The following is a 57,122-nucleotide window of genomic DNA, read 5'->3' as shown; positions in this document are numbered from 1 at the left end:
CGCCGAGGCCGACGAGGTCTTCTTGACCTCGACGCTCCGCGACGTGCAGGCGGTGCACCGCCTGGACGACCGCGAGCTGACCCCGGAGATCGGGCCGGTGACGGCGAAGGCCATGCGGATCTTCGCCGAGCGGTCCGGCGACGACCTCGACCCGTAGCGGGCCCCGACCGCCGGAAAAGCGCGTGACGGGGGGTCGCGCAGGGGATACAAACCTCTGATGACCACGACACTCCGGCCGTCCGGGCCGCTTCAGCAGGGCGCCGACGGCGCGCGGGCCCGCGACTACGACGTGTGCGACAACGGGCGGCCCGTCGGCGCCGTCGCGATCAGCACCGACGAAGCGTTCGGCGCGACCGCCGGGGTGCTGCGCTCGCTCAGCGTCGAGGAGCCCCGGCGCAGACGTGGCCGGGGCACCATCGCCGCGCTCGCCGCCGAAGAGGTGCTGCGGGGGTGGGGCTGTACCCGGGTGCGGGTGGAGGTCCCCGCCGACAACGACCCGGCCGGCCGCCTCGCGGCTGCCCTCGGCTACACCGAACGCAGCCGCAACATGGTCAAGGACCTTCTCCCGGACCCCGTCCCGCTGCCCGCGGGTCTCACCGCCCGCGCGATGAGCGAGGAGGAGTTCGCCATCTGGCGGCAGGCCGCGGTGCACACGTACGCACAGGACTGGATCGACCGCGCCGTGCCGCCCGAGCAGGCCCGGTTCAAGGCGGAGGCCGACCACGCCGCCCTCCTGCCGGACGGACTGGCGACCGAGGGGGTGGGCTTCCGGGTGCTGGTGCACGGGGGCGAGGTCGTCGGCCATGTGTGGGTGGCGCAGCGGGAGCTGCCGCCGGGCGGCCCGGCCGGATTCGTCTTCGACGTCGAGGTACGCGAGGAGCACCGGGGCCGGGGCCACGGCCGGACCCTGATGCTGCTCGCCGAGGACGTCACCCGGGCCTGGGGCGCGGACCGGCTCGGCCTGCACGTCTTCGCCTCCAACACCCCGGCCCTGCGACTGTACGAGTCCCTCGGCTACACGACGACGCGGTACAACCTGGCCAAGGCGCTGTAGGGGCCCTCCCGGCCGCGGCCGGTCCACGGGTACGGCCGGGCCATCGGCCGTTGACCGGTCTACCGCTCCCGTGCGGCCAAGGCGCCGTCGATGATCTCCTCGATCCGCTCGCGCAGCCCGTCCTGGCTCTTGCCGCCGTCCAGCCGCTCGTCGCCGATCACATAGGTGGGCGTGCCGGTGACGCCGATCGCCTTGCCCTCCGCCTGGTCGGCGTCGACGATCAGCAGATGCCGGCCGTCGATCAGTGCCGTGTCGAACTCCTCGGCGTCCAGACCCAGTTCCCGTGCCACGTCGAGGAGTACCGGCTCGCCCGTGCGGCCGAGACCGTCGGTGCGGGACAGCAGGGCCTCGATGTACGGCCAGCCCTTGCCCTGGTCCGTCGCCTCCTCGGCGGCCTGGGCCGCGGCGTAGGCGTGCTTGTGCTTGTCCAGCGGGAAGTGCCGCAGCCGGATCTCGAGGAGGTCCCCGTACCGGGCGCGCAGGGCGTGCACATCGTCGAGGGCTCGGTGGCAGTCGGGGCATTCGAGATCGCACCAGAGGTCGAGGACGACCGGTGCCGCGGGGGAGGAATCGCTCATGTGCCCAGTCTTTCAGGCCGGGCGGGCGCGGCCCAACCGGGACCGGGTCACCCCCTGGGGAGGAGTCCGGCCCTGAAATGTCCCTGAGGTGGACGACCGCCGTGGCCCCGACGGGGGTCGCCGGTGCAGGATGGAAGGGACGTATCCCCTGCGCCTGGAGGTCCTGATGCTTGCCGAGACCATCTGTTCCGCGGTGTCGGCGGCCGGCCTGGGCATCGCCGCGGTGACCGCGTACCGCAAACGGTTCCTCACGGCGACGAGGTTCGCCGCCTACTCCCTCGTCCCGGTCGGGCTCGTGCTGACCGGGGTCGTCGAGTGGGCCGCCGGGATCGCCTTCAAGCCGAGCGTCTGGCTCGGCTTCGGCGTGCTCGGCGTGTCCTGGCTGCTGTTCATGACCACCCGCGCCATCGAGCGCCGCGGCACCACCACCCGGGCGGAACGCAAGGCCGCGCGGGCGGCCGGGCGGAACGAGGCGGTGGCCCCGGCCGCCTCCGCCCCCTCGCTGGGCGCGGGCGCGACGGCGGGACCCGCGGCTGCGGCCACGAAGCCGCAGCCGAAGAAGCAGCAGGAGGCCGCGGGGCCCGGTGACGACTTCAGCGACATCGAGGCGATCCTCAAGAAGCACGGCATCTGAGACGGCGTCGGCCCTGCGGGCGCGGGTGCGGGTGCTCGGGCCACCGGCCCGAATGCCTGACGGCGACCCGTACGCCGGAGCGATTTTCGATGGCCACGGGATGGTGAACTCCCGGGTGAATGACGATGGTTGATCGCCAACCCGGCCACGGGTGAGTCATGATCACCCCGAGATGGTGGACACTTCCCGGGGCGATGCCCCCGCACCCCAGGCAGAAGAGCCCCGCGGCTGTCTCTTCGCGCTCTCCCAGCCGCCCCTGATGATCTTCCTGACGGTGATCGGGGGTCTGCTGCTGATGGCCGCCCTGCATGATCTCTTCGTGCTGTGACGCCTCGCGTCACCGCTCCGGGCGTCGACCTGGGCGTCAGCGCGCGGCTTCCTTGCGCCGGGCCCGGTACGCCGCGACGTGGAGCCGGTTTCCGCACGTACGGCTGGAGCAGTAGCGGCGGGAGCGGTTGCGCGACAGGTCGACGAACGCGTGCCCGCAGTCCGGCGCCTCGCAGCGCCGCAGCCGTTCCTGTTCGCCCGCCACGATGATGAAGGCCAGCGCCATGCCGCAGTCGGCCGCGAGGTGGTCGGAGATCGAGGCGTCCGGGGCGAAGTAGTGCACGTGCCAGTCGTAGCCGTCGTGGTCGGTGAGCTGCGGGGTGGTTCCGGCCGCCGCGACGAGCCGGTTGACCAGGTCGGCGGCGGCGCGGGGGTCGGGCGCCGCGAAGACCTCGGCGAAACGGGCCCGGACGTCGCGCACGGCGCTCAGGTCCTTCTCGCCGAGCGCGCCGACTCCGCTGATGAGATGCCGCTCCGCGAAGGCGTACAGCGCGGCGATATCGGCGAGACCGTCCTCGGGCCCACCCGCGAGTCCGTCCGAGGTGGCGCCCCGCGGCGGTTCGGTCTCCGGCGCGGTGTTCACCAGATCGACCACCGTGTCGAGGGCGATCCGGGTGTCGTGAGGGATCAGCACGCTTCGCTCCCTGGCCTTCCGGCGGGCGGGCGCCTGCCGATGGCGGCTGACTCTACTGGCTCGGCCCGCCGGTGCCAGGCCCGGCGCGGGCCCGGCAGGGAGCGGAACGGACCCCTCCGGCCGCTGGGAGGAGGAGCCGCAGGGGGCGGGCGCACCGACGCCGTCGTCGCGGTGGATTCCGCGACGACGGCGCCGGTGTCTGCCCTATGCGGTTGTCAGCACGACGTCGTCGCCCCGAGTCGGACGGCGTCGAGCGGCTCTCTGCCTGGCTCAGCTTTCGGCCAGGATGTGGGAGAGCTCCGTGTCGAGATCGAAGTGACGATGCTCGGTGCCGGGCGGAACCGCGGCGTCGGTCCTCTTCAGGAACGACTCCAGGGCTCGCGCCGGGGCCTCGAGCAGGGCTTCTCCCTCTGGGGAGCTCAGGGCGATGCATACGACGCCTTGACCGTGGCTACGAGATGGCCAGACGCGGACGTCTCCGGTGCCGGTGGGCCGGTGCAGCCCCTCGGCAAGGAGGTCGCGGGCGAATACCCATTCGACCGTCTCCTCCGCTCCGGTGTGGAAGGTGGCGTGCACGGCATAGGGATCGGCCGTGTCATACCGCAGGCCCGCGGGTACAGGCAGTGAGGACTCGCTCGACACAACGAGGCGCAGGTGCAGCTCGCAGCTGACCGTGGTGTTCATAAGCGCCAGGGCCTTTCGCTCAGTGTGCGCTCGGGGATTCGCACGTCGGCGAAATCGACATGCCACCTACGGTGCCGTTGTAAACCCCTCTGACCCATTTGTGATGCTTCGGGTCCCTCCCCCAGCGGCGTGTAACTTTGGGTTATGCGCCCATTCCAGTGACGAGGACAGGTCGGGTAAGTTGAGTTTCATGAACGCGGAGAGTGACGAGCGGAGCGAGGTCGCCGACCAGGTGGCCCCGGGATCCGCCACGGGGGAAACGGGCCGGGCGGAGCGCGAGCTGGGCTCGCGGGCGCCGGGGTTCATCAAGGCGTCGAAAGCGCTCCACCTGAGCTGGCAGGTCGGCGTCTTCATCGTCGGTCTCGGCGTGGTGATCGCGGGCGTGCTCATGCTGGTGCTGCCGGGGCCCGGCTGGCTGGTGATCTTCGGCGGCATGGCGATCTGGGCGACCGAGTTCGTCTGGGCCCAGCTGGTGCTGCGCTGGACCAAGCGCAAGGTCACCGAGGCGGCGCAGCGGGCCCTCGACCCCAAGGTCCGGCGACGCAACATCATCCTCACCACGCTGGGGCTCGTGATCATGGCGGTGCTGGCCGGGATCTACGTCTGGAAGTTCGGGCTCGCCATGCCGTGGAAGATCAGCGAGTAGCCCGCGGACGGTCCGGGAGCACCGCTGACATGGGGTAATGTTTGCGCTGCGCCCGGGCGATTAGCTCAGTGGGAGAGCGCTTCGTTCACACCGAAGAGGTCACTGGTTCGAACCCAGTATCGCCCACCCGGACAGAGGGCCCGGGAGACGGAATCCGTCTCCCGGGCCCTCTGCGTTGCCCTCTGGGCCCGGCCCGGGAGCCGCTGTGACCAGCGTGCCCCCGGACCGGGCGTGGCTCACCGCATCCGCCCCAGCGCGTCCTTCAGCCGGCGGGCGTCGCGCAGCCGCTGCTCGTACGTCGCTCCGACCACCAGCAACAGCAGCCCGGCGAGGGCCGGCGGCAGCCAGCGGGGGAGCGCCCCCGCCGCCTGCACCACGTACGGCGCCAACTCGTGCAGCCCGTCCAGCGCCAGCACCGCCCCGCCGAGCAGCAGCAGCGCCTGGAGGCGGTGGCGCGCGCCGAGCAGGGTGATCACCAGCGCGGCCGTCCCCAGCAGCAACGGCCGCGGCCAATCCGTGTCGGTCCAGGCGACCGCCAGGCTCGGCAGCAGCGTCGCCGCGAGCCCGGGCCCGTACGCCGTCCACGACGAAGCCTCCGGGTCCCCGCGCCGCCGCAGCGTTCCGACCACCAGCGCCGGCACGGTCACCGGCAGGGTGTACGCCTCCGGGAACGACACCCCCGAGGCAGCCAGCCGCACCCAGGTGGCCAGCACGAACAGCGCCGCCGCCAGGTAGCCCGCCACCGGCCGTCGCTCCGGCCGCACCGCCGCCCCCGCCGCCAGCACCCCGCACAGCGCCAGCACCAGGGCCAGGAACGGCGCGTCGGACACCGCGAGCCCCACGGCGACCAGCGCACCCAGCCCACCCGTCAGCTCCACCGGCAGCGCCACCGGGTGCCGCCGCAGCCGCGCCCCCAGCAGCACCGTCAGCGCGGGCACCAGCAGCACCAGCGGCGCGGTCTCGTGCGGGGCCAGGCCCAGGGACCGGCCCGCGAAGCCCGTGAGCACGGTGCTCCAGACGACCGCGGCGACCGCGAACACCGCACGCGGCACCTCGGACCGCGCCCGGAACGCCGCCCCGGCGAACAGCGCCGTCAGCGCGCCGAACACCGCGTAGGAGGCCCCCTCCGACGCCAGCGACAGCAGCCCGACGCTCACCGCCCCGGACGCCGCCGCCACCAGCGCGCTCACCGGCACCGCCGATACGCCCCGGCCGCTCCCGGCGCCCCGGACCGCCGACGCGAGCAGCCCGCCCACCAGAGCGGCCTCCCCGGCCACCGCGACCGCGTAGGGCACGTCCAGCACGACCCCGGCCAGCAGCAGCGCACCCCAGCCGAGAGTCACCGCCCCCGCACCGGCGGCTCCGCGCAGGGCCGCCCCGGAAGGCCGCCTGCGGGCATTGGCCCCGCCGGTCGTGTACCAGGGCGCCCCGGCACCGCGCGGCGCCGTCCGAGCCGCGCCCGGCGTACCCGCCGCCGCGTCCGGCTTCGGTGTCTCCTCCCCGGCACCGGGCGGCGCTGTGATCCGTACGACCGAAGGCCACCACCGGTACGCCGCACCCAGGAGCCCGGCCACCAGGGCCAGCACCACCGGGGCCGCCGCCAGTTCCGGCCACGGCAGCGTCGATCCGAGTGCGGACCGGAAGCCCTCCGGCGGCCCCGCCCACACGTCCGGCAACAGCGTCACCGGGCCCAGCAGCACCGCCGCCAGCGGCGGCAGCGCCCACACCAGGGCGCCCGCCACCACCGCCCCCGACGCCACCAGCACCCCGCGCGCCGCGTCCTTCGGCACCTCTGTCCGGACAACTGCGGTCAGGGCGAGGCCGCACAGCAGATACGCGAGCACCCGCCAGCCGTCCGGCAGCGCCGCGGCCGGTACGCCGCCCACCGCGGCCACCGCCGCGAGGCCCGCCACCACACCGCCCGCCCGCGCGAAACCCTTCGGCGCGCGCCACGCCCCGGCCAGGGCCGCCGCCGCTGCCGCCAGCAGCAGCGCCCCCGGAGCCACCGCCTTGAGCGGCCCGGAAGCCGTCGTGGACAGCGCCAGGCCCACCAGCAGGGCCGAGAATCCCATCGCCGATCCACCGACGCACGCCATCACCCGCACCCCGGCACCCTTGCCCCACCGTGCGATCACGCCGTCCAGCACCGCCGTCGCCAGCAGCGCCCACCCGACCACCAGCGCCGGCGCGCCCGCGGCCCAGGCCCAGAACAGCAGCGGCCACTGCGCCAGCACCACGGCGGCCGGCAACGGCAGGCGCAGCTTGCCCAGCGCCAGCCCGTACGCCGTCCACAGCGCCGCGAGCACCGCAGAGGCGGCGGCCGTGAAGCCGAGCCCGTCGGTGTCGGGCGCGGCCACCGCATGGGCCGCGTAGACGTCCAGCAGCGTCAGCACCAGCGCCAGGGCCGCCAACGCCTCGGCGGTGGCCGCCAGCCCCCGCCGCAGCAGCACCGCCGGGGCGATCAACGCCCCCAGGGTCACCGCCACCAGCACGGCCGACCGGCCGCCGATCCCCATCGAGCCCCAGCTCACCAGCGTGAACGCGACGGCCGCGACCGTCAGCAGCAGACCGCCCAGCGCCAGCAGGACGTTCTGCGCGCTGCGCGGGGCGGACGGCTGCCTCGGCACATGGCCCCACGGCTGAGCCGGGGTGCCAGGGGGCGCTCCCCAGCCCGAAGGGTTCCAGCCCGGGGCGGCCGTCGGCGCGGGCGGCCGCAGCGCGGCGAGCAGCCAGGCGCGCCGGGTCAGCAGCTGGGTGCGGCGGGCGTCCAGCTCGGCCAGTTCTCGGTCGAGGCGGGCCAGTTCCTCGGCGGGCGGGGGCAGGTGTTCCATGTACGGGAGTGTGGTCCGGCCGCCCGGCCCGTACATGCGCTCGGATACTCACTTCTCGGCCACGGGGGCTCTGAGTAGTGCCTCGCCGGAAGCGGTTTGAACGAAGCCCGCGGAGCCCTGTATGGTTCAACCCGTTCCCGGGCGATTAGCTCAGTGGGAGAGCGCTTCGTTCACACCGAAGAGGTCACTGGTTCGAACCCAGTATCGCCCACCGGGGAAAGCCGGTCCGTCAGCATCACGCGGACCGGCTTTCGCATGTCCCACCCCTCGAACCCCTCACGCCGCCGCGGGCAGTTCCGGGCGCAGCGGCCATGCCGGATCCACCGTCTTTGGCGTCCCGCTCTTGGTGAATCGCGCCTCCAGGCCACGCGCCTGGGCCGCGTGCCAGGTCACCTGAAGGGTGTGCAGCTCGGACGGTGACAACCGCTCCAGTCGGGTCGAGAAACGTCGGCACACCGCCCGTACCAGCTCCAGTGAAGCCGTCGCGTCCGCAGCCGCTTCATGGGCCCCGTCGAGCACCACCTCGTAACTCGCGCACATATCCGTGAGCGTCCGGCGGCCCTTGCGGTAGCGGTCCAGATGTCTGTCCAGCACCCGCGGGTCCACCACCCGCATCGGGACCCCGTCGAGATACCGGGCCAGCGACGACGCCCGGTGCCGCTTCAGCTCCCGGTCCAGCAGCGTCAGATCGAAGGGGGCGTTCATCACCACCAGCGGCCGGCCCGTCGCGCAGCTCTCCGTCAGGGCCCGGGCTATCTCGTCCATCACCGGGGCGGGCCAACGCCCGTTGCGCTGAAGGTGGTCGTCGGTCAGACCGTGGATCTCTCTCGCCCCTGGCAGGACCGGAACCCCCGGATTGACCAGCCAGCGGGTGACGCGGACGCGACCGCCCGCGGTGTCCTGCGCGACGAGAGCGGCCGAAACGATCCGGTCCTGCTCGACGTCCACGCCTGTCGTCTCCGTGTCAAAAGCGGCCAGCGGCCCCTCGAACCAGTGCATCATCCCCGAACTCCTCGCACCCGCACGGCAGATGGAGTGATTCCTCTGCCCGATATCGGTGATACCCGGGCTGTTTGCCTGATACGCCGTTTGCGGGCGGTCCGATGAGGTGACAACACAGTCGAGACGACGGGCAGTTGCCGCCGACGTCCGTCGATCCGTCCAGCCCACGACACCCCGCCGGCAGGTCACCTGCCATCGACCGGCACGCCCGGAAGGCACACGGAGCCATGACGCTCGCGCAGCCCGACCCCGGGGGACCCACCCGCGCCGACGCCTTCGGGCCGCGGCTGTCGCGGCAGCCCGACGCGCCGTTCTTCCCGGGCGACCTGCCCGCCCTGGCCGGGGCCGAGGTCGCGCACGTCCGGGTGGAGCCGGACGAGGAGGCGTACCGCACCGCGGGCCACGCCCACCTCGTGGGGCTGCCGCTGCGGGGGAGCGGCGGCGGGAGAACCGGGGCGGCTTCCGGCGGCTCACCGAGGACCCGCAGGTCGCGCCCGTCCAGGTCGACGGGGCGGAGCGGGACCGGCTGATGAAGGCCCTCCGGGAGAACGTGGACTCCTTCGAGGAGGCGTGCGCGGGTGAGGAGCCCTTGTAGCGAGGGGGAAGGCGTTCGCATCGGGGGCGTACGGCTCGGTACGATCCCTCTTGCACTTGCCATAGACGGCAGGCGACCCCCTCAGTCAGGAGAGACCGGTGTCAGACGTCCGTGTGATCATCCAACGCGATTCCGAGCGGGAAGAGCACGTGGTGACGACGGGCACGACGGCCGGCGAGCTCTTCCCCGGTCAGCGCACCGTCGTCGCCGCGCGCATCGGCGGTGAGCTGAAGGACCTCTCCTACGAGCTTCAGGACGGCGAGAGCGTCGAGCCGGTGGAGATCTCCTCCGAGGACGGCCTGAACATCCTGCGCCACTCCACCGCGCACGTCCTGGCCCAGGCCGTGCAGGAGCTCTTCCCCGAGGCCAAGCTCGGCATCGGCCCGCCGGTCAAGGACGGCTTCTACTACGACTTCGACGTCGAGAAGCCGTTCACCCCCGAGGACCTCAAGGCCATCGAGAAGAAGATGCAGGAGATCCAGAAGCGGGGCCAGAAGTTCTCCCGCCGCGTGGTCTCCGACGAGGCCGCCCGCGAGGAGCTGGCCGACGAGCCGTACAAGCTGGAGCTCATCGGAATCAAGGGTTCCGCATCCTCCGACGACGGCGCCGACGTCGAGGTGGGCGGCGGCGAGCTGACCATCTACGACAACCTCGACCCCAAGACCGGCGACCTGTGCTGGAAGGACCTCTGCCGGGGTCCGCACCTGCCCACCACCCGGTTCATCCCGGCGTTCAAGCTGATGCGCAACGCCGCCGCGTACTGGCGCGGCAGCGAGAAGAACCCGATGCTCCAGCGCATCTACGGCACCGCCTGGCCCACCAAGGACGAGCTGAAGGCGCACCTGGAGTTCCTGGAGGAGGCCGCCAAGCGCGACCACCGCAAGCTCGGCAACGAGCTGGACCTCTTCTCCTTCCCCGACGAGATCGGCCCCGGCCTCGCGGTCTTCCATCCCAAGGGCGGCGTCATCCGCCGGGCCATGGAGGACTACTCGCGCCGCCGTCACGAGGAGGAGGGCTACGAGTTCGTCTACAGCCCGCACGCCACCAAGGGCAAGCTCTTCGAGAAGTCCGGCCACCTCGACTGGTACGCCGACGGCATGTACCCGCCCATGCAGCTCGACGACGGGGTGGACTACTACCTCAAGCCGATGAACTGCCCGATGCACAACCTGATCTTCGACGCGCGCGGCCGCTCCTACCGCGAACTCCCGCTGCGCCTCTTCGAGTTCGGTACGGTGTACCGCTACGAGAAGTCGGGCGTCGTGCACGGGCTGACCCGCTCGCGCGGCTTCACGCAGGACGACGCGCACATCTACTGCACCAAGGAGCAGATGGCCCAGGAGCTGGACCGCACGCTCACCTTCGTGCTGAACCTGCTCCGCGACTACGGGCTCACCGACTTCTACCTGGAGCTCTCCACCAAGGACCCGGAGAAGTACGTCGGCTCGGACGAGACCTGGGAAGAGGCCACCGAGACGCTGCGTCAGGTCGCCGAGAAGCAGGGTCTGCCCCTGGTCCCGGATCCGGGCGGCGCCGCGTTCTACGGCCCGAAGGTCTCCGTACAGTGCAAGGACGCCATCGGCCGCACCTGGCAGATGTCGACCGTGCAGCTCGACTTCAACCTGCCGGAGCGCTTCGACCTGGAGTACACCGGGCCCGATGGCTCCAAGCAGCGCCCGGTCATGATCCACCGCGCCCTGTTCGGTTCCATCGAGCGCTTCTTCGCCGTCCTTCTGGAGCACTACGCGGGCGCGTTCCCGGTCTGGCTCGCGCCGGTCCAGGCCGTCGGTATCCCGATCGGCGACGCCCACATCCCCTATCTCCAGGAGTTCGCCGCCAAGGCGCGCAAGCAGGGGCTGCGGGTGGACGTGGACGCGTCGTCGGACCGGATGCAGAAGAAGATCCGCAACCAGCAGAAGGCCAAGGTGCCCTTCATGATCATCGCTGGTGACGAGGACATGGCCAACGGCGCCGTCTCCTTCCGCTACCGCGACGGTTCGCAGGAGAACGGCATTCCGGTCGACGAGGCCCTCGCCAAGATCGCGAAGGCCGTCGAGGACCGCGTACAGGTCTGATCGCTACGGCTGGAACGGCCCTCGGAGCGTCAACCGCGCTCCGGGGGCCGCTTCTCGTCCTCCCGGGTGAACACCTGGATCAGCCACGACGAGAACGACCCCGTCACCGCGCCCAGCAGCGCGAGACCGCAGGCCATCAGCCCCGTCGCGACCGTCCGGCCCCACGGGGTGACCGGGGTGACGTCCCCGTAGCCGACCGTCGTGAGGGTCGCGCACGCCCACCACACCGCGTCGCCGAACGTACGGATGGAGGCGCCGGGGGCCGCGTGCTCCAGGTGGTAGACCGCGAGCGAGGCGGAGAAACCGAGCAGCACGGCGGTCAGTCCCGCGTACGAGATCACTCGCGCGTACAGACTGAGCCGAGGCCGGTCACGTCGTCGCTGCACCACCGCGTACACCTTGACCATCCGCAGCGGGCGCAGCAACGGCAGCAGGAGGACCAGGGTGTCGAGCCAGTGCGCGCGCGGGAAACGCACGCCCAGACCGCTGAGACGCAGCCGCGTCACGTAGTCCGCGAGGAAGAGCAGCCAGGTCGCCCAGACGAGGATCAGGGCGAGGTCGTTCCAGGGCTCGTCGTCGTGCGGGGTCAGCACCCGCACCGCGTACCCGGTCAGGAACAGCAGCCCCGCGGCGAAGAGCGGAACCTCCGTGCGCTGCTCCCAGCGGGTCAGCCGGGCGGGTGGCTCGGGGGCCGGTCGGTCGCTCATCGCCTCAGCATCGCGGGCGGCCGGGCGGTGCGGCCCCGGCGACACGCTCCGCCGGGGTGACGCAATATGCTGATCGGCATGACGAGTGAGCCGGAGCAGCAGATCGGCGTGGGGACGCCCGACGCATTCCAGCGCCTGTGGACTCCCCACCGGATGGCGTACATCCAGGGCGAGAACAAGCCGAGCGGCCCGGGCGCCGAGGACGGCTGTCCGTTCTGTTCGATCCCCGCGAAATCCGACGAGGACGGGCTCCTCGTGGCGCGCGGCGAGCACGTCTACGCGGTGCTGAACCTGTATCCGTACAACGGCGGCCACCTCATGGTCGTCCCCTACCGTCATGTGGCCGACTACACCGAGCTGGACGGCCCGGAGACGGCGGAGCTGGCGGATTTCACCAAGCGGGCGATGATCGCGCTGCGGGCGGCCTCCGGGGCGCACGGATTCAACATCGGCATGAACCAGGGCTCCGTGGCCGGCGCCGGGATCGCCGCGCATCTGCACCAGCACCTGGTGCCGCGCTGGGGCGGGGACACCAACTTCATGCCGGTCATCGGCCACACCAAGGTGCTGCCCCAGCTGCTCGGCGACACCCGGGCGATGCTGGCCGACGCCTGGCCGACGGGCGAGCTGCCGGCCCGCTGAGCGCAGTGCCGCAAGGGGGAGGCCCGGCAGGGTCTCCCCCTTCCCTGTTCTACGCGTCGTAGACGTCGGCCTTGCGCGGGGCCGGGTCCTGGACGAGGCCGCTCAGTATCATCGAGCGGTTGTCGAAGCGTTCCGTGTCGACGCCGTTCTCCGTGAGGACGCGCATCGCCGCCGTGTGGACGGCCCGCAGTACCGGGGTGGCGGCACGCATCGCGTCGTCCGCCATGAAGCGGTGGTTCCACGGCTTGGCCGCCCACGCGTGCCGCAGCCCGAACGGCTCGGGCAGCACTATCTTCCCGCCCAGGTAGTCCAGCAGCGGCGGATACCAGGTGAGGGGGGCCCGCAGGGCGAGCCGGACGACCTCCTTGGCGTCCACCAGCGCCAGCTGGATGTCCCGGGTCTCCCAGAAGCGGACGGTCTTGTTGACCGTCTTCGTCTTCGCCGCCGGCTTGGAGAGGAACAGACCGTGCACCGGCCCCAGCGCGTGGCCCGTGACCTCGATGCGCAGGGTCTCGTGGAGCACGGTGACGGTGATCATCATGGTGATCACCAGCTGGCCGTCCCACAGGGTGAACTGGACGCCCAGATAGTGCCGGTCACCGCTGCCGAACTGCTGGTGATTGCAGATCCGCTGTATCTCGTGGGGCTTCACCTGGAAGGTGGCGACGTCCTCCCCCTCGGGGCGCGTCACGGAGTCGGCGTTCTCCCCGATGGGCGAGACGACCCAGTGCTTCACGGCCGGCTTCGGGAAGCCGCCGGTGTTCAGCGGTCCGCGCTCCAGCATCTTCAGCTGGTCGTGGATGATCCGGATCAGGTCCCAGCTGCGGAACTGGTGGATCTCCTTCGTCGGGTCCTTGGGGAGCAGCTCCTCGGCCAGCTGCCAGCTGCCCCAACGGGTGCCCATCCCGAGGACGCCCTTGGGCCCGGCATAGAAGACGGCGTTCGACTGCTGCTCGGCCGACAGCTTCTCCAGGCCCTGCCGCAGGGCCTCGCGGGCGGTCTCGTTGGGGTTCTTCGGCACCGCCTCCGGGATCTTCGCGATCACCCCGGTGCCGGAGAGAAGGCCCTCCCAGCGGGCCCGCATGTCCTTGGCCGAGGTCTCCGCGATCCGCTTGGCGATCAGCCAGCCGATCACCGGGGCGATGAGCGCGCCCCGGACGTAGAGCGAGAGCAGCCCGTCCAGGGGGAGCTTGACCACCAGGACCAGCGCGCCGATCCCGAAGGCGGCCAGGAGTACGGTGCCGACCGCGCGGAACGCCGTGTCCTTGGACTTGTTGAGCGCTTCCCGGACCCGGAAGGCGATCACCCAGGCCAGCATGCCGGGCAGGAAGAGAACGCCGAACACCACGGTGACCAGGGTGAGTCGGGTGTCACGGGCCTTGCGCAGGTTGTTCGCCGACAGGCAGTGCTCCACCACGGTCTGCGGGTCCGTGCCGAAGGACTGGATGAGCGCCTTGCGGGCGCCCCCGAGCGTCCGCTCCTGGACGGCACGGGCGAACGCCTCGCCGAGATTCGGTTTGAAGAAGTCCGACTTGAAGAGTTTCGAGGAGCCCGCCTTCACCGCCGATTTGTGCCACTCGCTGTTGGCGTCGAGGATCGTCTCCACCGGACTGTCCCGATACGCCGCCGAGGCCAGGGCATTGGTCGCCACGGTCTGGCCGCCCGAGCCCTGGATCGGGATCTGGGCCCCGGGTGAGAAGTCGAATCCGTCGTTGGCCACCTGTCGCCCCCACTCGCCGCACGTCTGCTCCCTGCGGTGTGCCCAACTACCGTACGCGGCATACCTTCTGAGCTGCGACCACAGCGTATCGTCCGGATCACACCACCATGGGTCACCGGAGCGCGTCGGACGGTGTGTGCGACAGTGCGCCGGTCACGCGCCGGGCGACCCGTCCGCCCGCTCCGCGCGGACCCGGTCGGCCACCTGCGGCGGCATCGCCTCGTGCCGGGTGTACGCGCGGTCGAAGCGGCCGGTGCCGTGCGACAGGGAGCGCAGGTCCACCGTGTACCGGCCGACCTCGATCTCCGGCACCTCGGCTCGTACGAGGGTGCGCCCGCCCGGACGCTGCTCGGTGCCCACGACCCGGCCCCGCCGCCCCGAGAGATCGCTCATCACCGGGCCCACGTAGGCGTCGGGGACCAGGACGCCCACCTCGTACACCGGTTCCAGGAGCTGGATACGGGCGTCGGACGCGGCCTCGCGCAGCGCGAGCGCCCCGGCGGTCTGGAAGGCGGCGTCCGAGGAGTCCACCGAGTGCGCCTTGCCGCCCAGCAGCGTGACGCGCACGTCGACCAGGGGGTGCCCGGCGGCCAGCCCCCGGGCGGCCTGGGCCCGCACGCCCTTCTCCACCGAGGGAATGAACCGACGCGGCACGGAACCGCCGACGACCTTGTCGACGAACTCGATGCCCGAACCCGGCGGCAGTGGCTCCACCTCGATCTCGCAGATCGCGAACCGGCCGTGCCCGCCCGACTGCTTGACGTGCCGTCCGCGCCCGGCGGCCCGCCCGGCGAACGTCTCGCGCAGCGGCACCCGGTGCCCTTCCGCGTCGACCTGGACACCGTAGCGGCCGCGCAGCCGCTCCAGCGCCACCTCCTGATGGGCCTCGCCCAGGCACCACAGGACGACCTGACCGGTGTCCGGGTTCTGTTCGACGCGCAGCGCGGGGTCCTCGGCGACCAGCCGGGCCAGGCCCTGCGACAACGTGTCCTCGTCCGCCTTGCCATGCGCCCGTACGGCCAGCGGGAGCAGCGGATCCGGCGTCGACCAGGGCTCGATCAGGACGGGGTCGCCGGCCGGGGAGAGCGTGTCGCCGGTCTCTGCCCCGCCGAGCCGGGCCACGCACACCAGATCGCCGGCGACACACCGGTCCAGGGCGTGCTGCCGGCGGCCGAACGGCGAGGTGAGCGCCCCGACGCGGATCTCCGCCTCGTGACAGGGGCGCGGCGCGTGCCCCGTCGCGTCCAGGCCGTGGCCGCAGAGATGTACGGAGTCGTCGGGGCGCAGGGTGCCGGAGAAGACGCGGACCAGCGAGATACGGCCCACGTACGGGTCGGAGGCCGTCTTGACGACCTCGGCGACCAGCGGGCCCCCGGGATCGCAGACCGGGGCGGGCCGCGGTGTGCCCGACGGGGTGGTGACGGCGGGCGGGGTGCGCTCCAGCGGGGTCGGGAAGCCGCGGGTGATCAGCTCCAGCAGTTCGACGGTGCCGATGCCCTGGCGGGCGCCCTCGGCCGCCGGGGCCGCCGTGAGGACCGGGTGGAAGGAGCCCCGGGCCACGGCCCGTTCCAGATCGCCGATCAGGGTCGCCACGTCGATGTCCTCACCGTCGAGATAGCGGTCCATCAGGGACTCGTCCTCGCTCTCGGCGATGATCCCCTCGATCAGCCGGTCCCGGGCCGCCCGCAGCGGCTCCTCCTGGTCGGGCGCGGGCGACCGCTCGGCGCGTTCCCCCGAGGAGTAGTCGAGGATCCGCCGGCTCAGCAGCCCGGTGAGCCCGGTCAGCGGTGCGTGCCCGTCGGCGCCTTCGGGCCCCAGTACGGGCAGGTACAGCGGCAGTACGGCGTCGGGGTCCTCACCCCCGAAGGCCTCGGCGCAGATCCGGTTCATCTCCCGGTAGGAGGTGCGGGCGGTGTCCAGGTGCGTCACGACGATCGCGCGCACCATGCCGACGAGCGCGCACTCCTCCCAGGCGGCCCGGGTGGTCGCGGCCACGGACGCCGCGTCCTGGGCCGCCGAGACGACGAAGAGGGCCGCGTCCGCCGCGCGCAGACCGGCCCGCAGCTCCCCGACGAAGTCCGCGTCGCCGGGGGTGTCCAGCAGATTGATCCTGCAGCCGTCCCAGGCCACCGGGACCAGCGAGAGTTGTACGGAACGCCGTCGGCGCCGCTCGATCTCGTCGCAGTCGGAGACGGTCGCCCCGTCCTCGACCCGCCCGGCCCGGTTCACGGCTCCCGCCGTCAGGGCCAGGGCCTCGACCAGCGTGGTCTTGCCCGATCCGCTGGGGCCGACCAGCACCACGTTCCGTACGGCGGATGGGTGGCCGGCCGTCGGTACTCCTTCGGCGGCACCGGTGTGTGCGTGTGCCTTGTCGCCCATGGTGCGTGCCTCCCGGTCGATGGCGCGGTGCGGGGGAGGGCGACCGCGCGCGGAGCAGCGGTGGTCACGGGCACGGGGAGGCCGCCGCGGCGGCTTCGGCGACGCCCGCGGTCCTTCGAGCTTGGCACCGCGACGCGGCCTCGTCCATACGTCACGCACGGCACGGTTCGGACGGCGCGCACGGCACGGCACGGGCATCGCGCCCCCGCACGGTTCCGGCATCGCGCACGGTTACGACCCCCGTGTCGCGCACGGGCGCGGGCCGGGCCGGGCGGGGAGCCCGCCCGACACCCGGCGGCGGGTGCCCGTCCGGTGGAAGGCACCGGCGGTGACTACGATGGGCCAGCCGGTGGCCGAAGGGGCCGCTCGGCGAACCGAACCCTCGGGAAGGCCATGCTGAACAAGTACGCGCGTGCATTCTTCACGCGTGTCCTCACACCGTTCGCCGCTCTGCTGCTCCGCCTCGGGGTCAGCCCCGATGCGGTCACTCTCGTCGGCACGGCCGGAGTGATGGCGGGTGCGCTGGTCTTTTTCCCCATGGGGGAGTTCTTCTGGGGCACGATCGTCATCACGGTCTTCGTCTTCTCCGACCTCGTCGACGGCAACATGGCGCGGCAGGCCGGGATCTCCAGCCGGTGGGGCGCGTTCCTCGACTCGACGCTGGACCGGGTCGCCGACGGGGCGATCTTCGCCGGATTCGCCCTCTGGTACGCGGGCAGCGGCGACGACAACATCCTGTGCGCCGTCGCGATCTTCTGCCTGGCCAGCGGCCAGGTGGTCTCGTACACCAAGGCACGCGGCGAGTCGATCGGCCTGCCGGTCGCGGTCAACGGCCTCGTGGAGCGCGCCGAGCGCCTGGTGATCTCGCTGGTCGCCGCCGGCCTCGCCGGACTGCACACGTTCGGCGTCCCCGGTATCGACGTCCTGCTGCCGATCGCCCTGTGGATCGTCGCCGCGGGCAGCCTGGTGACGCTGATCCAGCGCATGGTGACCGTACGCCGCGAATCCGCCGAGGCGGACGCCGCCGCGGGGTCGACCGGAGCGGACCCGTCCGCCGCCGGTTCCGCAGGTCAGGCCGGTCAGGGGAGCGGGGGCGACCGGTGAGCGCCGACGCGTCCGCCCTGAAGGGGCGGCTCACCGACGGGCTGTACGGACTGGGCTGGGGTGCCGTCAAGAAGCTGCCCGAACCCGCCGCCGCCCGGCTCTTCCGCACTATCGCCGACCAGGTGTGGAAGCGGCGCGGCAAGAGCGTGCTGCGCCTGGAGTCGAACCTGGCCCGGGTCGTCCCCGACGCCGGTCCGGAGCGGCTGGCGGAGCTGTCGCGGGCCGGGATGCGCTCCTACATGCGCTACTGGATGGAGTCCTTCCGGCTGCCCACCTGGAGCCCGGAGCGCATCAAGGACAGCACCGACATCGCCGACGTCCACCATCTGACCGAGGGCCTGGACGCCGGGAAGGGCGTGATCATCGCCCTGCCGCACCTGGCCAACTGGGACCTCGCCGGCGCCTGGGTCACCACCGACCTGAAGATCCCCTTCACCACCGTCGCCGAGCGTCTGGAGCCCGCGACGCTCTACGACCGGTTCGTCGCCTACCGCGAGGGCCTGGGCATGGAGGTCCTGCCGCACAGCGGCGGCGCCGCCTTCGGCACCCTGGCCCGGCGGCTTCGCGCGGGCGGCCTGATCTGCCTGGTGGCGGACCGGGACCTGTCCGCGTCCGGCGCCGAGGTGTCGTTCTTCGGCGCCACCGCACGCATGCCCGCGGGCCCGGCGCTGCTCGCCCTGCAGACCGGCGCGCTGCTGATGCCGGTGACCCTCTGGTACGACGGCACGTCGGTGATGAAGGGGCGCATCCACCCGGCGGTCGAGGTGCCGGAAGAGGGCAACCGCGCCGAGAAGACCTCCGCCATGACCCAGGCACTGGCCGACGCCTTCGCCGGCGGCATCGCCGAGCACCCGGAGGACTGGCACATGCTCCAGCGGCTCTGGCTGGACGACCTGGACTCCCGGGGGGAACCCACGTGAAGATCGGCATCGTCTGCCCGTACTCCTGGGACGTACCGGGCGGCGTCCAGTTCCACATCCGGGACCTGGCCGAACACCTGATCCGGCTCGGCCACGAGGTCTCCGTCCTCGCCCCCGCCGACGACGAGACCCCGCTGCCGCCCTACGTCGTCTCGGCGGGCCGGGCCGTCCCCGTCCCGTACAACGGCTCCGTCGCCCGGCTGAACTTCGGCTTCCTGTCGGCGGCCCGGGTACGGCGCTGGCTGCACGACGGCACCTTCGACGTCATCCACATCCACGAGCCGACGTCCCCGTCGCTGGGTCTGCTGGCCTGCTGGGCGGCGCAGGGGCCGATCGTGGCCACCTTCCACACCTCCAACCCGCGCTCCCGGGCGATGATCGCCGCGTACCCGATCCTCCAGCCCGCGCTGGAGAAGATCAGCGCCCGGATCGCGGTCAGCGAGTACGCCCGGCGCACCCTGGTCGAGCACCTCGGCGGGGACGCCGTCGTCATCCCCAACGGCGTCGACGTCGGCTTCTTCGCCAAGGCCGAACCGAAGGCCGAATGGCAGGGCGGGACCCTCGGCTTCATCGGCCGCATCGACGAACCCCGCAAGGGTCTGCCCGTCCTGATGAGGGCGCTGCCCGCGATCCTCGCCGCCCACCCCGGGTCCCGGCTGCTGGTCGCCGGGCGCGGCGACGAGGAGGAGGCGGTGGCCACCCTGCCCCAGGAGCTGCGCGAGCGCGTCGAGTTCCTCGGCATGGTCAGCGACGAGGACAAGGCCCGGCTGCTGCGCAGCGTCGATGTGTACGTGGCCCCCAACACCGGCGGGGAGAGCTTCGGCATCATCCTGGTCGAGGCGCTGTCGGCCGGTGCTCCGGTGCTGGCGAGCGACCTGGACGCCTTCGCGCAGGTCCTGGACCAGGGCGCGGCGGGCGACCTGTTCGCGAACGAGGACGCCGACGCGCTGGCCGCCGCCGCGATCCGGCTGCTGGGCGACCCGGAGCGCCGGGCCGGACTGCGCGAGCGCGGCGAGGCCCACGTACGGCGCTTCGACTGGGCGACGGTGGGGGCCGACATCCTCGCGGTGTACGAGACGGTGACCGACGGGGCCGCCTCGGTCGCGGCGGACGAACGCTCCGGGCTGCGGGCCCGGTTCGGGCTGGCCCGGGACTGAGCCCGGGGGCCTCCTGTTGAAGCGGGGGCCCCCGGCGACGGTAGCGTGTGGGCCCGTGACCGTAACCCTCATCGTCTGGATCGTCGTCGCCCTCATCGCGGTCGGCGTGTACCTCAGCTGGACCGCCGGCCGGCTCGACCGCCTGCACTCCCGGATCGACGCCGCCCGCGCGGCCCTCGACGCCCAACTGCTGCGCCGCGCCTCGGTGACCCAGGAGCTGGCCACCTCCGGCGTCCTGGACCCGGCCGCCTCGATCGTCCTGTACGAGGCCGCGCACGCCGCCCGGCAGGCAGAGGAGGACCACCGCGAGGTCGCCGAGAGCGAACTGAGCACCGCCCTGCGCGCCGTCTTCGGCGAACCGGCCCAGGTCGACGCGGTGAAGGAGATCCCCGGCGGCGAGGAGGCGGCCACCGAACTGGCCGCCGCCGTACGCCGCGTCCCCATGGCCCGGCGCTTCCACAACGACTCCGTACGCGCCGCCCGCGCGCTGCGCCGGCACCGTACCGTCCGGCTCTTCCGGCTGGCCGGGCACGCGCCGTTCCCGCTGGCCTTCGAGATGGACGACGCACCGCCGGTGGCCCTCGCGGACCGCCCCGGCACCTGAGCCGGGGATCGATCCAGCGATCGAGCCGGGATCGCTTCAGGGCCAAAATGATCCACGGCCTGTCCATTGGCCCTTGCTGTGGACTGGTCCCGGGGCGTTTGCTCGGCTCTGCAGTATCCAGCGTCTTTCACCGAGTGAGGTCCCGTGTCCACGCTTCCCAGCACCCCGCAGTCCGCCGAGTACCCCGCCACCGGCACCGCCCGCGTCAAGCGCGGCATGGCCGAGCAGCTCAAGGGCGGCGTGATCATGGACGTCGTCGACGCCGAACAGGCGAAGATCGCCGAGGACGCGGGCGCCGTCGCCGTCATGGCCCTGGAGCGGGTCCCGGCCGACATCCGCAAGGACGGCGGCGTGGCCCGGATGTCCGATCCCAACATGATCGAGGAGATCATCGGGGCCGTCTCCATCCCCGTCATGGCCAAGTCCCGCATCGGTCACTTCGTCGAGGCCCAGGTGCTTCAGTCCCTCGGCGTCGACTACATCGACGAGTCCGAGGTCCTCACCCCGGCCGACGAGGTCAACCACAGCGACAAGTTCGCCTTCACGACCCCCTTCGTCTGCGGTGCCACCAACCTGGGCGAGGCCCTGCGCCGTATCGCCGAGGGCGCGGCGATGATCCGCTCGAAGGGCGAGGCCGGCACCGGCAACGTCGTCGAGGCGGTCCGCCACCTGCGCCAGATCAAGAACGAGATCGCCCGGCTGCGCGGCTTCGACAACAACGAGCTGTACGCCGCCGCCAAGGACCTCCGCGCCCCCTACGAGCTGGTCAAGGAGGTCGCGGAGCTCGGCAGGCTGCCCGTCGTGCTGTTCTCCGCCGGTGGCGTCGCCACCCCGGCCGACGCGGCGCTGATGCGCCAGCTGGGCGCCGAGGGCGTCTTCGTCGGGTCCGGCATCTTCAAGTCCGGCGACCCGGCCAAGCGCGCCGCCGCCATCGTGAAGGCCACCACCTTCTACGACGACCCGAAGGTCATCGCGGACGCCTCCCGCAACCTGGGCGAAGCCATGGTCGGCATCAACTGCGACACGCTGCCCGAGTCCGAGCGCTACGCCAACCGCGGCTGGTAACCACTGATGAGCGACACGCCTGTGATCGGCGTCCTGGCTCTCCAGGGCGACGTACGGGAGCATCTGATCGCCCTGGCCTCGGCGGACGCCCTGGCCAGGCCGGTCCGGCGCCCCGAGGAACTCGCCGAGGTGGACGGCCTGGTCATCCCGGGCGGCGAGTCCACCACCATGTCCAAGCTGGCCGTGCTCTTCGGCATGATGGAGCCGCTCCGCGAGCGGGTCCGGGCCGGGATGCCGGTCTACGGCACATGCGCCGGAATGATCCTGCTGGCCGAGAAGATCCTCGACCCCCGCTCGGGCCAGGAGACCGTCGGCGGCATCGACATGATCGTGCGCCGCAACGCCTTCGGCCGGCAGAACGAGTCGTTCGAGGCCGCGGTCGAGGTCGGCGGCGTCGAAGGCGGCCCGGTGGACGGTGTGTTCATCCGCGCGCCGTGGGTCGAGTCCGTCGGGGCCGGGACCGAGGTCATCGCCGAACACGGCGGGCATATCGTCGCCGTCCGGCAGAAAAACGCCCTCGCCACCTCGTTCCATCCCGAACTGACCGGCGACCATCGCGTACACGCTCTGTTCGTGGACATGGTGCGCGCGGTGAACTGAGCGGACCCCGGTAGGATCTCTCGGGTTCGACTCGATTTTGGTGACGCGAAGGAGAAGGCAGATGTCCGGCCACTCTAAATGGGCTACGACGAAGCACAAGAAGGCCGTGATTGACGCCAAGCGCGGCAAGCTCTTCGCGAAGCTGATCAAGAACATCGAGGTCGCGGCGCGCTCCGGCGGCGTGGACCCCGACGGCAACCCCACGCTCGTCGACGCCATTCAGAAGGCCAAGAAGAGCTCCGTCCCGAACAAGAACATCGACTCCGCGGTCAAGCGCGGTGGCGGTCTCGAAGCGGGCGGCGCCGACTACGAGACGATCATGTACGAGGGGTACGGCCCCAACGGTGTCGCGGTGCTCATCGAGTGCCTCACCGACAACCGCAACCGTGCCGCGTCCGACGTACGTGTCGCGATGACCCGCAACGGCGGCTCCATGGCCGACCCGGGATCCGTCTCGTACCTGTTCAACCGCAAGGGCGTCGTGATCGTGCCCAAGGGCGAGCTGACCGAGGACGACGTCCTCGGCGCGGTCCTCGACGCGGGCGCCGAGGAGGTCAACGACCTCGGCGAGACCTTCGAGGTGGTCAGCGAGGCCACCGACATGGTCGCGGTGCGCACCGCGCTCCAGGCGGCGGGCATCGACTACGACTCCGCCGAGGCCAACTTCCTCCCGACCATGCAGGTCGAGCTGGACGAAGAGGGCGCCCGCAAGATCTTCAAGCTCATCGACGCGCTGGAGGACAGCGACGACGTGCAGAACGTCTTCGCCAACTTCGACGTGTCCGACGAGGTCATGGAGAAGGTCGACGCCTGACGGCACGGCCGACAGGGCGGACACGGCCCCTGTGCGACGGGCCGACGGGGTACTCCCCGTCGGCCCGTCGTCCTGCGGTTGCGACGGATTGTCAGTGCGAGCCGATAGCCTGCGGGAACAGATGATCGAGCGGGCGCGGCGCGTTCCGGTGGCGGGCTGAGGACAGGGGGCTCCATGCGGGTTCTGGGCGTTGACCCGGGGCTGACCCGGTGCGGCGTAGGCGTGGTCGAAGGAGTCGCGGGAAGACCCCTGACCATGATCGGCGTCGGCGTCGTGCGCACCTCCTCCGACGCCGAGCTCGCCGACCGGCTCCTCGCCGTCGAGCGCGGCATCGAGCAGTGGCTCGACGAACACTCCCCGGGATTCGTCGCGGTCGAGCGCGTCTTCGCCCAGCACAACGTCCGCACCGTGATGGGCACCGCCCAGGCCAGCGCGGTCGCCATGCTCTGCGCGGCCCGCCGCGGCATCCCCGTCGCCCTGCACACCCCCAGCGAGGTCAAGGCGGCTGTCACCGGATCCGGCCGCGCCGACAAGGACCAGGTGGGAGCCATGGTGACCCGGCTGCTGAGACTGGACGCCCCGCCCAAGCCCGCCGACGCCGCCGACGCCCTGGCCCTGGCCATCTGCCACATCTGGCGCGCCCCCGCGCAGAACCGGCTCCAGCAGGCCGTCGCCGCCCACCGCACGTCCGGTGCCTCCCGCACGCCCGGGGCGGCCGGCGCCTCCCGCCCGCCCGGGGCTCCCGGCACGTCCCGCTCGTTGAAAGGCCGCACCGCATGATCGCCTTCGTCTCCGGCCCGGTGGCCGCCCTCGCCCCGACCACGGCCGTCATCGAGGTCGGTGGCATCGGCATGGCGGTCCAGTGCACCCCGCACACCCTCGCCGACCTGCGCGTCGGCAAGGAGGCCCGGCTCGCCACCTCGCTGGTCGTCCGCGAGGACTCCCTCACCCTGTACGGCTTCCGGGACGACGACGAGCGGCAGGTGTTCGAGCTCCTCCAGACCGCCAGCGGCGTCGGGCCCCGTCTCGCCCAGGCGATGCTCGCCACCCACAGTCCCGACGCCCTGCGCCTCGCGGTCTCCACCGGCGACGAGAAGGCGCTGACCGCCGTCTCCGGCATCGGCAAGAAGGGTGCGCAGAAGCTGCTCCTGGAGCTCAAGGACCGGCTCGGCGAACCGGTCGGCGCGCACATCGGCCAGCAGGGCGTCGGCGTCCCCGTCACCTCCGGCTGGCGTGACCAGCTCCAGGCCGCCCTGATCGGCCTCGGGTACGCGAGCCGCGAGGCCGACGAAGCTGTCAACGCCGTCGCCCCGCAGGCCGAGGCCGCCGTCGCCGAAGGCACCGCACCCCCCGTGCCGCAGCTGCTGCGGGCCGCCCTGCAGACTCTCAACCGCGCACGCTGACCTGCACCGAACGACCGAAGAGGCCCTTGATGAACTGGGACGAGACCGGACCCGAGACCGACGAGCCGACCGGCCCGGTCCTCGACGACCGGCTGGTCGACGCCGGCCATCTCGACGGCGAGGACACCGCGGTCGAGGCGGCGCTGCGCCCCAAGGACCTGGAGGAGTTCGTCGGCCAGGAGAAGGTCCGCGAACAGCTCGACCTGGTCCTCAAGGCCGCCCGCGCCCGCGGCGCCACCGCCGACCACGTACTCCTCTCCGGCGCCCCCGGCCTCGGCAAGACCACTCTTTCGATGATCATCGCGGCGGAGATGAACGCCCCGATCAGGATCACCTCGGGCCCCGCCATCCAGCACGCCGGCGACCTCGCGGCGATCCTCTCCTCCCTCCAGGAGGGCGAGGTCCTCTTCCTCGACGAGATCCACCGCATGTCCCGGCCCGCCGAGGAGATGCTCTACATGGCGATGGAGGACTTCCGGGTCGACGTCATCGTCGGCAAGGGCCCCGGCGCCACCGCCATCCCGCTCGAACTGCCCCCCTTCACCCTGGTCGGGGCCACCACGCGGGCCGGGCTGCTCCCGCCTCCGCTGCGCGACCGCTTCGGCTTCACCGGGCACATGGAGTTCTACGCCCCCGCCGAGCTGGAGCGCGTCATCCACCGCTCCGCCCGTCTCCTGGACGTCGGCATCGACGTGGAGGGCGCCGCCGAGATCGCCGGACGCTCCCGCGGCACCCCCCGTATCGCCAACCGCCTGCTGCGCCGCGTCCGCGACTACGCCCAGGTCAAGGCGGAGGGCACGGTCGACCGGGAGATCGCGATGGCCGCCCTCAAGGTGTACGAGGTTGACGCCCGTGGACTCGATCGGCTGGACCGTGCCGTCCTCGGAGCCCTGCTGAAGCTCTTCGGTGGCGGCCCGGTGGGCCTGTCCACGCTGGCGGTCGCGGTGGGGGAGGAGCGGGAGACCGTCGAGGAGGTCGCCGAGCCCTTCCTCGTACGGGAAGGACTGCTGGCCAGGACCCCGCGAGGCCGCGTCGCCACCCCGGCGGCCTGGGCGCATCTGGGACTGATCCCGCCGCAGCACGGAGCAAAGGGACAACAGGGCCTGTTCGGGGCGTGATGGGTCACAGGTTCGCGTGCACAGGAACCCGGGTGCCATGCTGGGCGTTGTTCCATCGATGCGGACTCGCTTAGACTCCGCCGATGCCGCCCTTACCGGTCGGTGTACCCACCCCCGTATATCAGGCCGCATTCCAGCGCGGTCGTGCGAAGGAATTCCCGTCCCGTGGATATCTTGACTCTCCTCCCCTTCATCGTGCTCATCGGGGCCATGTTCCTGATGACCCGCTCCGCCAAGAAGAAGCAGGCGGCGGCCGCGCAGATGCGCAACGACATGCAGCCCGGCACCGGCGTCCGGACGATCGGGGGCATGTACGCCACCGTCAAGGAAGTCCACGACGACACCGTTCTCCTCGAGATCGCTCCCGGCGTGCACGCCATCTACGCGAAGAACTCCATCGGCGCAGTCCTGGACGACGCGGAGTACAACCGCATCGTGCACGGTGACGACCAGGAGCTGGACGCGGACGGCACCGTCGTTCCCGACGACGCCTCCTCGCTGACCGGTGAGTCCGACGACGCCCAGGTCGCCAAGATCGACCTGGCCAAGGACGACGCGGCCGACGGCGCCGAGCCCGAAGACGCTGCGGTCAAGGACGCCAAGGACGCCAAGGACCTCAAGGACGAGAGCAAGACCGACGGCGAAGCCGACTCCAAGTAGTTCTCACGATCCCGGGGACGTCGCGCGCCCACCGGCGCGCGGCGTCCCCGGGACCGTGCGGTCGTCTGCGGGGGCAGGGTCCCCACTACACTTCGTGGCCGCTCGGGCGCGTACCCGGCGCGGGGCGGTTGGACAGGGAGAAACGAGAAGGTGGCAGCACCCAAGAAGGGCCGAGGGCCGTCCGGCGGTCAGGGCAGGCCGGGGCGTGCCCTGGCTCTGATCCTCATCGCCATGGTCGCGCTCACCGGCGGGATGTTCCTGTCCGGGCACACCACGCCCCGGCTGGGCATCGACCTGGCCGGCGGGACGTCGATCACCCTGGAGGCACAGAACCAGCCCGGCAAGCCGAACGCGATCAACCCGACCAACATGAACACCGCGGTCGGAATCATCGAGCGGCGTGTCAACGGTCTGGGCGTCTCCGAGGCCGAGGTCCAGACCCAGGGCTCCAAGAACATCATCGTCAACATCCCTAAGGGGACGAACTCCAAGCAGGCCCAGGAGCAGGTCGGCACCACCGCCCAGCTCTACTTCCGGCCTGTTCTGACGGTTCAGGCGAGCGGCCCCGAGCAGCCCACACCCTCCGGCTCCGGGACTCCCTCGGGCAGCGCGACCCCGAAGCCCGGCGAGTCCGCCGAAGGCGCGGACAAGCCCAAGGGCGAGGAGGCCACCGGTTCGGAGGCCACCCCCTCGGCGGGCGCCACCACCCAGGGCCGCGCGGTCACCGGCGCCCTGACGAAGGACGACCCGACCCCCGGCGCCTCCGACAAGCCGAAGCCGTCCGATTCCCCCGGGGCGACGCCCCCTGCGGACCCGGCGACGGCCAAGCTCCAGGAGGAGTTCGCCAAGCTCGACTGCACCGACCCCAAGCAGCGCTCGGAGGCCGGCAAGAACGCCAAGCCCACCGACTCGATCGTCGCCTGCGGCTCGAACGTTCCGGGCAGCTACGAGAAGTACGTGCTCGGCCCGGCCGAGGTCTCCGGCAGCGACGTCGACGACGCCAAGGGCGCCATCGAGCAGCAGACCGGCGAGTGGATCGTGTCGATGGAGTTCACCTCCGCCGGCGCCAAGAAGTTCCAGACGATCACCAGCCGGCTCTCGCAGCAGCAGCCGCCGATGAACCAGTTCGCGATCGTCCTCGACGGTGAGGTCGTCTCCGCTCCCTCGGTGCGCACGGCGCTCAGCAAGAACGCCCAGATCTCCGGCAGCTTCGACCAGCAGTCCGCCGAGGACCTCGGCAACATCCTGTCGTACGGTGCGCTTCCGCTGACCTTCGAGGAGGTGAGCGTCACCACGGTGACCGCAGCCCTCGGCGACGAGCAGCTCAAGGCGGGTCTGATCGCCGGTGCGATCGGTCTGGCGCTGGTCGTGATCTATCTGGTCGCCTACTACCGGGGGCTGGCGTTCATCGCGCTGCTGAGCCTCTTGGTCTCGGGCATCCTGACGTACACGATCATGGCCCTACTGGGCCCGGCCATCGGCTTCGCGCTGAACCTCCCGGCGGTCTGCGGTGCCATCGTCGCGATCGGTATCACAGCGGACTCGTTCATCGTGTACTTCGAACGTGTCAGAGACGAGATCCGCGAGGGACGCACGCTGCGCCCGGCCATCGAGCGCGCCTGGCCACGTGCCCGGCGCACCATCCTGGTCTCCGACTTCGTGTCGTTCCTGTCCGCGGTCGTCCTCTTCATCGTCACCGTCGGCAAGGTGCAGGGCTTCGCCTTCACGCTCGGCCTCACCACCCTTCTCGACGTCGTCGTGGTGTTCCTCTTCACCAAGCCACTGATGACGCTCATGGGCCGGACGAAGTTCTTCTCCAAGGGCGGTCCGTGGTCCGGGCTGGACCCGAAGCGGCTCGGCGCCCAGCCGCCGTTGCGCCGCTCGCGCGGTGTCAACGCCCCCACCGAACCGAAGGAGGCGTGAGATGTCGCGACTCGGCAATCTCGGCGCCCGGCTCTACCGCGGCGAGATCGGCTACGACTTCATCCGTAACCGCAAGATCTGGTACGGCATCTCGATCCTGATCACCATCACGGCCATCATCGGCGTGGCGGTCGGCGGCCTCCGCATGGGAATCGAGTTCAAGGGCGGCGCGGTCTTCACGACCGACACCAAGGCCCAGATCTCGACTTCCCAGGCCACGGACGTGGCGACCGAGGCCTCCGGCCACCTGGCGATCGTCCAGGAGCTCGGCAACGGCGGCCTGCGCATCCAGATCACCGAGGTCGACACCGCCAAGGCCAACGAGATCAAGGAGACGCTCTCCGACGAGCTCGGCATCCCCGCCAACGACATCAACGCGGACCTGGTCGGCCCCAGCTGGGGCGAGCAGATCGCCAACAAGGCGTGGACCGGCCTCGGGGTCTTCATGATCCTGGTGGTGATCTATCTGGCCATCGCCTTCGAGTGGCGGATGGCCGTCGCCGCCCTCATCGCGCTGATCCACGACATCACCATCACGGTCGGCGTCTACGCCCTGGTCGGCTTCGAGGTCACCCCGGGCACGGTGATCGGTCTGCTGACCATTCTCGGATACTCCCTGTACGACACGGTGGTGGTCTTCGACAGCCTCAAGGAGGGCCAGAAGGACATCACCAAGCAGACCCGCTTCACGTACAGCGAGATCGCCAACCGGTCGATCAACAGCACGCTCGTCCGCTCCATCAACACCACCGTGGTGGCGCTCCTGCCGGTGGCCGGTCTGCTGTTCATCGGCGGTGGCGTCCTCGGCGCGGGCATGCTGAACGACATCTCGCTGTCGCTGTTCGTCGGTCTCGCCGCAGGCGCCTACTCCTCGATCTTCATCGCCACGCCGCTCGTCGCCGACCTCAAGGAACGCGAGCCGCAGATGAAGGCGCTGAAGAAGCGGATCCTCGCCAAGCGGGCCGCCGCGGCCGCCAAGGGCGAGTCCCCCGACGACGGCCCCGAGGACCTGCGGGACGACATCGAGACGGCGGGCACGACGATCGGCCGCCCCCGGTCGCACGGCCGCACCCCCGGGAAGCGCTGAGCGATGACGAGCACCACCGAATCCCTCAGGGAGCTGCTGCTCAGCCGGATCCGCGATGTCGCGGACTACCCGAAGCCGGGCGTGATGTTCAAGGACATCACCCCGCTGCTCGCGGACCCGGTGGCCTTCACGGCGCTCACCGACGCCCTCGCGGAGCTGTGCGTACGGCACGGCGCCACGAAGATCGTCGGCCTGGAGGCACGCGGCTTCATCCTGGCCGCGCCCGTCGCGGTCCGGGCGGGCATCGGGTTCATCCCGGTCCGCAAGGCCGGGAAGCTTCCCGGCGCCACGCTGAGCCAGTCCTACGAGCTGGAGTACGGCAGCGCCGAGATCGAGATCCACGCCGAGGACCTCGACGCGGAGGACCGGGTCATGATCATCGACGACGTCCTGGCCACCGGCGGCACCGCCGAGGCCTCGCTGGAGCTCATCCGGCGGGCCGGCGCCCAGGTCGCGGGCGTCGCGGTCCTCATGGAGCTCGGCTTCCTCGAGGGTCGGGCCCGCCTGGAGCCGGGCCTCGCAGGCGCACCGATGGAGGCCCTGATCACGGTCTGATCCGCCGGCCGCCGTCCTGGGACGGACACCGAGCACGGGAGATGGGCATCCGGGAACACCGGGTGCCCATCCCTCGTTGCGCGGGCTCCCACCGTTCCCCGGGCGAGGTCCCGCCGGGGGATCGATACCATGGGCTTTCCGGGTACCCCGGATCCGCACGAGGAGCGCTCTTGCCAGACGAGGCCCAGTCAGCCGCCGCCCCGCAGCCCGACAAGCCCGTGGCGGCCCCCGCCACGCCGGGAAAGGCCGCGCCCTCGAACGCGCCGGAGCCCGCGCCCGCCGAGTCCGCCGCCGATGCCGCGCGCCCCCCGGCCGCCGTCCCCGCGAAGCCCGCGGCCCCCGAGGCGCCGCCGAATCCGGCCGGGACGACGGGCCCGGCGCAGCCGCCGGCCAGGAAGCCGGACGCCGCCGCGCCCAAGCCCCCGCCCCCCGGGCCCCCCGCGAAGGCCGGGGCCACCGCCGGGTCCGCCTCCCGCACCGGAGGCTCCTCCAACCGCGTGCGAGCCCGCCTCGCCCGACTGGGCGTACAGCGCTCCAGTCCGTACAACCCGGTCCTGGAACCCCTCCTGCGTACGGTCCGGGGCAACGACCCCAAGATCGAGACGGCCACGCTCCGCCAGATCGAGAAGGCCTACCAGGTCGCCGAGCGCTGGCACCGGGGCCAGAAGCGCAAGAGCGGCGACCCCTACATCACCCACCCGCTGGCCGTCACCACGATCCTCGCCGAGCTCGGCATGGACCCGGCGACGCTGATGGCGGGCCTGCTGCACGACACCGTCGAGGACACCGAGTACGGCCTGGACACCCTGCGGCGCGACTTCGGCGACCAGGTCGCCCTGCTCGTCGACGGCGTCACCAAGCTCGACAAGGTCAAGTTCGGCGAGGCCGCGCAGGCCGAGACCGTACGCAAGATGGTCGTGGCCATGGCCAAGGACCCCCGGGTCCTGGTCATCAAGCTCGCCGACCGCCTGCACAACATGCGCACCATGCGTTACCTCAAGCGGGAGAAACAGGAGAAGAAGGCCCGCGAGACGCTGGAGATCTACGCCCCGCTGGCGCACCGGCTGGGCATGAACACCATCAAGTGGGAGCTGGAGGACCTCGCCTTCGCGATCCTCTACCCCAAGATGTACGACGAGATCGTCCGGCTCGTCGCCGAGCGTGCCCCCAAACGCGACGAATACCTCGCCATAGTGACCGACGAGGTCCAGGCCGACCTGCGCGCCGCCCGCATCAAGGCCACGGTCACCGGCCGCCCCAAGCACTACTACAGCGTCTACCAGAAGATGATCGTGCGAGGCCGCGACTTCGCCGAGATCTACGACCTGGTGGGCATCCGTGTCCTCGTCGACACGGTCCGCGACTGCTACGCGGCGCTCGGCACCGTCCACGCCCGGTGGAACCCGGTGCCCGGGCGGTTCAAGGACTACATCGCGATGCCCAAGTTCAACATGTACCAGTCGCTGCACACCACGGTGATCGGTCCCAGCGGCAAGCCCGTCGAGCTCCAGATCCGCACCTTCGACATGCACCGCCGCGCCGAGTACGGCATCGCCGCCCACTGGAAGTACAAGCAGGAGGCCGTCGCGGGCGCCTCCAAGGTGCGTACCGACGTACCCAAGAACACCGGGCGCGGCCAGGACACCGTCAACGACATGGCGTGGCTGCGCCAGCTCCTGGACTGGCAGAAGGAGACCGAGGACCCCAGCGAGTTCCTGGAGTCCCTGCGCTTCGACCTCTCCCGCAACGAGGTCTTCGTCTTCACGCCGAAGGGCGACGTGATAGCGCTGCCGGCCGGCGCGACCCCCGTCGACTTCGCGTACGCCGTCCACACCGAGGTCGGCCACCGGACGATAGGAGCACGCGTCAACGGGCGGCTCGTTCCGCTCGAATCGACGCTCGACAACGGCGACCTGGTCGAGGTCTTCACCTCCAAGGCGGCCGGCGCCGGACCCTCCCGGGACTGGCTCGGCTTCGTCAAGTCGCCGCGCGCCCGCAACAAGATCCGCGCCTGGTTCTCCAAGGAGCGCCGCGACGAGGCCATCGAGCAGGGCAAGGACTCCATCGCGCGCGCCATGCGCAAGCAGAACCTGCCGATCCAGCGCATCCTGACCGGCGACTCCCTGGTCACCCTCGCCCACGAGATGCGCTACCCCGACATCTCCTCGCTGTACGCGGCGATCGGCGAGGGCCATGTCGCGGCGGCGGGCGTCGTGCAGAAGCTGGTACAGGCTCTCGGCGGCCACGACGAGGCCAACGAGGACCTCGCCGAGTCCACTCCGCCCTCGCACGGCGGTCGCAGCAAGCGCCGCGCGAACGCGGACCCCGGCGTCGTCGTCAAGGGCGTCGAGGACGTCTGGGTCAAGCTGGCCCGCTGCTGTACGCCCGTCCCCGGTGACCCGATCATCGGTTTCGTCACCCGGGGCAGCGGCGTCTCCGTGCACCGTGCCGACTGCGTCAACGTGGAGTCGCTCTCGCAGCAGCCCGAACGGATCCTGGAGGTCGAGTGGGCGCCCACCCAGTCCTCCGTCTTCCTGGTCGCCATCCAGGTCGAGGCGCTGGACCGCTCCCGGCTGCTCTCCGACGTCACCCGGATCCTCTCCGACCAGCACGTCAACATCCTGTCGGCGGCCGTCCAGACGTCCCGCGACCGGGTGGCCACCTCGCGCTTCACCTTCGAGATGGGCGACCCCAAGCACCTGGGCCACGTCCTGAAGGCCGTACGCGGCGTGGAGGGCGTCTACGACGTCTACCGGGTCACCTCGGCCCGCAGGCCGTAGCAGCCGTACGAGGAGGGGCCCCGATACACGACGTGTATCGGGGCCCCTCCTCGTACAGGAGAACGGAAGGCGTCAGCCGCCGAACTCCTCCAGGCCCTTCAGCGCCTGGTCCAGCAGCGCCTGGCGGCCCTCCAGCTCCTTGGCCAGCTTGTCCGCGCGGGCGTTGTTGCCCTGGGTGCGCGCGGTATCGATCTGGCCGCGCAGTTTGTCCACGGCGGCCTGGAGCTGACCGGTCAGACCCGCGGCGCGGGCCCGCGCCTCCGGGTTCGTCCGGCGCCACTCGGACTCCTCGGACTCCTGGAGCGCCCGCTCCACCGCCTGCACCCGGCCCTCGACCTTCGGGCGGGCGTCACGCGGTACGTGGCCGATGGCCTCCCAGCGCTCGTTGATGGACCGGAACGCGGCGCGGGCCGCCTTGAGGTCCTTCACCGGCACCAGCTTCTCGGCCTCCGCGGCGAGCTCCTCCTTCAGCTTGAGGTTCTCGTCCTGCTCGGCGTCCCGCTCCGCGAAGACCTCGCTGCGGGCGGCGAAGAAGACGTCCTGGGCGCCGCGGAAACGGTTCCACAGGTCGTCCTCGGACTCGCGCTGGGCGCGGCCCGCCGCCTTCCACTCGGTCATCAGATCGCGGTAGCGCGCGGCCGTGGTCACCCAGTCCGTGGAGCCGGACAGCGCCTCGGCCTCGGTGACCAGCTTCTCCTTCGCCTTGCGGGCGTCCTCGCGCTGGGCGTCCAGCGCGGCGAAGTGGGCCTTGCGCCGCTTGGAGAACGCCGAGCGGGCGTGCGAGAAGCGGTGCCACAGCTCGTCGTCCGACTTACGGTCGAGGCGGGGGAGACCCTTCCAGGTGTCCACCAGCGCCCGCAGCCGCTCGCCCGCGGAGCGCCACTGCTCGCTCTGCGCCAGCTCCTCCGCCTCGGCGACCAGCGCCTCTTTGGCGTGCTTGGCCTCGTCGGTCTGCTTGGCCTTGAGGACCTTGCGCTCCTCGCGGCGCGCCTCGACCGTCGCGACGAGTGCGTCCAGCCGCTTGCGCAGCGCGTCGAGGTCGCCCACCGCGTGGTGCTCGTCGACCTGCTGCCGCAGGTGGTCGATGGCCGTCGTCGCGTCCTTTGCCGACAGATCGGTGGTCTTCACCCGCCGTTCGAGGAGGCCGATCTCGACCACAATGCCGTCGTACTTGCGCTCGAAATAAGCCAGAGCCTCCTCGGGCGAACCGGCCTGCCACGATCCGACGACCTGCTCGCCCTCGGCCGTACGCACGTACACGGTGCCCGTCTCATCGACGCGGCCCCACGGGTCGCTGCTCACAGCGCCTCCTCCACCTGATGCCTGCGAGGGGGTTCGCCCCCCGGGCATCGTCCACAGTTTCCTGGGGCGGGCATCGCCCGCCCTGCACAACGCCAATCTAGGCGACCGGCCACCCGGCTGTCCGCACTCAGCGCGGCTGAAATTCTTCGCTCCGGCCACCGGCAGCGCTCAGCTCCGCCGGTGGCCGGGCTCTGTCCCGCCGGTGGCCGCCCGGCCGGTCGTCGTCCTGTCGGTTCCGTCCCGCCGGTTCAGCCCTTCTCGACCGAGGCCTTCTCGACCGTCACGGCCTTCTTCGGGGCGCCGTCGCCCGCACCGCCCTCGACGCCGGCCTCGCCGACCTTCTGGACGGCCTTCAGCGAGGCGTCGTCCATCGTGCCGAACGGGGTGTAGGTGGGCGGGAGCTTCGTCTCCTTGTAGACCAGGAAGTACTGGCTGCCACCGGAGTTCGGCTGACCGGTATTGGCCATCGCCACCGTGCCCGGCGGGTAGACGACCGTGCCGTCGCCGCCCACCTTGCCGAGCGCGTCCAGGTTCTCGTCCGGGATGTTGTAGCCCGGACCGCCCGTGCCGTCGCCCTTCGGGTCGCCGCACTGGAGCACGAAGATGCCCTGTGTGGTCAGCCGGTGGCACTTGGTGTCGTCGAAGTAGCCCTTGTCGGCGAGCGCCTTGAAGGAGTTCACCGTCTGCGGAGTCTTCGCCGCGTCCATCGAGAACGCCACGTCGCCCTGGCTCGTCGTGAGCGACATCGTGTACGTGGCCTTCTTGTCGATCTTCATCGGTGGCGTGGGAGCCTTGCTCTCGCTCTCCGAGGGCTTTGGAGCGGGGCTCTGGCTCGACGCCGCGTCGTTCTTCTTGTCCTTGTCGCCGTCCTTGCCCGCCACGACGAACGCGCTCACGCCCACGACGGCGACCACGGCCACCGAGGCCGCGACGATCGCGGTGATGCGCCTCGTCCTGCTGCGGGCCTCCTCCCGGCGCTTCTGCTGGCGCTCGAACTTTTCCCGGGCGAGCTGCCGCCGCCGCTGTTCGCTGCTGGACACCGGTTGGGCTCCTTGTTACGTCGTGAGATGAGGGCCTGAGTTGCCCGTACCGTATATGGGTTACCTGTGGCATGAGGAGCGCCGGTAGGCTCTGATCCGCCGCATCCTTCGCCGTTGCCGCATCCTCCGGACGAACATTAAGGACGATCGTGCTCATTGCCGGGTTCCCCGCCGGGGCCTGGGGGACCAATTGCTATCTGGTCGCCCCCGCCGCCGGTGAGGAGTGCGTGATCATCGACCCGGGCCATCAGGCCGCCCAGGGCGTCGAGGAAACGCTGAAGAAGCATCGGCTCAAGCCCGTCGCCGTCGTCCTCACCCACGGCCATATCGACCACGTCGCCTCGGTCGTCCCCGTCTGCGGCGCCCATGACGTTCCCGCCTGGATCCATCCCCAGGACCGCTACATGATGAGCGACCCGGAGAAGGCGCTCGGCCGCTCGATCGGGATGCCGCTCATGGGCGAGCTGACCGTGGGGGAGCCGGACGACGTCAAGGAACTGACCGACGGCTCGAAGCTGACCCTGGCCGGTCTGGAGTTCGGCGTCTCGCACGCGCCCGGCCATACCAAGGGGTCGGTGACGTTCGGGATGCCCGAGGCCGCGGACATTCCGCCGGTCCTCTTCTCGGGCGACCTGCTCTTCGCCGGCTCCGTCGGACGCACCGACCTGCCCGGCGGCGACCACGCCGAGCTGCTCGAGTCGCTGGCCCGTGTGTGCCTGCCGCTCGGCGACTCGACCGTGGTGCTGTCCGGCCACGGCCCCCAGACGACCATCGGCCGTGAGCGCGCCTCCAACCCGTTCCTGAACGGTCTGGACGCGGCGCCGCGCCGAGGAATGTAGACGAGAGACGTAATCGTGAGCACCTTTCAGGCCCCCAAGGGCACGTACGACCTGACCCCGCCCCGTTCCGCGACGTTCCTCGCCGTGCGCGAGGCCATCGCGGCCCCGCTGCGCGACTCGGGTTACGGCTACATCGAGACGCCCGGCTTCGAGAACGTCGAGCTCTTCGCACGCGGTGTCGGTGAGTCCACCGACATCGTCACCAAGGAGATGTACACCCTCACCACCAAGGGCGGCTCCCAGCTGGCCCTGCGCCCCGAGGGCACCGCGTCCGTGCTTCGCGCCGCCCTGGAGGCCAACCTTCACAAGGCGGGCAACCTCCCCGTCAAGCTCTGGTACTCCGGCTCGTACTACCGCTACGAGCGCCCGCAGGCGGGCCGCTACCGCCACTTCTCGCAGGTCGGCGCCGAGGCCATCGGCACCGAGGACCCGGTCCTGGACGCCGAGCTGATCATCCTCGCCGATCAGGCGTACCGCTCGCTGGGCCTGCGCCGGTTCCGCATCCTGCTGAACTCGCTGGGCGACAAGGAGTGCCGCCCGGTCTACCGCGTGGCGCTCCAGACCTTCCTGCGGGACCTGGATCTCGACGAGGAGACCCGCCGCCGCATCGAGATCAACCCGCTGCGCGTCCTGGACGACAAGCGGACCGACGTACAGAAGCAGCTCACGGACGCCCCGAAACTCCGCGACTACCTCTGCGACGCGTGCAGGGCGTACCACGAAGAGGTCCGGGCGCTCCTCACGGCCGCCGGGGTGGCCTACGAGGATGACGAGAAGCTGGTGCGCGGACTCGACTACTACACCCGTACGACCTTCGAGTTCGTCCACGACGGTCTCGGCTCCCAGTCCGCGGTGGGCGGCGGCGGTCGCTACGACGGACTGTCCGAGATGATCGGCGGCCCCGAGCTGCCGTCCGTCGGCTGGGCGCTCGGTGTCGACCGCACGGTCCTCGCACTGGAGGCCGAGGGCATCGAGCTCGACCTGCCCCGCACCACCAGCGTGTACGCGGTCCCGCTCGGCGAGGAGGCCCGCCGGGTGCTGTTCGGCGTCGTCACCGAACTGCGCCGCGCGGGGATCGCCGCCGACTTCGCGTTCGGCGGCCGCGGCCTGAAGGGCGCGATGAAGAGCGCCAACCGCTCGGGCGCGCGCTACACCCTGGTCGCGGGCGAGCGCGATCTCGCCGACGGCGTCGTCCAGCTCAAGGACATGGAGTCGGGCGAGCAGGGCCCGGTGGAGCTGGCCGAGGTCGCGGCGGAGCTGACGAAGCGCCTCGGCTGACCGGGGCGTGAGCGGGACGCGGGCGGTGGACTTCAGGTCCTGCCGCCCGCGCCTTCTCGTTCGGCGTCAACTCGGCGGGCGTGGATTCATCCTGGCCGGTGACCCCGACTTGGTGCCGCCCGCGCGGTCTGCTTGGCCGGACCGGTGCCGGGGGCGCGTACATCTTCCGTCGTCCTGGCCCCGCCGCCCCGGAGTCCGCCCGGGAGGAGCGCTCATGGACGCACACCTTTATGTCCATCGAACGGTTGACCTGTACGGGGGTGCGGCACAATGACCTTGCCCGGCTGACCACTCGGTGACGGAACGGCGATATGACGACTGCAGCGGTAGACCACGATCTCTCATCCGATCAGGACGAGGGTGGCCGCAAGCGCACCTTCGGGGCCGGACGCGGTCTCGCCCTGCTCCTGGTCATCACCGGAGCGGCCGGACTGCTGGCCGCCTGGGTCATCACGATCGACAAGTTCAAGCTGCTGGAGGACCCCTCCTTCACCCCCGGGTGCAGCCTCAACCCCGTCGTCGCGTGCGGCAACATCATGAAGAGCGAACAGGCCTCCGTGTTCGGGTTCCCCAACCCGATGCTGGGCCTCGTCACGTACGGCATGGTCATCGCGATCGGGATGGGGCTCCTCGCCGGCGCGCGCTTCCGCAGCTGGTTCTGGCTCGGGCTGAACGCCGGGACGCTGTTCGGCGTCGGCTTCTGCACCTGGCTCCAGTACCAGTCGCTGTACAGCATCAACTCGCTCTGCCTGTGGTGCTGCCTGGCCTGGGTCGCCACCATCGTCATGTTCTGCTACGTGACCACGCACAACGTCAAGCACCGCATCCTCCCGGCCCCGGCCTGGCTGCGCAGCGGCCTCACCGAGTTCCCCTGGGTGCTGCCGGTGATGTGGATCGGGATCATCGGCATGCTGATCCTGACCCGCTGGTGGGACTTCTGGACCAGCTGAGCACCTCCGGCTCACCGCGGGTCACCTCCGGATATCCGGAGGTGACCCGCGGTGCTGTCAGTGGGGTCGCATAGGCTTCATGACGTGGAGCCCGACCTCTTTACCGCAGCCGCCGAAGACCGCCAGGAGAAGGACCCGTCCAGCAGCCCCCTCGCTGTCCGGATGCGTCCCCGTGTCCTCGACGAGGTCGTCGGCCAGCAGCATCTGCTGAAGCCGGGCTCGCCGTTGCGCCGCCTCGTCGAGGGGAGCGGCGGCCCGGCCGGCGCGTCCTCGGTCATCCTGTGGGGCCCGCCCGGCACCGGCAAGACGACCCTGGCGTACGTGGTCAGCAAGGCGACCAACAAGCGCTTCGTCGAGCTCTCCGCGATCACCGCGGGCGTCAAGGAGGTCCGGGCCGTCATCGAGAGCGCGCGCCGCGCCACCGGCGGCTTCGGCAAGGAGACCGTCCTCTTCCTGGACGAGATCCACCGCTTCTCCAAGGCCCAGCAGGACTCCCTGCTCCCCGCCGTGGAGAACCGCTGGGTGACCCTCATCGCCGCCACCACGGAGAATCCGTACTTCTCGATCATCTCCCCGCTGCTCTCGCGTTCCCTGCTGCTGACCCTGGAGCCGCTGACCGACGACGACCTGCGCTCCCTGCTGCGCCGGGCGCTGACCGATGAGCGGGGTCTGGGCGGGGCGGTCACCCTGCCCGAGGACGCCGAGGCGCATCTGCTGCGCATCGCGGGCGGCGACGCGCGCAGGGCCCTGACGGCGCTGGAGGCCGCGGCGGGCGCGGCCATCGTCACGGGCGAGGCGGAGATCACCCTGGAGACGGTGGAGGCGACCGTCGACCGCGCCGCGGTGAAGTACGACCGTGACGGCGACCAGCACTACGACGTCGCCAGCGCGCTCATCAAGTCGATCCGCGGCTCCGACGTGGACGCCGCTCTGCATTACCTGGCCCGGATGATCGAGGCGGGGGAGGACCCGCGGTTCATCGCCCGCCGACTGATGATCTCGGCCAGCGAGGACATCGGCCTGGCCGATCCCACCGCGCTGCCGACCGCCGTGGCCGCCGCCCAGGCGGTGGCGATGATCGGATTCCCGGAGGCGGCGCTCACCCTCAGCCACGCCACCATCGCACTGGCGCTCGCCCCCAAGTCCAACGCGGCGACCCTGGCGATCTCCGCCGCGCGGGAGGACGTGCGCAAGGGGCTCGCGGGACCCGTCCCGGCCCATCTGCGCGACGGCCACTACAAGGGTGCCGCCAAGCTCGGCCATGCTCAGGGTTACGTGTATCCGCACGACGTGCAGGGCGGCATCGCCGCCCAGCAGTACGCCCCGGACGCGGTCCGCGACCGGCAGTACTACACCCCGACCCGCTACGGCGCCGAGGCGCGGTACGCGGACGTCGTCGAGCGCGTCCGCGAGCGTCTGGGTCGTCCCGGCGAGAGCGCGGAGCCGTCGTAGGGGTACTCGGCCGCCGGATCAGGAGGCGGCCGCCTCGAAGAGCGTGTGCATGGCGCGGCGCAGCTCGGTGACGTCGCGGACCGGCTCCGGGAACTCGAAGCGGGCGTCGAAGCAGGAACCCCGGCCCTCGACGAAGCGGACCCGCAGCCCGAAGCGGTCCAGGGCGACGGGCACGGCGGTGGGCTGGTGGGAGGAGCAGGCGCGGGCGGTGCGCTCGCCCAGCAGACCGCACAGGGTGCGCATCTGCTCGTCGTGGGCGGAGTGCAGATGCTGGAGCAGCTCCGGCTCGTGGAAGACCAGCGGGTCGGGAGCCGCGTCCCGGAAGTCCTCCGGCTCGATGTCCTCGGCGCCCCAGAGGTCGTCCACGTACGCCTCGCCGAACTCCAGGCGCAGCATCATCCGGCCGGGCTCGGCCAGGCCGGGTACGGAGGTGAGCCAGCCGGAGACCCACGCGCGGCCGCGGATCCGGTGGGGTACGGAGACCGGAGCGACGTCCGTGATCTCCAGCACGGCGGTCAGCTCGTCGCCCTGAGCGTGCGTCGCGGCCCGGACAGCCGGGGAATCCGCGGGGAATTCGAGGAACAGGTCGCCCTCGGGGCCCACGCTCCTCCTGTCCGGGATCAGGGGTTCGGCGCGGGCCAGATCGAGCCCCGGTACGACGAGCAGCGCGGAGCAGGTACTCTGTACGAGAGTTCGTGTGCGCTCGGCTGCTGACGGCATCCGAGTGTTTTCAAGCCCGCTGGGACGCGGCTGACCACGATCAGATCGGCCTTCCGTCGTAGCAGCACCTTCTGGTGTGCTGCCGCTGTCTGTGCTGTCCGTGACGTGAGTGGTGTTCCCAGGGCGAGACATGCGATCTCCTTGAGTAAGGTAAACCTAACCTAACCCACAACGGAGGTCTGGAGAACGTGCCTAACCAGTCGCGTCCCAAGGTCAAGAAGTCGCGTGCCCTCGGCATCGCTCTGACGCCCAAGGCTGTCAAGTACTTCGAGGCTCGTCCGTACCCGCCGGGCGAGCACGGCCGTGGCCGCAAGCAGAACTCGGACTACAAGGTCCGTCTGCTGGAGAAGCAGCGCCTGCGTGCGCAGTACGACATCAGCGAGCGCCAGATGGCGCGTGCCTACGACCGTGCCAAGAAGGCCGAAGGCAAGACGGGCGAGGCGCTGGTCGTCGAGCTCGAGCGCCGCCTCGACGCCCTGGTCCTGCGTTCGGGCATCGCCCGCACCATCTACCAGGCCCGTCAGATGGTCGTCCACGGCCACATCGAGGTCAACGGTGGCAAGGTCGACAAGCCGTCCTTCCGCGTGCGCCCCGACGACGTCGTCCAGGTCCGCGAGCGCAGCCGCACCAAGGTCCCCTTCCAGGTGGCCCGCGAGGGTGGCTACGACACCGACGGTGAGACCCCGCGCTACCTCCAGGTGAACCTGAAGGCCCTGGCCTTCCGCCTGGACCGGGACCCGAACCGCAAGGAGATCCCGGTGATCTGCGACGAGCAGCTCGTCGTCGAGTACTACGCCCGCTGATCCAGGTGTAGCCGCTCTCACCAGCGCTCCGGCCCGTCCCTCCCTGTCATCCGGGAGGCGGCGGGCCTTCGCGTTCCCCCGGGCCCGCCCGCCGTCTGCGCACCGCCCGCGCCCGGTCCGTCCATCGCCGCGGCCGGTCCGCCGCCGACCAGGGCCCGGTCGACCGCGGCGCCCGGATCCAGCCGCCGGCCCGCCCGCAGCCTTTCCTCGTACGCCGCGTTCCCCAACTCCCGGCGCGCCCGCTCCTCGCACTCCGCCCGCGGCCGCCCGTAGAACGCCGAGCCGAACAGCCGCAGACCCACCGACGGCCAGATGCTCTCCGCCGCGCCCTGGAGCACGGCGGCCTCCCCGGCGTCGCCCTCCACCGCCGTCACCAGGGCCAGCAACTCCAGTGACAGCACCGTGCCCAGCAGGTCGTTGAACGTCCGGCCGATCGCCAGGCACTCCCCGAGCATCTCCCGTGCCCGGGCCGGCCGCCCCAGCCGCAGCGTCGCGTACGCCAGGACGTACAGCGCGTACGCCAGCGCCCACCGTTCCCCGTGGTCCTCGCAGACCTCCCGGACCTCGTCGCAGATCGCCGCAGCCGCGTCCAGATCGCCGAGGAACGCCACCGCCATGGCCAGTTCCACCTGCGCCATCAGCACATTGCTGTTCAGCTCGCCGACCTCGCGGTAGCGGCCGAGGGCGTCGCGGAGCAGTTCCTCGGCGCGCGGCATGTCGTCCGTCACGATCGCGAGGCACCCCGTGCGGTGCACCGCGTACGCCAGTGCCGTCGCGTCCCCGGAGCGCTCGGCCTCCTCCCGGCACTCCTGGAGCGCCGAGACCGCGCCGACCGGGTCACCCTGCAGCACGGCCACATAGCCCAGCACCCACAGCACCTTCAGCCGTGCGGCGTCGTGCGGGGTGGGTTCCTCCAGGACGTGGTCCAGCCAGTGCCGCCCCTCGGACAGCCGTCCGCAACCGGCCCAGTAGAACCACAGCGTGCCCGCCAGATACTGCGCCAGATGCACCTCGTCGGGGCTCTCCATCGAACACTCCATCGCCCGGCGGAGATTGGGCAGCTCGCTGTCGATCCGCGCCGCCACCTCCGCCTGGCGCGGACTGAACCAGTCCAGCTCGCACCAGGTCGCGAGCCCCAGGAACCAGTCCCGGTGCCGCCGCCGCAGCCGCGGGGTGTCCCCGGCGGCGGCCAGCCACTGCGCCCCGTACTCGCTGACCGTGTCCAGCATCCGGTAGCGGGCGCCGGTCGGGCCGTCCTCGCGCTCCACCACCGACTGGGCGAGCAGTTCGTCCAGCACATCGAGCACCGAGTCGGCCGGGAGATCCGCCCCGCCGCAGACGTACTCGGCGGCCTCCAGGTCGAACTGCCCCGCGAACACGGAGAGCCGCGCCCACAGCAGCCGTTGCTCGGGCGTGCACAGCTCATGGCTCCAGCCGATCGCCGTGCGCAGCGTCTGGTGGCGGGGCGGTGCGCCGCGACGGCCCCCGGTCAGCAGCCGGAACCGGTCGCCCAGGCGCAGGAGTATCTGTTCCACCGAGAGTGCGCGCAGCCGCCCGGCCGCCAGTTCGAGGGCCAGTGGAATCCCGTCGAGGCGGCGGCAGAGCTCCAGCACCGCCGCCTGCTCGCCCGCCGTCGGCTCCCAGCCCGGCCGCACCCCGCGCGCCCGCTCGGTGAAGAGCTCCACGGCGTTCCCGTCGGACATCGGGGCGAGCGGAAACGTCCGTTCCCCGTCGACCCGGAGGGGGCAGCGTCCGGCCGCGAGCACCTGGAGGCGCGGGGCGCGGCGCAGGAGTTCGGTGACGAGGTCGGCGCAGGCGTCGACGAGGTGCTCGAAGCCGTCGATCACCAGCAGCGTCCGGCGCTCGGAGAGGTGTTCGACGAGGACGGCGCGCGGCGGCCTGCTCGTGTGATCGGTCAGGCCCAGGGCGTCGATCAGGGCGTGTTCCAGCAGGTCGGGATGGCGGACGGCGGACAGCTCGGCCAGCAGGACCCCGTCGCAGTACCGTTTCTCCCGAAGCGCGGCGACCCGGATGACGCACCGCGTCTTGCCCACGCCCGCCACTCCGGCGACGGTGACGAGCCTGGACTCCTCCAGCAGCACGCCCAGTTCGGCCAGTTCGTCCTCGCGCCCCACGAACGGGTTCAGTTCGGCCGGGAGACCGCCGGGCGCCGCCGCGGGGCGGGCGTCCGGATCGTCGGAATTCGGGCAGGGGCCTTGCAGGCGTCGCATAAAACACGGAGCGTACTGGCTTGAAAGCTCTCCGTACAATCTCGTTATGGCAACTCCCGCCCGGCCCGCGGAGAATGCGGTAGGGGAGGAGATGTACGGCGCGATAGGCTCGTGTGACGACGATCGGGCGCGCGGGCCGGGGCCCGGACGCGACCGACGGAGACAAGGCCCGGCAGGGCCCGAGCGACGAACAGAGAGCGGTGCACAGTGTCCGGTGGAGAGGTGGCCGGGATCCTCGTGGCCGTCTTCTGGGCCATCCTGGTCTCGTTCCTCGCCGTGGTGCTGGTGAGGCTCGCCCAGACGCTCAGGGCGACCACCAAACTCGTGGCGGACGTGACCGACCAGGCCGTTCCGCTCCTGGCCGACGCATCGGCGACGGTGCGCTCCGCGCAGACCCAGCTGGACAAGGTCGACGCCATCGCGAGCGACGTCCAAGAGGTCACCTCCAATGCCTCCGCCCTCTCCACCACCGTCGCCTCCACTTTCGGCGGCCCCCTCGTCAAGGTCGCCGCGTTCGGCTACGGCGTGCGGCAGGCGCTGGGCCGTCGCACCGTACCCGAGCCCGAACCGGAACCGGCGCGGGGCCGCGGCTCCGCCCGGCGTACGGTGATCGTCGGCCGGACCGTACCCTCGGCGCGCGGACGCAGGCGCGAACGCCGAAACGCCCGCGGACAGAAGGACTGATCGAGCGATGTTCCGCCGCACGTTCTGGTTCACCGCCGGCGCAGCCGCCGGCGTGTGGGCCACCACCAAGGTCAACCGCAAGCTCAAGCAGCTGACCCCCGAGAGCCTCGCGGCGCAGGCCGCGGACAAGGCGATCGAGACCGGTCACAAGCTCAGGGGCTTCGCCCTCGACGTACGCGAAGGCATGGTCCGGCGCGAGGCCGAACTGGGCGGTGCCCTGGGCCTGGAAGCGCCGGTCGACCCCGACCTTCCCGTACAGCGGCACTTCGCCGTCGAGGCGGCCGAGCCGCCCGCGAAGGCGACCTCGTACCGCAAGCTCCCCTCCAACGCGAACCACTACAACTCGAACAACCGGAATGAGGACCACTGATGGAGTCGGCCGAAATTCGCCGCCGCTGGCTGAGCTTCTTCGAGGAGCGCGGTCACAGCGCCGTGCCTTCGGCGTCGCTCATCGCGGACGACCCGACTCTGTTGCTGGTCCCCGCGGGCATGGTCCCCTTCAAGCCGTACTTCCTCGGCGAGGTCAAGCCGCCCGCCCCGCGCATCACCAGCGTGCAGAAGTGTGTCCGTACGCCGGACATCGAAGAGGTCGGCAAGACCACCCGCCACGGCACCTTCTTTCAGATGTGCGGCAACTTCTCCTTCGGGGACTACTTCAAGGAAGGCGCCATCCAGCTCGCCTGGGAGGCGTTGACCAACTCCGTCGAGGACGGCGGCTACGGCCTGGACCCCGAGAAGCTCTGGATCACGGTCTACCTCGACGACGACGAGGCCGAGCAGATCTGGCGCGACAGGATCGGCGTTCCCGCCGAGCGCATCCAGCGCCTGGGCAAGAAGGACAACTTCTGGTCCATGGGCGTCCCCGGCCCCTGCGGCCCGTGCTCGGAGATCAACTACGACCGCGGCCCCGAGTTCGGTGTCGAGGGCGGCCCGGCCGTCAACGACGAGCGCTACGTGGAGATCTGGAACCTGGTCTTCATGCAGTACGAGCGTGGTGCCGGCGACGGCAAGGAGGATTTCCCGATCCTCGGGGACCTGCCGTCGAAGAACATCGACACCGGTCTCGGCCTCGAACGCCTCGCCATGATCCTGCAGGGCGTACAGAACATGTACGAGACCGACACCCTGCGCGTCGTCATGGACAAGGCCACCGAGCTGACCGGCGTCCGCTACGGCGCCGAGCAGGGAACGGACGTCTCGCTCCGCGTCGTCGCCGACCACATCCGTACGTCGGTCATGCTCATCGGCGATGGCGTCACCCCTGGCAACGAGGGCCGCGGTTACGTGCTGCGCCGCATCATGCGCCGCGCCATCCGCAACATGCGCCTCATGGGCGCCACCGGTTCGGTCGTCAAGGACCTGGTCGACGTCGTGATCGAAACGATGGGCCTCCAGTACCCGGAGCTGATCACCGACCGCAAGCGCATCGAGACGGTCGCGCTCGCCGAGGAAGCCGCCTTCCTCAAGGCCCTCAAGGGCGGCACCAACATCCTGGAGACCGCCGTCACCGAGACCAAGGCCGCCGGCGGCCAGGTCCTCGCCGGCGACAAGGCGTTCCTGCTCCACGACACCTGGGGCTTCCCGATCGACCTCACCCTGGAGATGGCCGCCGAGCAGGGGCTCTCCGTGGACGAGGACGGCTTCCGCCGCCTCATGCAGGAGCAGCGCGACAAGGCCAAGGCCGACGCCCGCGCCAAGAAGACCGGTCACGCCGACCTGTCCGCCTATCGCGAGGTCGCCGACACCTCCGGTGCCACCGAGTTCACCGGCTACACCAGCACCGCCGGCGAGTCCACCATCGTCGGCCTGCTGGTCGACGGCGTGCCCTCGCCCGCCGCCACCGAGGGCGACGAGGTCGAGGTCGTCCTCGACCGCACCCCCTTCTACGCCGAGGGCGGCGGCCAGCTCGCCGACACCGGCCGGATCCGGCTCGACACCGGCGCCGTGATCGAGATCCGCGACGTGCAGAAGCCGGTCCCCGGCGTCCACGTGCACAAGGGCGTCGTCCAGGTCGGCGAGGTGACGGTCGGAGCCCCCGTCTTCGCCTCCATCGACAACACCCGCCGCCGCGCCATCGCCCGCGCCCACAGCGCCACCCACCTCACGCACCAGGCGCTGCGTGACGCGCTGGGCCCGACGGCCGCCCAGGCCGGTTCGGAGAACTCGCCCGGTCGCTTCCGCTTCGACTTCGGTTCGCCCGCCGCCGTCCCCGGAACGGTCCTCACCGACGTCGAGCAGCGGATCAACGAGGTCCTCTCGAGGGAACTCGATGTCCAGGCCGAGGTCATGTCCATCGACGAGGCCAAGAAGCAGGGCGCCATCGCCGAGTTCGGCGAGAAGTACGGCGAGCGGGTCCGTGTCGTCACCATCGGCGACTTCTCCAAGGAGCTGTGCGGCGGCACGCACGTCCACAACACCGCCCAGTTGGGGCTGGTGAAGCTGCTCGGCGAGTCCTCCATCGGCTCCGGCGTGCGCCGTATCGAAGCCCTCGTCGGCGTGGACGCGTACAACTTCCTCGCCAGGGAGCACACGGTCGTCGCCCAGCTCCAGGAGCTGGTCAAGGGCCGCCCCGAGGAGCTCCCCGAGAAGATCGCGGGCATGCTCGGCAAGCTCAAGGACGCCGAGAAGGAGATCGACAGGTTCCGCGCGGAGAAGGTCCTCGCCGCCGCCGCCGGACTCGTCGAGTCCGCCAAGGACGTCCGCGGCACCGCCTTGGTCACCGGCCAGGTCCCCGACGGCACCTCCGCCGACGACCTGCGCAAGCTGGTCCTGGACGTGCGCGGGCGCATCCAGGGTGGCCGGCCGGCCGTCGTGGCCCTGTTCACCACGGCCAACGGCCGCCCGCTGACCGTCATCGCCACCAACGAGGCCGCCCGCGAGCGCGGGCTCAAAGCCGGTGACCTCGTGCGCACCGCAGCGAAGACCCTCGGTGGCGGTGGCGGCGGCAAGCCGGACGTCGCCCAGGGGGGCGGCACGGACCCGGCCGCCATCGGTGACGCCGTCGCCGCCGTCGAACGCCTCGTCACCGAGACGGCGTGACGGGCGAGATGACGCAGATGCGCCGGGGCCGACGGCTTGCCGTCGATGTCGGGGATGCCCGGATCGGGGTCGCCTCGTGCGACCCCGACGGGATCCTGGCCACGCCGGTGGAGACCGTGCCGGGACGCGACGTCCCGGCCGCCCACCGGCGGCTGGCCGCCATCGTCGAGGAGTACGAGCCGATCGAGGTCATCCTCGGCCTGCCGCGCTCCCTCGGCGGGGGCGAAGGACCGGCGGCCGTCAAGGTCCGCGAGTTCGCTCAGGTGTTCGCCCGCTCGATCGCGCCCGTTCCGGTGCGGCTGGTGGACGAGAGGATGACCACAGTGACGGCCGCCCAGGGGATGCGCGCCTCGGGCGTGAAGTCCAAGAAGGGCCGGTCTGTCATCGACCAGGCTGCCGCTGTGGTGATTCTTCAGAACGCTCTGGAGTCCGAACGGGCGTCAGGCAATCCCCCGGGTGAGGGCGTCGAAGTGGTTGTCTGATCGCGATACGGTAACGTTCCGCGCGATGCGGCGGTGTTCGAACAAACACCGCACGGCGAAGCGAAGAGACGGAACGTCGTCTCGCGGCTCTAGGGGATCGATGACTGAGTATGGCCGGGGCCCCGGCTCCGAACCGTGGCATCCCGAGGACCCCTTGTACGGGGACCAGGGATGGGGAGGCCAGCAGGCCGCCCACGGCCAGGGCCAGTACGGCGACCAGCAGCAGCCCTATCCGCAGGACCCGTATGCCCAGCAGCACCAGAACCAGAACCAGCAGCACCAGAACCAGCAGTATCAGCAGCAGCAGAACCACCAGCAGTACCCGCAGCAGCAGCCGTACGACCCGCATCAGCAGTACGGGCAGCAGCAGAACCACCAGCAGTACGGCACGCCCCAGCAGGACCCGTACGCACAGCAGCCGGGTGCCCAGCCGCAGTACAACGGTGGCTGGGACACCGGACAGCAGGCCGCCATGTCGTACGGGGCCGAGCCGCAGGACCCGTACGCACAGCAGCCCGGCGGCTACGACGCGGGGCAGGACTACTACGGCACTCCTGAGGCCTACCCTCCGCCGCAACCCCCGGGCCGCCGCGACGCCGCAGCCGAGCAGCAACAACAGCAGCAGTCGGCGGACTGGGACCCGGACGAGCCGCAGGAAGAGACGCACCCCTTCTTCACCGGTGCGGACGAGCCTGCCGGCCGTGAGCCGCGCGACGACGACGATGATCCGGACGACGACGGATCGCGCGCCTCTCGCCGCGACCGGGGCGGAAGCGACCGCCGGGGCGGCAAGGGCAAGAAGAAAAAGAGCCGCAGCGGCTGCGCCTGCCTGGTGGTCTCCGTCGTGCTGGTGGGCGGCCTCGGCGGAGTCTCCTATGTCGGCTACACCTTCTGGAAGAAGCAGTTCGGCGCCCCGGCCGACTACGCGGGGGCGGGTACCGGCCAGGTCGAGGTCGAGATCCCCGAAGGGTCGCTCGGCTACGACATCGCCAACATCCTTCGCAAGAAGGGCGTCATCAAGTCCTCCGACGCCTTTGTCGCGGCGCAGAACGACAACCCCAAGGGCAAGTTGCTCCAAGCGGGCGTCTACCTCCTGAAGAAGGAGATGTCCTCCGCCAGCGCGATCGACCTGATGCTCGACCCCAAGAGCCAGAACGCCTTCGTGATCCCCGAGGGGACCCGTAACGTCGCGGTCTACGCGAAGATCGACGAGCGGCTGGGGCTGGAGAAGGGCACTACGGCGAAGATCGCCAAGACCAAGGCGGAGTCGCTGGGTCTGCCCGACTGGGTGGACGACAACCCGGATGTGAAGGATCCGCTGGAGGGCTTCCTCTACCCGGCCGCGTATCCCGTGGCCAAGGGAACGAAACCCGAGGACACGCTGAAGCGGATGGTCGCGCGGGCCAACAAGGAGTACGCGGACATCGACTTCGAGGCCACGGCGAAGAAGTTCAACCTCGACGGACCGTGGCAGGTGCTCACCGTGGCGAGTCTGGTGCAGGCGGAGGGCCTCACGCACGACGACTTCCGCAAGATGGCCGAAGTCGTCTACAACCGGCTCGAACCCGACAACATCGACACCCACCGCAAGCTCGAATTCGACTCGGCGTTCAACTATCTCAACAACCAGAGCAAGATCAAGATCAGCTCCAAGGAGATCCGGACCAACCCGGACCCGTACAACACCTATTACCACGCGGGGCTTCCGCCGGGTCCGATCAGCAACCCGGGTATGGACGCCATCAAGGCGTCGCTCAACCCGACCACGAACGGCTGGATGTTCTTCATCTCGCTCGACGGCAAGAAGACCGACTTCACGAAGACTGTCGATGAGCACGAGAAGCTGAACGACAAGTTCAAGGAGCAGCAGGGATTTGGCTGATATTCGCCGCCGGGCGGCTGTCCTCGGCTCGCCCATCGCCCACTCCCTCTCCCCGGTCCTGCACCGGGCCGCCTACGCCGAACTCGGGCTCGACCACTGGTCCTACGACCGGTTCGAGGTCGACGAGGCGGCGCTGCCCGGGTTCGTCGAGGGGCTGGATCCCTCCTGGGCGGGGCTGTCGCTGACCATGCCGCTCAAGCGGGCGGTCATCCCGCTGCTCGACGAGATCAGCGCGACGGCGGCCTCGGTGGAGGCCGTCAACACGGTGGTGTTCACCGAGGACGGCCGACGGACCGGTGACAACACCGACATCCCCGGCATGATCGCCGCCCTGCGGGAACGGGGCGTCGACAAGGTCGATTCCGCCGCCGTCCTCGGTGCCGGCGCCACTGCCTCCTCCGCGCTCGCCGCGCTCGCCGCCCTCTGCGTCGGACCGGTCACGGCCTATGTGCGGAGCCCCGAGCGCGCGGCCGAGATGCGGGCCTGGGGTGAGCGGCTCGGCGTCGACGTCGTGATCGCCGACTGGTCGGACGCGGCGACGGCACTGGCCGCGCCGCTCGTCATCGCCACCACCCCGGCCGGCGCCACCGACGCCCTGGCCGGATCCGTGCCGGGAAACCCGGGCATCCTCTTCGATGTGCTGTACGAGCCGTGGCCCACGACGCTCGCCGCGGCCTGGTCGGCGCGCGGCGGGGCGGTCGTCGGCGGACTCGACCTCCTCGTGCACCAGGCCCTGCTCCAGATCGAGCAGATGACCGGCCGGATCCCTGCACCGCTGGCCGCCATGCGGCAGGCCGGGGAAGCCGCGCTCGCGACCCGCTGACGAGGCCGTCGGCCACCGCTGTCCGTCCGTCTGCTGGACCGGCGGCCGGATCGTGCCCCCGGTCGTGGGAGGATCAAAGGTGGCGGGCCAGGGCCGCGCACCCGGTGGCGCCGTTGGATTTTCAGGCGCGAGCATGAGGAGCACCGTTGAGCAGGTTGCGCTGGCTGACCGCGGGGGAGTCGCACGGCCCCGCACTGGTGGCGACGCTGGAGGGTCTTCCCGCCGGCGTCCCGATCACCACGGAGATGGTGGCGGAGGCGCTGGCCCGGCGACGGCTCGGTTACGGCCGCGGCGCGCGGATGAAGTTCGAGAAGGACGAGGTCACCTTCCTCGGCGGCGTACGCCACGGCCTGACCATGGGCTCCCCGGTCGCCGTCATGGTCGGCAACACCGAGTGGCCCAAGTGGGAGCAGGTCATGTCGGCCGACCCGGTCGACCCCGACGAGCTGGCGAAGCTCGCCCGCAACGCTCCGCTGACCCGCCCCCGCCCCGGCCACGCCGACCTCGCCGGGATGCAGAAGTACGGCTTCGACGAGGCCCGGCCGGTCCTGGAGCGCGCCAGCGCCCGGGAGACCGCCGCGCGCGTCGCCCTCGGGGCCGTCGCCCGCTCCTACCTCAAGGAGACCGCGGGCATCGAGATCGTCAGCCATGTCGTCGAACTGGCCGCCGCGAAGGCGCCGTACGGGGTCGTCCCGGTCCCCGCCGACGTGGAGAAGCTGGACGCCGACCCGGTCCGCTGCCTCGACGCCGACGCGTCCAAGGCGATGGTGGCCGAGATCGACCAGGCCCACAAGGACGGCGACACCCTCGGCGGCGTCGTCGAGGTACTGGCGTACGGCGTGCCCGTCGGGCTCGGCTCGCACGTCCACTGGGACCGTCGCCTGGACGCCCGGCTCGCCGCCGCGCTCATGGGCATCCAGGCCATCAAGGGAGTCGAGGTCGGCGACGGTTTCGAACTGGCCCGGGTGCCCGGCTCGAAGGCGCACGACGAGATCGTCGCCACCGACGAGGGCATCAGGCGCACCTCGGGCCGTTCCGGCGGCACCGAGGGCGGTCTCACCACCGGTGAACTGCTGCGCGTGCGCGCCGCGATGAAGCCCATCGCGACCGTGCCGCGCGCGCTCGCCACCGTGGACGTCGTCACCGGCGAGGCCACCAAGGCCCACCACCAGCGCTCCGACGTCTGCGCCGTCCCGGCCGCGGGCATCGTCGCGGAGGCCATGGTCGCCCTCGTCCTGGCCGACGCCGTCGCGGAGAAGTTCGGCGGCGACAGCGTCCCCGAGACCCACCGCAACGTCCAGTCGTACCTCGACCACCTCCAGATCCGATGAGCGGCCCTCTGGTCGTCCTCGTCGGCCCGATGGGCGTCGGCAAGTCCACCGTCGGCGAACTGCTCGCCGCCCGGCTCGGCACCACCTACCGGGACACCGACGCGGACGTTGTCGCCGAGGCCGGCAAGCCGATCGCGGAGATCTTCTACGACGAGGGCGAGGAGCACTTCCGCGCCCTGGAGCGCCGGGCCGTCGAGGCGGCCGTCGCCGGGCACCCGGGCGTCCTCTCCCTCGGTGGCGGGGCCGTCCTGGACGCGGCGACCAGGGAGCTGCTGGCCGGCCGCCCGGTCGCCTACCTCTCCATGGACGTGGACGAGGCCGTCCGCCGCGTCGGGCTGGGCGCCGCCCGCCCCCTCCTCGCGGTCAACCCGCGCCGGCAGTGGCGAGAGCTGATGGACGCGCGCCGCCACCTCTACGAAGAGGTCGCCCGCACCGTCGTCGCCACCGACGAGCACACCCCCGAAGAGGTCGCCCAGGCGATCATCGACGCACTGGAACTGCCGGAGGGCCAAGCCGCCCCCGGCGTGGAGAACACCGGTATGACGCAGCAGGGCCCCACCCGCATCCAGGTCGCAGGCTCCGCGGGCTCCGACCCGTACGAGGTCCTCGTCGGCCACCAGCTCCTGGGCGAGCTGCCCCAGCTCATCGGCGAGCGCGCGCGACGCGTCGCCGTGCTGCACCCCGAGGCGCTCGCCGAGACCGGAGAGGCGGTCCGCCAGGACCTCGCCGACCAGGGGTACGAGGCCATCGCCGTCCAACTGCCGAACGCGGAGGAGGCCAAGACCGTCGAGGTCGCCGCCTACTGCTGGAAGGCGCTAGGCCAGACCGGCTTCACCCGTACCGACGTCATCGTCGGCATCGGGGGCGGCGCCACCACGGACGTCGCCGGGTTCGTCGCGGCCACCTGGCTGCGCGGGGTGCGCTGGATCGCGATCCCGACCACCGTGCTCGGCATGGTCGACGCGGCCGTCGGCGGCAAGACCGGCATCAACACCGCCGAGGGCAAGAACCTCGTCGGCGCCTTCCACCCGCCCGCCGGGGTCCTCTGCGACCTCGCCGCGCTGGACTCGCTGCCGGTCAACGACTACGTCTCCGGCATGGCCGAGATCATCAAGGCCGGGTTCATCGCCGACCCGGTCATCCTGGACCTGGTAGAGGCCGACCCCGAGGGTGCGCGCACACCGGCCGGGCCGCACACCGCAGAGCTGATCGAGCGCTCCATCCGGGTCAAGGCCGAGGTCGTCTCCAGCGACCTCAAGGAGTCCGGACTCCGAGAGATCCTCAACTACGGTCACACCCTGGCCCACGCCATCGAGAAGAACGAGCGCTACAAGTGGCGCCACGGCGCGGCCGTCTCCATCGGCATGGTCTTCGCCGCCGAGCTGGGCCGGCTCGCCGGACGCCTCGACGACGCCACCGCCGACCGGCACCGCAGCGTCCTTGAGTCGGTGGGCCTCCCCCTCGCCTACCGCGGCGACCAGTGGCCCAAGCTGCTGGAGAACATGAAGGTCGACAAGAAGTCGCGCGGCGACCTGCTGCGCTTCATCGTCCTGGACGGCATCGGCAGGCCCACCGTCCTGGAGGGCCCCGACCCGGCCGTGCTGCTCGCCGCCTACGGGGAGGTCTCCGCGTGACCCGAAGGGTCTTCGTCCTGAACGGCCCCAACCTCGGACGGCTCGGCTCGCGCGAGCCCGACGTCTACGGGGCCACCTCCTACGCCGGACTCGTCGACGCCTGCACGATTCTCGGCAAGGAGCTCGGCTTCGACGTCGAGGTGCGGGAGACCAACGACGAGGGCCGGCTGATCCGCTGGCTCCACGAGGCGGCGGACGGAGCGATTCCGGTCATTCTCAACCCGGGCGCCTTCACGCACTACTCGTACGGCATGCGGGACGCGGCCGCCCAGCGCACCGCCCCGCTGATCGAGGTGCACATCTCCAACCCGTACACCCGCGAGGAGTTCCGGCACACGTCCGTGGTCGCCGCGGTGGCCACGGGCACGGTGGCCGGATTCGGCATCGGCTCCTACCGGCTCGCCCTGCGTGCCCTGGCCGACGAACTGACGGACTGACAGCACGCGAGGCCCGTCCGCTCTCCGCACGGGCGATGGGCACTTCGCACCCTCCTGGGCCGTTCACCCCGAGACGGCCCGGGAAGGTACGGTGGCCGTCCCATCAGCGTCAGTTGCAGTTACGAGACGGAGTGGCACCGGATGCAGCACGCAGTGGGGGCCCCGCTGCCGCCGCCCCACGGACCCGGCATCGGGCACGTCGGTCGGCCGTACCCGGCCCAGCACCCCGGCCCGCCCCCGATATCCCCGCCGCCCGGCCAGGCCCCGCCTGCTCCCGGTCAGGCTCCGCCTCCTCCGGCCCAGGGGCGGCCCCAGCAGCCTCCCGCTCCCGGCCGGGCCCCGCAGCCGGACTGGAGCGGCACAGGACCCACACCGCCGCCCGCCGGGCAGGCCACCGGGCACATCCAGCTGCCCCCGGGCGGCCCCGTTCCGCTGCCCGCACCGCCCGCCGGGGCCGGCACCGGCGGGGCGACGCTCGCCGTCCTGCTCATCGGCCCGGCCGGGGCGGGCAAGACCACGGTCGCCAAGCTCTGGGCGGCCCGCCGCCGGGTGCCCACCGCCCACGTCTCCCTCGACGACGTCCGCGAATGGGTCCGCTCCGGCTTCGCCGATCCACAGGCGGGCTGGAACGACCACTCCGAGGCCCAGTACCGGCTGGCCCGCCGCACCTGCGGCTTCGCCGCCCGCAACTTCCTCGCCAACGGCATCTCCTGCATCCTCGACGACGCCGTCTTCCCCGACCGTCCGGTCGTCGGCCTCGGCGGCTGGAAGCGCCACGTGGGCCCCGGCCTGCTGCCGGTGGTCCTGCTGCCCGGCCTGGAGATCGTCCTGGAGCGCAACGCCGCCCGCAGCGGCAACCGCAGGCTCTCCGACGAGGAGGTCGCCCGCATCCACGGCCGGATGGCCGGCTGGTACGGCTCCGGCCTCCCGATCATCGACAACTCCACGTACGACGTCGAGACCACCGCCCGCGTCCTGGACGACGTACTGGCCCGCTCCATCGCGAGCCCGCCCGCCTGGTAGCCGTCGGAGGGCCGCCCGGCCGGGAGGGCCTTCCGAGGGCGGCAGGCCCGGCGGGCCCCGGCGCTTGGACCCCGGTCGGGTGCGCAGGCCGGGCGGGCCGCCGCCCCCGCTCGTACGCTCGAACCATGTCAGAGGTGCACGCCGTCCGACGCGGGCTGCTCCGCGACCGGTGCGCCGCCGCGGGCTCCGCGGCCGCGCTGGTCTCCCGCCCCGCCAACGTCCGCTATCTCGCGGGCGGAGCGCCGCCGGGCGCCGTGCTGCTGCTCGGCCCCGGCGAGGACGTTCTGCTCTGCCCCCGCGCCCCGGCCGGTGAGGGCGCCCACGGGCGGCCCGACGAGGCGCTCCGGATCGACCTCCTGCCCGTCCCGGACGGGGACCCGGTGGTCGCCGCCGCGGGCCTCGCCGCCTCGGCGGGCGCGGAGTCGCTCGCCGTCGAGGAGCACGATCTGACCGTGGCCAGGCACCGTGCCATGGGGAAGACCGCCCCACGCCTCCGGCTGGCCGATCTGGGCTTCACCGTGGAGCAGCAGCGGATCGTCAAGGACGAGGAGGAGATCGGCTGCCTCCGGATCGCCGCCGAGATCACCGACCAGGCTCTTAGCGAACTCCTCGAATCGATCCTGGTCGGCCGCACCGAGCGGCATCTCGCCCTGGAACTGGAGCGCCGCCTGGTCGACCACGGGGCGGACGGCCCCGCCTTCGCCACCTCCGTGGCCACCGGACCCAACTCCGGTCAAGGACGGCACCGGCCCTCGGACCGCAGGGTGGAGGAGGGGGATTTCCTCTCCGTCCGCCTCGGGGCGAACTACCACGGCTACCGCTGCGAGATCGGCCGGACCTTCGTCATCGGCACCGCCCCGGCCGAGTGGCAGATCGAGCTCTACGACCTCGTTTTCGCCGCTCAGCGGGCGGGCAGGGAAGCCCTGGCACCCGGGGCCGCCTACCGGGACGTGGACCGCGCGGCCCGGCATCCGCTGGAGTCCGCGGGGCACGGAGAGGGGCTTCAGCCGAGGACCGGGCACGGTGTGGGGCTCGAAATCGAGGAGGACCCGCAACTGGCACCGACAGCCATGGGTAAACTGGACGCTTGTGTGCCGGTCACCGTCGAACCGGGGGTCCACCTCCCGGGCCGGGGCGGTGTCCGGATCGATGACACGCTCGTCGTGCGCCCCGAGGCGGACGGCGGACCCGAGCTACTCACCATGACGACCAAGGAGCTGCTCGCGCTCTAGCGCGCATCCTCGGTCGTTCCACCAGCTTCAGTCCAGGAGATTCCGCAACCGTGGCTTCCACGAACGACCTCAAGAACGGCCTGGTGCTCAAGCTCGACGGAGGCCAGCTCTGGTCCGTCGTCGAGTTCCAGCACGTCAAGCCCGGCAAGGGCCCCGCCTTCGTGCGCACCAAGCTCAAGAACGTGCTCTCCGGCAAGGTCGTCGACAAGACGTTCAACGCCGGCGTGAAGGTCGAGACGGCCACCATTGACCGCCGCGACATGCAGTTCTCGTACATGGACGGCGAGTACTTCGTCTTCATGGACATGAGCACCTACGACCAGCTCATGGTCGACCGCAAGGCCGTCGGCGACACCGCCAACTTCCTGATCGAGGGCTTCACCGCCTCGGTCGCCCAGCACGAGGGCGAGGTGCTCTACGTCGAGCTGCCCGCCGCGGTCGAGCTGGTCATCCAGCACACGGACCCGGGGGTCCAGGGCGACCGCTCCACCGGCGGCACCAAGCCCGCGACGCTGGAGACCGGTTACGAGATCGGCGTGCCGCTCTTCATCACCACCGGCGAGAAGATCAAGGTCGACACCCGCTCGGGCGGCTACCTCGGCCGGGTGAACAGCTAACCGTGGCTGCCCGGAACAAGGCCCGCAAGCGCGCCTTCCAGATCCTCTTCGAGGCCGACCAGCGCGGTGAGTCCGTGCAGAGCGTCCTCGCGGACTGGGTTCGGCTCTCGCGGACCGACGACCGTCAGCCGCCGGTCGGTGAATTCACGATGGAGCTCGTCGAGGGGTACGCGCAGTACGCGGACCGGATCGACGACCTCATCGTCACCTACGCCGTGGACTGGGAGATCGACCGCATGCCGGTCGTCGACCGGAGCATCCTGCGGCTCGGTGCGTACGAGCTGATCTGGATGGACGAGACCCCGGACGCCGTGGTGATCGACGAGGCCGTCCAGCTCGCCAAGGAGTTCTCCACCGATGACTCCCCGTCCTTCGTGAACGGCATGCTGGCCCGTTTCAAGGACCTGAAGCCGAACCTCCGCCGGGAGCAGTAGCCCCCGGCGGCGACGGTTCGGTCGCGCACACACCACGACGGGCCCACGGTCAGCCGACCGTGGGCCCGTCGGTGTACCGGGCGTTCCCGCCCGGGCCGGAACACGGAGACCGAAACGCCGGTCGGGCGGGCACCCGAAGGTCCCCGCCCGACCGGCGGCACGTTTCTGCTGTGGGGTCCCGCCCCGCTCGCTCAGCCCTCGTCGTGGGAGACCGCGCGACGCGCGTCCGCGTCCAGCACGCCCCAGCTGATGAGCTGCTCCGTGAGCACGGAAGGCGACTGGTCGTAGATCACGGCGAGCGTGCGCAGGTCGTCCTGGCGGATCGAGAGCACCTTGCCGTTGTAGTCACCGCGCTGGCTCTGGATGGTCGCCGCGTAGCGCTGCAGCGGACCGGCCTTCTCCGGCGGGACGTGGGCGAGGCGCTCCAGGTCCAGGACGAGCTTCGGCGGCGGCTCGGCGGCCCCGCCCGGCGTCGTACCGGGCAGCAGCTCCTGCACCGGGACCCCGTAGAAATCCGCCAGCTCGGCGAGGCGCTGGACGGTCACGGCACGGTCGCCGCGCTCGTACGAACCGACCACGACGGCCTTCCAA

53 protein-coding genes, 2 tRNA genes and 1 pseudogene (2 of these 56 cut by a window edge) are annotated in these 57,122 nt (G+C 71.2%); 43 read left to right on the top strand and 13 right to left on the bottom strand.

Going from position 1 to position 57,122, the window contains the following annotated elements:
* Positions 1-157: the final stretch of an aminotransferase class IV gene (locus ACZ60Q_RS30205; protein WP_469640741.1), read on the top strand. It extends 665 nt beyond the left edge of the window; only the last 157 of its 822 coding nucleotides appear in the window; its start codon lies beyond the left edge, outside the window; its stop codon occupies positions 155-157.
* Between the two features lie 60 nt (positions 158-217).
* Positions 218-1,054 (top strand): GNAT family N-acetyltransferase, encoded by an 837-nt coding sequence (locus ACZ60Q_RS30200; protein WP_469640740.1) that lies wholly within the window; start codon positions 218-220, stop codon positions 1,052-1,054.
* A gap of 59 nt (positions 1,055-1,113) precedes the next feature.
* Here the strand turns inward: ACZ60Q_RS30200 and ACZ60Q_RS30195 are convergent, their stop codons facing one another.
* Positions 1,114-1,632, bottom strand: coding sequence for a DsbA family protein (locus ACZ60Q_RS30195; protein ID WP_469640739.1), 519 nt, complete (start codon positions 1,630-1,632; stop codon positions 1,114-1,116).
* 166 nt (positions 1,633-1,798) lie between these two features.
* On the opposite strand from ACZ60Q_RS30195, the gene ACZ60Q_RS30190 reads away from it, so the two are divergent.
* A complete protein-coding gene (locus tag ACZ60Q_RS30190; protein WP_469640738.1) occupies positions 1,799-2,266 on the top strand; it encodes a hypothetical protein in 468 nt (155 codons plus the stop codon).
* Between the two features lie 172 nt (positions 2,267-2,438).
* Complete coding sequence (locus ACZ60Q_RS30185; RefSeq protein WP_469640737.1) at positions 2,439-2,594, top strand: hypothetical protein; 156 nt, start codon at positions 2,439-2,441, stop codon at positions 2,592-2,594.
* Between the two features lie 36 nt (positions 2,595-2,630).
* On the opposite strand, the gene ACZ60Q_RS30180 is transcribed toward ACZ60Q_RS30185, so the two are convergent.
* Positions 2,631-3,227: a CGNR zinc finger domain-containing protein gene (locus tag ACZ60Q_RS30180; protein ID WP_469640736.1), complete on the bottom strand. Its 597-nt coding sequence runs from the start codon at positions 3,225-3,227 to the stop codon at positions 2,631-2,633.
* A gap of 270 nt (positions 3,228-3,497) precedes the next feature.
* On the bottom strand, positions 3,498-3,911 hold the full coding sequence (locus ACZ60Q_RS30175; RefSeq protein ID WP_003959770.1) for an SsgA family sporulation/cell division regulator: 414 nt from the start codon (positions 3,909-3,911) through the stop codon (positions 3,498-3,500).
* A gap of 190 nt (positions 3,912-4,101) precedes the next feature.
* Here ACZ60Q_RS30175 and ACZ60Q_RS30170 point away from each other — a divergent pair, with 190 nt between their 5' ends.
* Both ACZ60Q_RS30170 and ACZ60Q_RS30165 read left to right on the top strand, forming a co-directional pair.
* Complete coding sequence (locus tag ACZ60Q_RS30170) at positions 4,102-4,557, top strand: TIGR02611 family protein (RefSeq protein ID WP_469640735.1); 456 nt, start codon at positions 4,102-4,104, stop codon at positions 4,555-4,557.
* Between the two features lie 54 nt (positions 4,558-4,611).
* A tRNA-Val gene (locus ACZ60Q_RS30165) sits at positions 4,612-4,683 on the top strand.
* 110 nt (positions 4,684-4,793) lie between these two features.
* On the opposite strand, the gene ACZ60Q_RS30160 is transcribed toward ACZ60Q_RS30165, so the two are convergent.
* A complete protein-coding gene (locus ACZ60Q_RS30160) occupies positions 4,794-7,388 on the bottom strand; it encodes an SCO7613 C-terminal domain-containing membrane protein (protein ID WP_469640734.1) in 2,595 nt (864 codons plus the stop codon).
* A 139-nt stretch (positions 7,389-7,527) separates the two neighbouring features.
* Between ACZ60Q_RS30160 and ACZ60Q_RS30155 the strand changes: the two genes are divergently transcribed.
* Positions 7,528-7,599, top strand: a tRNA-Val gene (locus ACZ60Q_RS30155).
* 65 nt (positions 7,600-7,664) lie between these two features.
* On the opposite strand, the gene ACZ60Q_RS30150 is transcribed toward ACZ60Q_RS30155, so the two are convergent.
* Positions 7,665-8,390 carry an exonuclease domain-containing protein gene (locus tag ACZ60Q_RS30150; protein WP_469640733.1) on the bottom strand — a complete coding sequence of 242 codons (726 nt, stop codon included), beginning with the start codon at positions 8,388-8,390 and terminating at the stop codon, positions 7,665-7,667.
* 326 nt (positions 8,391-8,716) lie between these two features.
* Between ACZ60Q_RS30150 and ACZ60Q_RS30145 the strand changes: the two are divergent.
* A pseudogene (locus ACZ60Q_RS30145) lies at positions 8,717-8,985 on the top strand (hypothetical protein); the annotation flags it as partial.
* A gap of 98 nt (positions 8,986-9,083) precedes the next feature.
* On the top strand, positions 9,084-11,060 hold the full coding sequence (gene thrS, locus ACZ60Q_RS30140) for a threonine--tRNA ligase (protein ID WP_469640732.1): 1,977 nt from the start codon (positions 9,084-9,086) through the stop codon (positions 11,058-11,060).
* A gap of 29 nt (positions 11,061-11,089) precedes the next feature.
* Here thrS and ACZ60Q_RS30135 read toward each other — a convergent pair whose 3' ends face one another.
* A complete protein-coding gene (locus ACZ60Q_RS30135) occupies positions 11,090-11,767 on the bottom strand; it encodes a potassium channel family protein (RefSeq protein WP_469640731.1) in 678 nt (225 codons plus the stop codon).
* Between the two features lie 66 nt (positions 11,768-11,833).
* Here ACZ60Q_RS30135 and ACZ60Q_RS30130 point away from each other — a divergent pair, with 66 nt between their 5' ends.
* Positions 11,834-12,409 (top strand): HIT family protein, encoded by a 576-nt coding sequence (locus ACZ60Q_RS30130; protein ID WP_469640730.1) that lies wholly within the window; start codon positions 11,834-11,836, stop codon positions 12,407-12,409.
* A gap of 49 nt (positions 12,410-12,458) precedes the next feature.
* Here the strand turns inward: ACZ60Q_RS30130 and ACZ60Q_RS30125 are convergent, their stop codons facing one another.
* Together ACZ60Q_RS30125 and ACZ60Q_RS30120 are read right to left on the bottom strand one after the other, a co-directional pair.
* On the bottom strand, positions 12,459-14,129 hold the full coding sequence (locus ACZ60Q_RS30125; RefSeq protein ID WP_469640729.1) for a hypothetical protein: 1,671 nt from the start codon (positions 14,127-14,129) through the stop codon (positions 12,459-12,461).
* A 153-nt stretch (positions 14,130-14,282) separates the two neighbouring features.
* The gene (locus tag ACZ60Q_RS30120) at positions 14,283-16,508 is read right to left on the bottom strand and encodes an elongation factor G-like protein EF-G2 (protein ID WP_469640728.1); all 2,226 of its coding nucleotides are present in this window, start codon (positions 16,506-16,508) and stop codon (positions 14,283-14,285) included.
* Between the two features lie 393 nt (positions 16,509-16,901).
* Here ACZ60Q_RS30120 and pgsA point away from each other — a divergent pair, with 393 nt between their 5' ends.
* The 15 genes from pgsA (at position 16,902) to ACZ60Q_RS30045 (ending at position 32,298) form a co-directional block, all read left to right on the top strand.
* Positions 16,902-17,612 carry a phosphatidylinositol phosphate synthase gene (pgsA, locus tag ACZ60Q_RS30115; RefSeq protein WP_469640727.1) on the top strand — a complete coding sequence of 237 codons (711 nt, stop codon included), beginning with the start codon at positions 16,902-16,904 and terminating at the stop codon, positions 17,610-17,612.
* Positions 17,609-18,532 (top strand): phosphatidylinositol mannoside acyltransferase, encoded by a 924-nt coding sequence (locus ACZ60Q_RS30110; protein ID WP_469640726.1) that lies wholly within the window; start codon positions 17,609-17,611, stop codon positions 18,530-18,532. The genes pgsA and ACZ60Q_RS30110 overlap by 4 nt, the downstream gene beginning before the upstream one ends.
* Positions 18,529-19,689, top strand: coding sequence for a glycosyltransferase family 4 protein (locus ACZ60Q_RS30105; RefSeq protein WP_469640725.1), 1,161 nt, complete (start codon positions 18,529-18,531; stop codon positions 19,687-19,689). Before ACZ60Q_RS30110 ends, ACZ60Q_RS30105 begins: the two co-directional genes overlap by 4 nt.
* Positions 19,690-19,744: 55 nt before the next feature.
* The gene (locus ACZ60Q_RS30100; RefSeq protein ID WP_007457915.1) at positions 19,745-20,293 is read left to right on the top strand and encodes a hypothetical protein; all 549 of its coding nucleotides are present in this window, start codon (positions 19,745-19,747) and stop codon (positions 20,291-20,293) included.
* 144 nt (positions 20,294-20,437) lie between these two features.
* Complete coding sequence (gene pdxS, locus ACZ60Q_RS30095; protein ID WP_469640724.1) at positions 20,438-21,358, top strand: pyridoxal 5'-phosphate synthase lyase subunit PdxS; 921 nt, start codon at positions 20,438-20,440, stop codon at positions 21,356-21,358.
* Between the two features lie 6 nt (positions 21,359-21,364).
* On the top strand, positions 21,365-21,958 hold the full coding sequence (gene pdxT, locus ACZ60Q_RS30090) for a pyridoxal 5'-phosphate synthase glutaminase subunit PdxT (protein WP_469640723.1): 594 nt from the start codon (positions 21,365-21,367) through the stop codon (positions 21,956-21,958).
* A gap of 61 nt (positions 21,959-22,019) precedes the next feature.
* A complete protein-coding gene (locus tag ACZ60Q_RS30085; RefSeq protein ID WP_469640722.1) occupies positions 22,020-22,772 on the top strand; it encodes a YebC/PmpR family DNA-binding transcriptional regulator in 753 nt (250 codons plus the stop codon).
* A gap of 174 nt (positions 22,773-22,946) precedes the next feature.
* Positions 22,947-23,552, top strand: a complete 606-nt coding sequence (gene ruvC / locus ACZ60Q_RS30080) for a crossover junction endodeoxyribonuclease RuvC (RefSeq protein ID WP_469640721.1) — start codon at positions 22,947-22,949, stop codon at positions 23,550-23,552.
* Entirely contained in the window at positions 23,549-24,175 is a 627-nt protein-coding gene (gene ruvA / locus ACZ60Q_RS30075; protein WP_469640720.1) for a Holliday junction branch migration protein RuvA, read from the top strand. The genes ruvC and ruvA overlap by 4 nt, the downstream gene beginning before the upstream one ends.
* 29 nt (positions 24,176-24,204) lie before the next feature.
* A complete protein-coding gene (gene ruvB / locus ACZ60Q_RS30070; RefSeq protein WP_469640719.1) occupies positions 24,205-25,293 on the top strand; it encodes a Holliday junction branch migration DNA helicase RuvB in 1,089 nt (362 codons plus the stop codon).
* 165 nt (positions 25,294-25,458) lie between these two features.
* The gene (gene yajC, locus ACZ60Q_RS30065) at positions 25,459-25,953 is read left to right on the top strand and encodes a preprotein translocase subunit YajC (RefSeq protein ID WP_469640718.1); all 495 of its coding nucleotides are present in this window, start codon (positions 25,459-25,461) and stop codon (positions 25,951-25,953) included.
* A 150-nt stretch (positions 25,954-26,103) separates the two neighbouring features.
* Positions 26,104-27,876 carry a protein translocase subunit SecD gene (gene secD / locus ACZ60Q_RS30060; protein ID WP_469640717.1) on the top strand — a complete coding sequence of 591 codons (1,773 nt, stop codon included), beginning with the start codon at positions 26,104-26,106 and terminating at the stop codon, positions 27,874-27,876.
* 1 nt (position 27,877) lies between these two features.
* Positions 27,878-28,963 carry a protein translocase subunit SecF gene (secF, locus tag ACZ60Q_RS30055; protein ID WP_469640716.1) on the top strand — a complete coding sequence of 362 codons (1,086 nt, stop codon included), beginning with the start codon at positions 27,878-27,880 and terminating at the stop codon, positions 28,961-28,963.
* Between the two features lie 3 nt (positions 28,964-28,966).
* Positions 28,967-29,518, top strand: a complete 552-nt coding sequence (locus tag ACZ60Q_RS30050) for an adenine phosphoribosyltransferase (protein ID WP_469640715.1) — start codon at positions 28,967-28,969, stop codon at positions 29,516-29,518.
* Positions 29,519-29,688: 170 nt separating this feature from the next.
* Complete coding sequence (locus tag ACZ60Q_RS30045) at positions 29,689-32,298, top strand: RelA/SpoT family protein (protein ID WP_469640714.1); 2,610 nt, start codon at positions 29,689-29,691, stop codon at positions 32,296-32,298.
* A 72-nt stretch (positions 32,299-32,370) separates the two neighbouring features.
* Here the strand turns inward: ACZ60Q_RS30045 and ACZ60Q_RS30040 are convergent, their stop codons facing one another.
* Both ACZ60Q_RS30040 and ACZ60Q_RS30035 read right to left on the bottom strand, forming a co-directional pair.
* The gene (locus tag ACZ60Q_RS30040) at positions 32,371-33,600 is read right to left on the bottom strand and encodes a DUF349 domain-containing protein (protein ID WP_469640713.1); all 1,230 of its coding nucleotides are present in this window, start codon (positions 33,598-33,600) and stop codon (positions 32,371-32,373) included.
* A gap of 248 nt (positions 33,601-33,848) precedes the next feature.
* Positions 33,849-34,640, bottom strand: coding sequence for a peptidylprolyl isomerase (locus tag ACZ60Q_RS30035; RefSeq protein ID WP_469640712.1), 792 nt, complete (start codon positions 34,638-34,640; stop codon positions 33,849-33,851).
* A gap of 149 nt (positions 34,641-34,789) precedes the next feature.
* On the opposite strand from ACZ60Q_RS30035, the gene ACZ60Q_RS30030 reads away from it, so the two are divergent.
* From ACZ60Q_RS30030 to ACZ60Q_RS30015, 4 genes are all read left to right on the top strand, one after another.
* Positions 34,790-35,479 (top strand): MBL fold metallo-hydrolase, encoded by a 690-nt coding sequence (locus ACZ60Q_RS30030; RefSeq protein WP_469640711.1) that lies wholly within the window; start codon positions 34,790-34,792, stop codon positions 35,477-35,479.
* Between the two features lie 15 nt (positions 35,480-35,494).
* Positions 35,495-36,757, top strand: a complete 1,263-nt coding sequence (hisS, locus tag ACZ60Q_RS30025) for a histidine--tRNA ligase (protein ID WP_469640710.1) — start codon at positions 35,495-35,497, stop codon at positions 36,755-36,757.
* Positions 36,758-37,068: 311 nt separating this feature from the next.
* Complete coding sequence (locus ACZ60Q_RS30020; RefSeq protein WP_469640709.1) at positions 37,069-37,707, top strand: vitamin K epoxide reductase family protein; 639 nt, start codon at positions 37,069-37,071, stop codon at positions 37,705-37,707.
* Positions 37,708-37,791: 84 nt separating this feature from the next.
* A complete protein-coding gene (locus tag ACZ60Q_RS30015; protein WP_469640708.1) occupies positions 37,792-39,159 on the top strand; it encodes a replication-associated recombination protein A in 1,368 nt (455 codons plus the stop codon).
* Positions 39,160-39,177: 18 nt separating this feature from the next.
* Here ACZ60Q_RS30015 and ACZ60Q_RS30010 read toward each other — a convergent pair whose 3' ends face one another.
* Positions 39,178-39,879 carry a DUF2470 domain-containing protein gene (locus tag ACZ60Q_RS30010; protein ID WP_469640707.1) on the bottom strand — a complete coding sequence of 234 codons (702 nt, stop codon included), beginning with the start codon at positions 39,877-39,879 and terminating at the stop codon, positions 39,178-39,180.
* Between the two features lie 188 nt (positions 39,880-40,067).
* On the opposite strand from ACZ60Q_RS30010, the gene rpsD reads away from it, so the two are divergent.
* On the top strand, positions 40,068-40,682 hold the full coding sequence (rpsD, locus tag ACZ60Q_RS30005; RefSeq protein WP_015607373.1) for a 30S ribosomal protein S4: 615 nt from the start codon (positions 40,068-40,070) through the stop codon (positions 40,680-40,682).
* A gap of 17 nt (positions 40,683-40,699) precedes the next feature.
* Here the strand turns inward: rpsD and ACZ60Q_RS30000 are convergent, their stop codons facing one another.
* Complete coding sequence (locus ACZ60Q_RS30000) at positions 40,700-42,913, bottom strand: ATP-binding protein (protein WP_469640706.1); 2,214 nt, start codon at positions 42,911-42,913, stop codon at positions 40,700-40,702.
* Between the two features lie 222 nt (positions 42,914-43,135).
* Between ACZ60Q_RS30000 and ACZ60Q_RS29995 the strand changes: the two genes are divergently transcribed.
* From ACZ60Q_RS29995 to nusB, 13 genes are all read left to right on the top strand, one after another.
* Positions 43,136-43,597: a DUF948 domain-containing protein gene (locus tag ACZ60Q_RS29995; RefSeq protein WP_469640705.1), complete on the top strand. Its 462-nt coding sequence runs from the start codon at positions 43,136-43,138 to the stop codon at positions 43,595-43,597.
* Positions 43,598-43,604: 7 nt separating this feature from the next.
* Complete coding sequence (locus ACZ60Q_RS29990) at positions 43,605-43,967, top strand: DUF6167 family protein (RefSeq protein WP_469640704.1); 363 nt, start codon at positions 43,605-43,607, stop codon at positions 43,965-43,967.
* The gene (gene alaS / locus ACZ60Q_RS29985) at positions 43,967-46,636 is read left to right on the top strand and encodes an alanine--tRNA ligase (protein WP_469640703.1); all 2,670 of its coding nucleotides are present in this window, start codon (positions 43,967-43,969) and stop codon (positions 46,634-46,636) included. Before ACZ60Q_RS29990 ends, alaS begins: the two co-directional genes overlap by 1 nt.
* An 8-nt stretch (positions 46,637-46,644) precedes the next feature.
* A complete protein-coding gene (gene ruvX, locus ACZ60Q_RS29980) occupies positions 46,645-47,118 on the top strand; it encodes a Holliday junction resolvase RuvX (protein ID WP_469640755.1) in 474 nt (157 codons plus the stop codon).
* A gap of 100 nt (positions 47,119-47,218) precedes the next feature.
* A complete protein-coding gene (gene mltG, locus ACZ60Q_RS29975; protein WP_469640702.1) occupies positions 47,219-49,000 on the top strand; it encodes an endolytic transglycosylase MltG in 1,782 nt (593 codons plus the stop codon).
* Positions 48,993-49,823 (top strand): shikimate dehydrogenase, encoded by an 831-nt coding sequence (locus ACZ60Q_RS29970; protein WP_469640701.1) that lies wholly within the window; start codon positions 48,993-48,995, stop codon positions 49,821-49,823. Before mltG ends, ACZ60Q_RS29970 begins: the two co-directional genes overlap by 8 nt.
* 146 nt (positions 49,824-49,969) lie before the next feature.
* Positions 49,970-51,154, top strand: a complete 1,185-nt coding sequence (gene aroC, locus ACZ60Q_RS29965) for a chorismate synthase (protein ID WP_469640700.1) — start codon at positions 49,970-49,972, stop codon at positions 51,152-51,154.
* Positions 51,151-52,788: a 3-dehydroquinate synthase gene (aroB, locus tag ACZ60Q_RS29960; RefSeq protein WP_469640699.1), complete on the top strand. Its 1,638-nt coding sequence runs from the start codon at positions 51,151-51,153 to the stop codon at positions 52,786-52,788. The genes aroC and aroB overlap by 4 nt, the downstream gene beginning before the upstream one ends.
* Positions 52,785-53,225, top strand: a complete 441-nt coding sequence (locus tag ACZ60Q_RS29955; protein ID WP_469640698.1) for a type II 3-dehydroquinate dehydratase — start codon at positions 52,785-52,787, stop codon at positions 53,223-53,225. Before aroB ends, ACZ60Q_RS29955 begins: the two co-directional genes overlap by 4 nt.
* Positions 53,226-53,366: 141 nt before the next feature.
* Complete coding sequence (locus ACZ60Q_RS29950) at positions 53,367-54,248, top strand: Pro-rich N-terminal domain-containing protein (protein ID WP_469640697.1); 882 nt, start codon at positions 53,367-53,369, stop codon at positions 54,246-54,248.
* 125 nt (positions 54,249-54,373) lie between these two features.
* Positions 54,374-55,480, top strand: coding sequence for a M24 family metallopeptidase (locus ACZ60Q_RS29945; RefSeq protein WP_469640696.1), 1,107 nt, complete (start codon positions 54,374-54,376; stop codon positions 55,478-55,480).
* A gap of 50 nt (positions 55,481-55,530) precedes the next feature.
* A complete protein-coding gene (gene efp / locus ACZ60Q_RS29940; RefSeq protein WP_469640695.1) occupies positions 55,531-56,097 on the top strand; it encodes an elongation factor P in 567 nt (188 codons plus the stop codon).
* A gap of 2 nt (positions 56,098-56,099) precedes the next feature.
* A complete protein-coding gene (nusB, locus tag ACZ60Q_RS29935; protein ID WP_050359374.1) occupies positions 56,100-56,531 on the top strand; it encodes a transcription antitermination factor NusB in 432 nt (143 codons plus the stop codon).
* Positions 56,532-56,722: 191 nt separating this feature from the next.
* Here the strand turns inward: nusB and bldD are convergent, their stop codons facing one another.
* Positions 56,723-57,122: the 3' portion of a transcriptional regulator BldD gene (bldD, locus tag ACZ60Q_RS29930; RefSeq protein ID WP_003970358.1), read on the bottom strand. The gene runs 101 nt beyond the window's last position; only the last 400 of its 501 coding nucleotides appear in the window; the start codon falls outside the window, past its right edge — the gene reads right to left on this strand; the stop codon is at positions 56,723-56,725.

The organism is Streptomyces sp. NPDC104313 (assembly GCF_055583985.1).
The sequence above is the reverse complement of the archived record's forward strand: the minus strand, read 5'-3'. Positions and strand labels throughout refer to the sequence as shown.

What these genes read in the sequence shown, in the direction of transcription:
- ACZ60Q_RS30200 (WP_469640740.1), top strand. Translation starts at nt 218, where the DNA reads ATGACCACGACACTCCGGCCGTCCGGGCCGCTTCAGCAGGGCGCCGAC.
- ACZ60Q_RS30195 (WP_469640739.1), bottom strand. Translation starts at nt 1,632, where the DNA reads ATGAGCGATTCCTCCCCCGCGGCACCGGTCGTCCTCGACCTCTGGTGC.
- ACZ60Q_RS30190 (WP_469640738.1), top strand. Translation starts at nt 1,799, where the DNA reads ATGCTTGCCGAGACCATCTGTTCCGCGGTGTCGGCGGCCGGCCTGGGC.
- ACZ60Q_RS30185 (WP_469640737.1), top strand. Translation starts at nt 2,439, where the DNA reads ATGGTGGACACTTCCCGGGGCGATGCCCCCGCACCCCAGGCAGAAGAG.
- ACZ60Q_RS30175 (WP_003959770.1), bottom strand. Translation starts at nt 3,911, where the DNA reads ATGAACACCACGGTCAGCTGCGAGCTGCACCTGCGCCTCGTTGTGTCG.
- ACZ60Q_RS30170 (WP_469640735.1), top strand. Translation starts at nt 4,102, where the DNA reads ATGAACGCGGAGAGTGACGAGCGGAGCGAGGTCGCCGACCAGGTGGCC.
- ACZ60Q_RS30160 (WP_469640734.1), bottom strand. Translation starts at nt 7,388, where the DNA reads ATGGAACACCTGCCCCCGCCCGCCGAGGAACTGGCCCGCCTCGACCGA.
- ACZ60Q_RS30150 (WP_469640733.1), bottom strand. Translation starts at nt 8,390, where the DNA reads ATGATGCACTGGTTCGAGGGGCCGCTGGCCGCTTTTGACACGGAGACG.
- ACZ60Q_RS30135 (WP_469640731.1), bottom strand. Translation starts at nt 11,767, where the DNA reads ATGAGCGACCGACCGGCCCCCGAGCCACCCGCCCGGCTGACCCGCTGG.
- ACZ60Q_RS30130 (WP_469640730.1), top strand. Translation starts at nt 11,834, where the DNA reads ATGCTGATCGGCATGACGAGTGAGCCGGAGCAGCAGATCGGCGTGGGG.
- ACZ60Q_RS30120 (WP_469640728.1), bottom strand. Translation starts at nt 16,508, where the DNA reads ATGGGCGACAAGGCACACGCACACACCGGTGCCGCCGAAGGAGTACCG.
- pgsA (WP_469640727.1), top strand. Translation starts at nt 16,902, where the DNA reads ATGCTGAACAAGTACGCGCGTGCATTCTTCACGCGTGTCCTCACACCG.
- pdxT (WP_469640723.1), top strand. Translation starts at nt 21,365, where the DNA reads ATGAGCGACACGCCTGTGATCGGCGTCCTGGCTCTCCAGGGCGACGTA.
- ACZ60Q_RS30085 (WP_469640722.1), top strand. Translation starts at nt 22,020, where the DNA reads ATGTCCGGCCACTCTAAATGGGCTACGACGAAGCACAAGAAGGCCGTG.
- ruvC (WP_469640721.1), top strand. Translation starts at nt 22,947, where the DNA reads ATGCGGGTTCTGGGCGTTGACCCGGGGCTGACCCGGTGCGGCGTAGGC.
- ruvA (WP_469640720.1), top strand. Translation starts at nt 23,549, where the DNA reads ATGATCGCCTTCGTCTCCGGCCCGGTGGCCGCCCTCGCCCCGACCACG.
- ruvB (WP_469640719.1), top strand. Translation starts at nt 24,205, where the DNA reads ATGAACTGGGACGAGACCGGACCCGAGACCGACGAGCCGACCGGCCCG.
- secF (WP_469640716.1), top strand. Translation starts at nt 27,878, where the DNA reads ATGTCGCGACTCGGCAATCTCGGCGCCCGGCTCTACCGCGGCGAGATC.
- ACZ60Q_RS30050 (WP_469640715.1), top strand. Translation starts at nt 28,967, where the DNA reads ATGACGAGCACCACCGAATCCCTCAGGGAGCTGCTGCTCAGCCGGATC.
- ACZ60Q_RS30020 (WP_469640709.1), top strand. Translation starts at nt 37,069, where the DNA reads ATGACGACTGCAGCGGTAGACCACGATCTCTCATCCGATCAGGACGAG.
- ACZ60Q_RS30010 (WP_469640707.1), bottom strand. Translation starts at nt 39,879, where the DNA reads ATGCCGTCAGCAGCCGAGCGCACACGAACTCTCGTACAGAGTACCTGC.
- ACZ60Q_RS30000 (WP_469640706.1), bottom strand. Translation starts at nt 42,913, where the DNA reads ATGCGACGCCTGCAAGGCCCCTGCCCGAATTCCGACGATCCGGACGCC.
- ACZ60Q_RS29990 (WP_469640704.1), top strand. Translation starts at nt 43,605, where the DNA reads ATGTTCCGCCGCACGTTCTGGTTCACCGCCGGCGCAGCCGCCGGCGTG.
- alaS (WP_469640703.1), top strand. Translation starts at nt 43,967, where the DNA reads ATGGAGTCGGCCGAAATTCGCCGCCGCTGGCTGAGCTTCTTCGAGGAG.
- ruvX (WP_469640755.1), top strand. Translation starts at nt 46,645, where the DNA reads ATGACGCAGATGCGCCGGGGCCGACGGCTTGCCGTCGATGTCGGGGAT.
- mltG (WP_469640702.1), top strand. Translation starts at nt 47,219, where the DNA reads ATGACTGAGTATGGCCGGGGCCCCGGCTCCGAACCGTGGCATCCCGAG.
- aroB (WP_469640699.1), top strand. Translation starts at nt 51,151, where the DNA reads ATGAGCGGCCCTCTGGTCGTCCTCGTCGGCCCGATGGGCGTCGGCAAG.
- ACZ60Q_RS29950 (WP_469640697.1), top strand. Translation starts at nt 53,367, where the DNA reads ATGCAGCACGCAGTGGGGGCCCCGCTGCCGCCGCCCCACGGACCCGGC.
- ACZ60Q_RS29945 (WP_469640696.1), top strand. Translation starts at nt 54,374, where the DNA reads ATGTCAGAGGTGCACGCCGTCCGACGCGGGCTGCTCCGCGACCGGTGC.